This is a genomic window from Flavobacterium fontis, assembly GCF_900129405.1.
Classification (GTDB): Bacteria; Bacteroidota; Bacteroidia; order Flavobacteriales; family Flavobacteriaceae; genus Flavobacterium; species Flavobacterium fontis.
On the sequence record NZ_FQVQ01000009.1, the window covers coordinates 1 to 57,671 of the forward strand.

The following is a 57,671-nucleotide window of genomic DNA, read 5'->3' on the forward strand; positions in this document are numbered from 1 at the left end:
TCATTAAACAAACGGAAACGGTATTGTGCCGCCGATTGAACAGCATCAGCCGATATACGCTCACTGTAGCTGGTCACCGCATAATCGTTACACTGTGTCCCACGAACTTGTGTCGTAGGGTGTTTCGGTGCTTGAATCGTACAGCTTGGACCGTAAGGCAAGAAGGAACCATCGGTGTTACGCACTGCACATGAGACGCTATAATTTGCATCGTAACGGAAATCAGTTACTGCAGCAAACGTAAAGTTACGGATACCCGAAGTAATTTCTTGGACAGGACCAGCAGGTTGTAATGAGCTGTCCAAACGTTGTACACGATAACGATAACCGTTGCTTCGTTGTACAATCGTACTGAAGATTTGCGTATTGATTCCTGTCACTTGTGTCCCACAACCAATCATGGAACTAATCGGTGTTGGCGTCAACAAGAAACATGGTGCGCTGTAGTTAGGCTGCCATACGTTGTTGAAACGCACTGCAATCTCTACTTTAAACTTCGCATTGTACTTATAGTTAGATAAATTGTGTAAGTATAAATTACGCAATACCATATCCACAATCACTTGTGTCCCTGGAATTTCAGTATCATCCGCTGGATTCACTTCTGTAACTCGGAAACGATAGCCTTGAGCCCCGGTTACCCAGTTGGAATACACGATACCACCGAAGGCAACTTCAGTACCACAGGTTGCTGTTGGGATAGCACTTACAATGGGGGTACAACCTCCTGGTAAACCTAAGTTATCGATATTCCCATTACAGTCGTTGTCAATACCGTCGTAACATACATCAACCGCACCCGGACGAACGTTTGCACGCGTATCATCACAATCGCCATTATTTACAGAAAAACCTGAGGGTGCAATCGACACATTTGCCACACAAACCGTAGAAGGCGCTGCAGTGGAGGCACCAAACCCATCACCATCCGCATCGACATAGAATGTACCGTTTACAAATACTGCTGCATTAGCATCGTTACAATCGGTATTGTTGGCTACATATCCCACAGGAGCTCCGGTACATGAAATTGCAGTTACAGCGCTAGTTCCAAATCCATCATTATCGGCATCTTGATAATAGGTAACATTGGAGGATACGGTTAAATTTAGCGTTGTGGTATGTGAACAACCACTAGAGAGCGGCGTGATTACCGTATATACACCACTTGTAGTATAGGTTACATTATTCAAGGGCCAAGTATAGCTTCCGCAGGCCGTTTGATTTTCTGTCGAACTTGTATCCACACAATTTTCAGCCAATTGGAGTGTCCCTAAAGTAGTAATTCCTACTAATTCGGTTGAATTTGCATTTCGCACACCTGGAGAAGGGTAATTCCAAGTAACTCCTGAATAAACACCGCCTTGCAAAGCTGCCGTATTGGTTAACCCATCTAAATCAGTGGTTAAAAATGTAAGTACCGCGGCATAGTTTGAAAAAGTCAATCCACTTCCCGACACTGACCAATTGCGATTCACAGAGCGATTCACTTGAAGGCTGGATGAACTAATTTGAGCGAAATCGGCAGGTTCAGTGGAAACGGTTATTGTGCCCGAATTCGTAATCCCATTAAAGGTCAAACTTGCTGGAGTGTAATTTGCCATAACAGCATCACCGACCTCAAAAAGTTGGGTTGTGGCTGTAGCAGAAAAAGACTTACGTAAATTTCCATTAACATGCCCTAGTGTTCTATTTACGGAACCGTTTGGTGTGATAACTAAAACATTTGAACCTGTAGAAATCACCCCGTTGGTTAATTGTAGGATTCCATTAACACTTGCATTTTGTGGTGTTTGAATACTCAACCCTGTGGGATTATTGACTTGAACATTATTAAACGTGGTCATCGTTGTTCCCGAAATAGTTTGCGGCAATAACCCATTGAAAATCACAGAAGCATTTCCTGAAATAAAACTCCCATGATTCAACCAATTTCCTTGTATTGAGACATTTAAATTATTGGATGCCAACGAACCACCCATGATGGAAACATTATTTTTTACAGTGATCGCATTAGTAACTAATTGCGCGGTTGGAGTATTAAATGCATTGATTTCTAAATCAAAAAAGGGAACAGTTGAATTGATGCGAATCGTTTGATTTATTGGTGTAGATGCCCCTCCAATTTTTACAGTTCCTCCAGTAACAATGCTGCTGTTGGATAAATTGATATAATCGGCTGTTGAACTTGAACTTGCGCGGCCAAGTGTAATTGTACCACCGGTCACTTGATAGGAGCAGTTTCCTGAGATTTCAAAAAGTCCTCTGGTAGTACTCGTCGATCCTTGGAGCCCCACATTGACCTCCCCTGCATAGAGCTGAAAACTACCAAAAGAAGTTCCACTATTGGGAGCAATTCGTCCTGCCACATTAAGCACCCCTCCTTCTAGGATTAGGGTACCACCATTCAAATAAGTGATTGAATTACTCACCGCTGTGCCTACATTAAATGTACCCGCTGAGATGCGCAACAAACCAGGATTGAGCGTCAACGAAAGATTTCCTGAATTAACCGTACCTCCATTTAACCAAAACCCAGCATTTGAACCAATGGTTGACGAACTTGTAAAGGGAGTGATAACTGAATTACTAGACAATTTAAATGTCCCTGTCGTTAATAGAAGTGGGTTGGCAGGAGCATTCAAGGAGATTACTGAAGTTGCTTCTACGACATTAGCTGTAACTCCTTTATTGACTTGAAGAAAATGAAAGGCCGTTGTTGAAGTACCGGTAATTTCCTGATAGGCTACTGTATTAACAAAAGCAACCGTTCCGATTCCGCGGACAAAATTTCCATTGTTAATCCAATCGCCAAAGACATTTAAAGTATAGTTTGTGGTGCTGTTCATGGTTAAACTCGCTCCAGCATCAATCGTAATTGAGGCACAAACTGCGCCTGCCCCGTTAATCTGAGGTTGATTTGGAGCTGTGGCTGGAATTTGTATCGCATCGGAAGCTGTAGGAAGCATCCCCGAAGCCCAATTATTGGTATCAAACCAATCGCTTGAAACGATACCGGTCCAACTTACTCCTGTACAATTCAAATCACCAGGAGTTTTGGTTATGGTTAGACAACGTTGCCCTTCAAAAGTACCCGTAACAGCACTCACAGCATAGTATTCATTTGTAGTGGTGCTTTGTCCGGTGAGAATGGCGCTATTGCCTTGAAAAGTAATTGAAGAAGTGACTTCCTCCATATATTGCGCGCCCAATCGATATACTTTGTACGAAGTAGCTCCTGTAACGGGAGACCATTTTAAGGTTACCACATCGTTACACGCTTTAAATACTCTTAAATTATCAGGAGTACCGCTGATGTAATTCACCTGACTTGTTGATGTTAAACTTCCGCGTTGAACACGAAAACGAACCGAAGCCACACCACTAACTTGAGGAGCAATCCAGGTGTAGGTTCGTTTAGCAGCATCATACCCCGATACAATGGAAATCCAATTCCCACTGTTATTTAATTCATATGACAAATTAAAAGTGTCTGTTGACCCATAACTATCCCAACGTAAATTGTATTCTTGACCTGCTATGAGTTTTTCATTGTAAAGTGGGTACGTCATGGTTAACTCGTCGCTCAAAAACTCATAAACAAGGTAGTACGTTTGAGGACCAAAGGGCACATTGGCGCCATTAATCTCAACCGTCCAATTTCCTGCTTGAGGATCGTCAACCGTCACTTGTTCAATAGTATTTATGGCATCAATCCCTCGTGTTGCCGGCAAACTTAAATTGGCTGGATTGGGAGTCGTGTCCAAAACCCAAGGATTATAAGCGACGTTGGATGGATTTCGAAGTGAAAGATTTAAATTATTTACGATCGCGGGATTGGCATTAACAGCTGCCGCCACATCGGGCCATACGATCATTACACGAACTTGCTTGGTATTGGCAGGAACTGAAATGGAATGGGTAACCACTTGATTGTTTGAAACCGCTCCGTTTAAAAAACGATTCTCATCAATTAATGTATAAGCCCGACGTAAATTGGTTCTCCCATAGCCATGAATGTGATCGGGACCGGGATTACCCATATCATCAGAAGTATTCATCAAAATAGCACGTAACAATGATGAAGGCGGTTCGTTACCGGCATTCTTTGTTTTATACACCTGAGCTATTTGCGCCAGTTGACCTACAAATTTTGGTGCTGCAAACGAGGTTCCTTCTGCTCCTTCGATAACCATTTGTGGAATAATTCGTCCATCGTACATAGGTCCTCGACTACTAAATCCAGTAATCTCATCGTTGGACGACAATGCGCCGATGGCAACATGGTTTTTATTTTGTTTAACTTGACCCGTTATATTGGACCATCCCGCAAAATTATAAGGAGCATACCCTACAGCCGTTCCCGAATTCCCCGAAGAATAGGTTACCAAATGATTGGGGAAACCAACGATTCGCAAATCATGATTTCGTGCCGCACTATCATACCCTCCCGAAATCGCAAATCCAAAAGAGTGATTGGTGTACCGCAATTGATGCGTATTGTACAATCCTGCATAATTTAGGGAACCATCTGAACTAAGAATGGTAGCCCCCCATGCATTATTGCGATCCTGGGGATCTTCATTTCCGGCGCCTCCTGCATTTTGGGCACAACCTACTTTATGACTTTGCACATCAATTGATGTTCCTACTTCTTGCGTTCGCCCTTTGACATCGATCAAACTAGAAAGCAATCCGTCTTCACCTATGGCAATAACAACACCCGATCCATTAAACATTAAACCGTTAAATCCTGTATTTAAATAATTCGATCTTCCGGTTGTATTGCGATGGCTGTAATTTTCCTCGCGAACAGGCGCTTCTTCCACTGCGCCCACAAACTGAATGTAGGGCAAATCAATCACAGCATCCCATTGTGCTGCGGGAATTACAACATCAATTTGTGCCGAATAATCTCTATGTGTACCGACTTGAATCCCTTTTGCTTTAAGTGCGTTGATCACCGCTGTTCCATTCAACGTGCGGTAATAACTCAAGGTAAGTCGATAATTACTCCGTTCTTTAGCATGCGCTGGAATGCCTTTAACTTGTAAATCGGTTTCCAATTTGAATCCACGACTCACTGTAAGAAGTGCACGTATTTTGGAAGCTATATTGGACAGCGAAAATGAAGTGTCGATCACAGCAAAATAGGTGTTTCCCGACACATAATCAACCAAATGCAACCCCTGTAGCTCCCATGTCTTTCGCTCGGCATCAGTGGGTAGTTGATAGAATTGAACCAAACGAAAGTACTTCCCCATAAAAGGCGTGTCGCCCTCCAGTTTTAAGTTGGTCTTCGGTGTTTCTTGTACCTCAAATCGACCGATATCGGTTTTAATGACATACGGCTCCACAGACTGACCATAAGAAAAAATAACGGCAAATATGCTAAAAAATAAGCTTACCATTCGCCGTGTCACATACTGTTTTGAAATAAAATTTTGCATTTTTTTGGATTAGGTTGATGCTTTAAGTTCTTCGAAATGAGTTCAAATTTATAAATCCAAGACGTAAAAAATTAACATTTCTTTTAGAAAAGTAAGGTGGCATAAAAAAAACCGCCTAAAAGACGGTTTATACAAAATAATAATAAGTTTTTTACTACGAACGAATACGTTGCTCCCACTTCCAAGCGCTAGCTAATGCCTCTTCTAGTGTAGATTCTGCTTTCCATCCTAATACGGTATTGGCTTTATCGGTATTGGCATAGGCTTCTGTAATATCGCCTTCTCGACGTCCTACAATTTGATAGTTTAAAGGTTTTCCGCTAACTTTTTCAAAGGTTTTAATCACCTCCAAAACCGAGCTTCCTGTCCCCGTTCCCAAATTGAAGGTTTCCACTTTTTCGGTATTTTTTTGCTGAAGTAACCGTTGCAATGCAACCACATGGGCTTTCGCCAAATCGACTACATGGATATAATCCCGAATGGCAGTTCCGTCGGGAGTAGGATAATCATCACCAAAGACCGAAAGTTTTTCGCGAAGTCCTATAGCCGTTTGTGTAATGAACGGTACAAGATTTTGAGGCACCCCCAAGGGTAACTCTCCAATCTCAGCCGTGGGATGCGATCCAATGGGGTTGAAATAGCGCAACAAAATAGCATTGATCCCCGTAACTTTTGCTGTATCGGTGATAATTTCTTCTCCGATTTGCTTGGTATTCCCATAAGGAGAAATGGCGGGTTGCACCGAAGCATCCTCTGTAATCGGCATTTGTTTGGCCTGACCATAGACGGTGCATGATGAACTGAAAATAAAATGAGCTTGGGGAAGCGCAGCTAACGATTGCAATACATAAACCAACGCATTGATATTATTTTCATAATACAACAACGGATTTTCAACACTTTCGCCCACCGCTTTACTGGCCGCAAAATGAATCACTCCCGACACATCCTTATGCCTTTGGAAAAAATCTTGGACCGCTGCTTTCTCGCGCAAATCAATCTGTTCGAATACGGGTTTTTTCCCTGTAATTCGTTCAATTCCCTCCAAAACGGTAACCGAAGAATTAGATAAATTATCTAAAGCAATAACTTCAAACCCTTGATTTTGTAATTCTACAACGGTGTGTGACCCAATAAATCCTAAGCCACCAGTGACAACAATTTTCATCTGCTTTCTTTGATTTAAATAAATTCCAATATCGTTTCAGTAATAAAACGAATCTGTTCGTCATCGAGTTCGGTATGCATTGGTAACGCAATAACTTCATCGACTAATTGATTGGTTACTGGAAAATCTTCCTCGCGGTAACGCGCATCCAAATAGGCCTTTTGCCGGTGCAAAGGAATCGGATAGTAAATCGCACAGGGAATACCTTTTTCTTGCAAATGCGCGAGTAAGGCATCGCGTTTCCCATTTAAAATGCGAATTACATATTGATGAAACACATGACAATCGCAGTGGTCACAAATCGTAGGAACCCAAATATTTGGGTTTGCGGAAAGCGCCTCACTGTATTTTCGCGCAGCAGTTTGACGCGCTTTATTGTAGGTATCCAAATGGGGTAACTTTGCTTTCAACACGGCCGCTTGAATACTATCCAATCGCGAATTAACACCGACCACATCGTGATGATACCGCACATACATCCCGTGATTGACGATCCCTCTTAACGTATGCGCCAAGGCATCATCGTTGGTAAAAATCGCCCCACCATCGCCGTAACATCCTAAATTTTTGGAAGGGAAAAATGAGGTAGCCCCTACATGTCCGATGGTTCCTACTTTGCGTTTTGAACCGTCTTTTGACGTATAATCGGCACCAATGGCTTGGGCATTGTCTTCAATCACAAATAAATTATGTGCTTTGGCAATGTCCATAATCGCATCCATATTGGCTGCACGACCAAACAAGTGAACCGGTACTATCGCTTTGGTTTTGGGTGTTATCGCTTGACGAATTCGCTCCAAAGAAATATTCATATTATTCAAATCCACATCCACCAAAACAGGGGTCAATTGCAACAACGCAATGACTTCCACGGTAGCTGCAAAGGTGAAATCGGCCGTAATAACCTCATCGCCCGGTTGCAAACCCAATCCCATCATCGCAACTTGCAAGGCATCGGTTCCATTGGCACAAGGAATAACGTGCTTTACCCCCAAATAGGCCTCCAAATCGGCTTGAAATTGATGTACTAGGGGACCGTTGATGTAGGTAGTGGTATCTAAAACCTCTTGGATGGAAGCATTAACTTCCTCCTTTATTTTATCGTATTGACTTTTTAAGTCAACCATTTGTAATTTTTTCATACGTGGTCTAAAAACGAAACAAAAGTACATAAAATCTCCTTGCCCTTTACGACCAACCTTCTCTTTTTCGCTTTAAATTTTCGTAAAAATCCGACTACTTTTCGTATCGCTTAAGGGGTAAAAATCGCTACGTATCATCAGCATTTTATTTGTATTTTAGCCCAGAAAATTTCAATAATGCGGTTTGCTTACTCCTTACTCATTCGGTTCGTGGCGATAATTCTCCCGCTTTTGGCCCGTTTTAATGCCAAATTACAACGCTTTGTAGAGGGTAGAAAATCGGTATGGCAAACTTTGGAAAAGGGATTACAAGGCCACCAAAAAACACTTTGGTTTCACGCCGCATCTTTGGGGGAATATGAGCAAGGACTTCCTGTGATGGAAGCGTTGAAAGCAAAATATCCTGAGTATACCTTTGTGCTTACCTTTTTTTCGCCTTCGGGATATGAAGTACGGAAAAATAATCCTGTCGCCGACCTCACAGTATATCTGCCTCTGGACACTCCCGAAAATGCCCGTCGGTTTTTACAAACGGTGCAACCTGAAATGGCCTTTTTTATCAAATATGAATTTTGGCCCAATTACTTAAACCAATTGCGGCAACAAGCGATTCCCACTTATTTAATTTCTGGCGTGTTTCGACCCAATCAAGTGTTCTTTAAAGTGTATGGCGGATTTTACCGCAAGGCTTTGCGAACGTTTAGCCATTTTTTTGTTCAAAATGACCTTTCCAAAACCCTTCTTCAATCCATTGGAATAAAGGCGATTTCAGTGTCTGGCGATACGCGTTTTGATCGCGTGAATACCGTTTTACAACGCGACAACACGCTTGATTTTATGGAAGAATTTACTCAAGACGCCACCGTTATTGTTATTGGGAGTTCATGGCCTAAAGACGAAGAACTGTTGGCAAACTATATAAACGAAGCCCCCAAAAACCTTAAGTTTGTCCTCGCACCGCACAATATTAAATCCGAGCAACTGGATGCGTTTGTGGCATTATTGAAGCATCCTTCGGTTCGGTATTCACAACGAGATACTCTATCCCTGCAGGATTATTCCATTTTGATTGTGGATACAGTGGGACTCCTTACAAAAATTTACGCCTATGCCGATATCGCTTATGTGGGCGGAGGTTTTGGTTATCCGGGTGTTCATAATGTTTTGGAACCTGCTACATTTGGTATTCCGATTGTGGTAGGACCGCATTACGATCATTTTGCGGAAGCCACTGCACTGGTTCATTTGGGAGGTTGCGTGAGTATTTCGAATGAATTGGAATTAAAAACGATACTCGATACTTGGGTTGCAAATACCCTAGAACGCAAAGAAAAAGGCAAGCTTTGCGCTACCTTTGTCCAAAAAAATACAGGAGCAACCGAACAAATTGTTTCCTACATTACTACTAATAACAAACCTACGTTGACGCATGAAAAAATGTAAATTTCTATTTTTTGTACTTTTTTTAAGTTTTCAAGTCCTTGCCCAGCAGGGCGGAATGTGGTTGCCGCATTTACTCAAAGGCGACCGGGAAACAGAAATGAAAAATTTGGGACTCAAATTGACCGCTGAACAAATTTACTCCCTCAACCAATCGAGTCTAAAAGATGCCGTTCCGCAATTTGACGGCGGCTGTACGGCTGAAGTAATTTCTAATCAAGGACTCATTTTAACCAACCATCACTGTGGTTTTGATGCGATTCAAAATCACTCCTCGGTAGCACACGATTACCTGCGCGATGGATTTTGGGCCTACAGCTTAAAAGAGGAATTACCCAACCCCGACATGGTCGTCACGTTTGTAGTGCGTATTGAGGATGTGACCTCAAGTGTACTTGCGGGTACGGAAAACATTACCAATGAAACGGAAAAACAGAAAAAAATTCAACAAAATCTCTCTGAATTAACCAAAAACTTACCCAAAGAGAGTTGGCAAGAAAACTTGATTAAACCCTTCTATGATGGCAATCAGTACATTCGTTTTGTAACTGAAACGTTTAAAGATATTCGTTTGGTTGGAGCCCCGCCTAGCGCAATTGGAAAATTTGGTTCGGATACCGACAACTGGGTTTGGCCGCGACACACGGGGGATTTCTCTTTGTTCCGAATTTATGCCGACAAAAACAATCGTCCCGCTGCTTATGCCGCAGAGAACATTCCCTACACCCCCAAACATTTTTTCCCTATCTCCATAAAGGGGATTCGTGAAAATGATTTTACCATGGTAATGGGCTACCCCGGACGTACACAAGAATACTTACCTTCGTATGCCGTTGAACAAATCATGAATACTTTAAATCCGGCCAAAATCGATGTGCGAGACGCTGCTTTGAAAATTCAGAACAGCTTCATGCGCAAAGATCAAGCAATTAAAATTCAATACGCCTCCAAGAATTCGAGTATTGCCAATTACTGGAAAAAATGGATTGGAGAGACAAAAGGCTTGAAAAAATCGAATGCCCTTGCTGCTAAAGAAGCGTTTGAAAAAGAATTGACGGAAAAAATAAATAAAGCCGGAAAACAGGGAGAATATGGAAATTTATTGGGTGATTTTAAAACCTACTACACTGAAATTCGCGATTATGCATTGGCACGCGACTTATTTACCGAAGTGGTATTGCGCAACACCGAATTATTGCAAACAGGCTACAAATTAGTGCAACTGGAGCAATTGTATCAAAACAAAGGAGAGCAAGCGTTTACCGAACGTAAAAATGTGTTGTATAAAGGAATCGATGCTTTTTACAAAGATTATCATGCCCCACTTGACAAAGCTGTTTTCGAACAATTAATCGCGCTGTATGCCCAACGTTTGCCTAAGGCTTTTATCCCTAGTGTATTGGAAAATGTCGATGCAGCAAGCTTAACCAATGAAATCTATTCCAGTTCAGCACTCACGAATCTTGAAGGATTTCGAAAATTATTGGAGGGCGACACAGCTACCATTTTGGCCAATATGCGTCAAGATAAGGGCTACCAATTGGTCAAATCAATTACGGAAACGTATTTAAAATTGGTGGCCCCCAAATGGGAAGAATGGAATGCAAAAATTGCCGCGACACAACGCAAATACATGAAAGCTATTGTCGAATTGAGTCCGAAATCAGCGCGCATATTCCCTGATGCCAACAGTACCTTACGCGTTACCTTTGGAAAGGTTAAGGGCTACAAACCCAGTGATGGCGTTTATTATGAACCTTTTACCACGTTGGAGGGTGTGATGGAAAAATACATTCCTGGGGATTACGAATTTGACGTTCCGGAGAAATTGATACAATTATACAATGCGAAGGATTTTGGACCGTATGCCAATAAACAAGGGAAAATGCCTGTAGCTTTCATTGCAACCAATCATACCACAGGGGGGAATTCAGGGAGTCCCGCGCTCGATGCTGAGGGGAATTTAATCGGTTGTAATTTTGATCGCGTGTGGGAAGGAACGATGAGTGATATTTACTATTCGCCCGAGATTTGCCGTAACATTATGGTGGACGCACGGTACATTTTATTTGTGATTGATAAATTTGCAAACGCTCAAAACATCATTAAAGAGCTGAAAATCATCACTCCGCAAACGAAAAATAAAAAGTCTAAAAAATAGACTTTGGCACGATGTTTGATAAGTAAATGGCGGAATCCAAAGTGCGAATTTTTTAAAAAAAAGGAGACAATTGTTTTTCTGATTAAAAAAATTTATATCTTTGCTCCGAATTAATAATTAACCTTTTATAATTAAGTAAGATGAAAAAAGTATTTTTAAGCTTAGCTGTAATCGCTGCTTTGACTGTAGTATCTTGTAAACAATCAGAAAACACTGACGCTGCTGCTGCTGACACAACTGCTGTTGACACAACTGCTGCTGACACAACTGCTGCTGCTGATACAACTGCTGCTGACACAACTGCTGCTGACACAACTGCTAAAGCTGAAACAGCTGCTCCAGCTGAGAAAAAATAATTAGAACCTCGTTCTAGTTAAGAAAAAAGTCCCGAATTCGGGACTTTTTTGTTTTCTATCGTTTTTAAAAATAAAAGCTGTCGTATATACAAAAAAAAACTCCTTACTGATGTAAGGAGCTTTTGTACTCAAGGCGGGACTTGAACCCGCACGGACATTACTGCCCACTGGATTTTAAGTCCAGCGTGTCTACCAATTCCACCACTCGAGCCTTGGTATTTTGAGCGAAAAACGGGGTTCGAACCCGCGACCTCAACCTTGGCAAGGTTGCGCTCTACCAACTGAGCTATTTTCGCCTGTAAACTTTAGAACCAACCGCATTAACTGCGATTGCGGATGCAAATGTAACACATTAAATGTATTTTGCAAGGGAAAATTTGAAAAAAATTAGACTCCTTCAGTAAACCCTTGATAACCAAACTGTCCTTACTGTCCTAGCATTCGTTTAATTTCGTTGAGCTTCATTAATGCCTCCACGGGCGTCAAGGTATTTATATCCAACTGTTGAATTTCCTCGCGTATCTCCTCCAATAAGGGATCATCCAAATTGAAAAAACTAAGCTGTAAATCGGTATCCGGGTTTTTATCCAACAACACTTCTGACGAATGATTCTTTTCTAATTTCTTCAACATCTTTTGGGCTTTTTGTACCACTGTTTGGGGCATTCCCGCCATTTTTGCCACATGGATTCCAAAACTATGGGCACTCCCGCCCTCTACCAACTTACGCATAAACAAAACAGTATCTTTGAGTTCTTTTACCGAAACATTGTAATTCTTGATCCGTGCAAAAGATTCGCCCATTTCATTCAATTCATGATAATGCGTTGCAAATAAAGTCTTGGGCCGTGAAGGATGTTCATGTAAATACTCGGCAATCGCCCAAGCAATCGAAATTCCATCGTAAGTACTTGTCCCGCGTCCAATTTCATCCAAAAGCACCAAACTCCGCTCAGAGATATTATTCAAAATAGAAGCCGTTTCATTCATTTCAACCATAAAGGTAGATTCGCCCATCGAGATGTTGTCACTAGCGCCCACACGGGTAAAAATCTTGTCAACTACCCCCATACGCAAACGTTCAGCAGGGACAAAACTTCCCATTTGAGCCAACAATACTAAAAGTGCTGTTTGCCGCAGTATGGCCGATTTTCCCGACATATTGGGCCCCGTTATCATCATTAATTGTTGATGGTTTCGATCGAGATACACATCATTGGCCACATAAGGCACCCCCGCTGGCAATTGCTTTTCAATGACAGGATGACGCCCGTTGACAATTTCCAACTCAAAGGATTCGTCCAATTCGGGACAAACATAATGATGCTCCACGGCCATTTGTGCAAACGACAACAAACAGTCCAATTGGGCGATCAATTGCGCATTGGTCTGCACGGGCTTGATATAACTCCCCACCCAACTCACTAACTCTTCAAACAAGCGGGATTCAATATGTTGGATTTTCTCCTCGGCCCCCAATATCTTTGTCTCGTATTCTTTCAATTCCTCCGTAATATACCGCTCGGCATTGACCAAGGTTTGCTTGCGAATCCAATCGTGAGGAACTTTATCTTTATGGGTGTTTCGAACTTCAATATAATAGCCAAAAACGTTGTTGAAAGCAATTTTTAAAGAGCTAATCCCAGTTCGTTCCGATTCGCGTTTTTCAATCCCCTCCAAATACTCCTTCCCCGAATAGGCGATCTTTCGTAAGGCATCCAACTCCTCATGAACCCCTGCACGTATAGCATTCCCCTTGGCGATAGAAACGGGTGGCTCGGCTTGTAAGGTGGTCGCAATTTTTTCGCGCAACACATCACAAGCCTGCAGACTATCGCCCAAAACACGAACGGCTTCTTGCGGACTTGCGAGTGCCCAATCTTTAATGGGAAGTATCGCATCTAACGATTCTTTCAAGGCCACCAACTCTTTGGGTCCGATTCGCCCTGTCGCTACTTTGGAAATTAACCGCTCTAAGTCGGAAATCAAGCGAATTTGTCGTTGCATTTGTTGCAACACATCGGGATGACTCTGCAAATAGGCAACCACTTGGTGTCGTTCTCTAATTTTAGCAATTTCTTTGAGTGGTAAAGCCAACCATCGTTTCAACAAGCGCGAACCCATAGGCGAAATCGTTTTGTCGATTACGTCCAAAAGGGTGACCGCATTGGGATTGTAACTGTGGTATAATTCTAAATTTCGAATGGTAAAACGATCCATCCACACATAGGCGCTCTCGGCTATCCGCTGGATTTGCGTAATATGTTGTAATTTATGATGCTGTGTTTCTGACAAATAATACAAAATAGCTCCCGAAGCTACTATACCTTCCGTTACCTCTTCAATCCCAAAACCTTTTAAAGAATTGGTTTGGAAATGGGTCGTTAATTTTTCAAACGCATAATCGGCTTTGTAAATCCAATCCTCAAGAAAAAAAGTGGTGTAGTGTTCTCCAAAGGTTTCTGAAAATTGCTTTTTCTGGTATTTGGGCACTAAAATCTCTGCAGGAGCAAAGTTTTGCAACAGTTTATCCAAATATTCTTCGTTGCCTTGGGCAGTGAGAAACTCTCCGGTAGACACATCCAAAAAGGCTATCCCGTGTATTTTTTTTCCAAAATGAATCGCTGCAAGAAAGTTATTGGATTTTGCTTGCAATACTTCATCATTTAAAGCGACTCCCGGCGTCACCAACTCTGTGACCCCTCGCTTTACGATGGTTTTGGTCATTTTCGGATCTTCCAATTGATCGCAAATCGCCACCCGAAGTCCGGCCTTAACCAACTTGGGCAAATAGGTATTGAGCGAATGATGTGGAAATCCTGCCAACGCCGTTTCGGAAGCCGAACCATTGCCTCGCTTGGTTAGAATAATGCCTAATATTTTGGAAGCACGGATGGCATCCTCCCCAAAAGTTTCATAAAAATCACCTACACGAAACAACAAACAAGCGTCCGGATACTTGGACTTAATTTCGTTGTATTGTTTCATCAAAGGGGTTTCTTTGAAACTTTTCTCTTTTGTAGCCACTTCGTTTTCATTTAAAAATTAGGAACTACGAAAATAGCTATTTTCTTCAGAAATCGTTCGCATGAATCACCGAACAATTTGAATAAAAAACAGGAGGTTAACGAAATTTTGTTAGCTTTGCTTGTCTAATTTAAATTCATTGTACGATGAAAAAAATACTTTTAGTAGCTGTATTGTCGATTATGGGAGTAGCTCATGCCCAAACGCCCAACGCGAATGCAAAACCGGCAACACCTCAACCTGCACAACCGGCTCAAAAAGTGGATGGTCCGCAAATCACCTTCGAAAATGAAACGATTGATTACGGAACAATTCCTCACAATGCCGACGGTAATCGTGAATTTGTTTTTGTCAACACGGGCAACAAGCCTTTGATTATTGAAAGTGCACAGGGCTCTTGCGGTTGTACAGTGCCTACAACCCCTAAAGATCCGATTCAGCCCGGGCAACGCGGTGTAATTGGGGTTCGTTATGCCACTGACCGCGTAGGTCAATTTACCAAAAATGTCACCGTGCGCTCCAATGCAGTGGGTAATGAAATTAAAGTACTTACCATCAAAGGAAATGTACTTCAAGCCCCACAACCCGAAAGAACGACACCTGTGAAAAGTTAATAATACTTTATGAAACGATAAAAGCTCCTTTCTGGGGCTTTTTTTATTTTTGTACTATGCGAAAATTAGCCAATAACGAACTAGAGCGAAAAACGGTAGCCGACTTTAAATCGGCGGCAAAAACACCCGTAATTCTTATCCTTGACGACATTCGGAGTCTCCACAATATCGGTTCTGTTTTTCGAACCGCTGATGCGTTTTTGATTGAAAAAATTTACCTCTGTGGTATTACCGCTACCCCACCCCATAAAGAAATTCAAAAAACGGCTTTGGGCGCCACCGAAACGGTAGCGTGGGAATACCAAAAAGATGTGGGAACCGCGATTGAAAAGCTCCAACACGAAGGCTGGAAAATTTACGCCATTGAGCAAGTCGAAGGGGCCACATTCCTAAATTCCTTTCACCCTCAACCCAACGAACGTTATGCGTTAATTTTTGGAAACGAAGTTTACGGTGTATCACAAAAAGCGATTGAACACTGCGAGGGTTGTATCGAAATTCCCCAATTGGGCACCAAACATTCACTCAATATTGCCGTAAGTGCTGGGATTGTGGTTTGGGATATTTTTCAAAAAATGAAACAATAATCGTATGTGTCGCCTACTCGTACTTTTTTTGTTTTTAAGTTGTACCCTTGGAGCGCAAACATCCAATATTGCTCCGATATTACAAGCTACAGGTAATCAAGCCTATTGCCCCGGTACGGCCCTACCCATTGCTACCGCTATGTCATTTATCGACCCCGATGATACGGGAACCCAACAAGTGACGGTGCAAATTTCGGGAGGCTATGTCGTGGGGCAAGATATTTTAATGCTTACGGGAGTTCACCCAAACATCAGTAGCTCTTGGGACGCTGCTGCGGGAAAACTAACCCTGACCGGAATTACGAGTCAACCTACATACGCCGAATTACAAGCCGCCATTTTAGGGGTAGTATATCAAAGCAACCACCCTGCGCCCACGGGAACACGAACCTTCGCCATCGCTGTGGGTGATGCGAATTATCTCCCCGCTACGGGGCATTATTACCTTTTTGTACCCAATGTGGGGATTACCTGGAGTGATGCACTAACGTTGGCTGCGGCCAGCAACTATTTTGGGTTACAAGGGTATTTGGCTACGCTCACCTCGGCCGACGAGGCAACATTTGCTGGAAATCAAGCTTCAGGCACTGGCTGGATTGGCGCAAGTGACCAACAAATCGAGGGACAATGGCGTTGGATGTCGGGCCCTGAAATGGGCACTTTACTCTCGTATGCGTTTTGGAATTCAGGAGAACCCAACAATATGGGAAATGAGGATTATGCACACATCACCGCTCCAGGGGTTGGAATTCCCGGCTCTTGGAATGATTTATCCAATACCGGAGAAGCGAGCGGACCCTATCAACCGCAAGGCTATATTGTTGAGTTTGGAGGGATGCCCAATGATCCCATACTGCAATTATCTACGAGCACCTCGGTATATATGGTACAAATCAATAGTATCACCGAAGGAGAATCTTGTGGTCCGGGAAGTGTAACCCTTTCGGTCAATGCTTCTGGTAATCCGATTGCCTGGTACACGAGTGCGGCTGGAGGAACCCCTATTGCTACAGGACCGACATTTACCACCCCCGTTCTAGCGTCAACAACGGTTTATTTTGCCGCTTTGGTTGATTGTCCCAACATCCCCCGAACGCCTTTGGTAGCTTTGATACGAGATATTCCCATAGTCACGGTTGGACCCACAACTACGGCCTGTGCTGGAAATTCGCAACTTTTGAGCGCCACCACTACGGCGGGGATTCTTCGCTGGTATGACGACCCTACCACGACAATTGCTTTGGCTACGGGCGCAACATTTTCAACGCCACCACTAACTAATGCAATCATATTTTATGTAGAGGCCGACAACAACGGCTGTCGCTCTGGACGCATCCCTATTTCCATACCCTTATTTCCGAGTCCCGACTTGGGGAATGACGAAATCTTAGAATGGTGTGAAAATCAAACAGGTACCCTTAGTGTGTCATTTCCCAATGGAGCGTATGTGTGGTCTAATGGAAGTACTTCCAATGCGATAACAGTTTCCCAAGCGGGAACCTACACCGTTACGGTAACGACGCCTGAAGGGTGCTCGGACAGTAAAACCTTTACCGTCAACACCTACTTTGTTCCTCAAATTGCTTCCGTTTTGGTTAATGGCTTAGAAGTTAGCCTTTTCATGGTCAATCCCGGTGATTATGAATACAGCATTGACAGTTTGAACTTTCAAGAGACTCCATTTTTTACGTTACCTACGGGAGGGAATTATATAGCAACGGTTCGTGAAATTCATGGCTGTGGATTGGTTGTCTATCCTTTTAATGCCACTTTTTTTAGCTCCTTTTTCACCCCTAATGGTGATGGTATCAACGATCAATGGACTCCAAAAGGACTTGAATGGAATGCCCAAACCACTATTGTTATTTTTGACCGTTTTGGAAGAATAGTAAAAGCCTTAGATGCCAATACGCCCGCTTGGGATGGGCTTTTCAATGGTCAGCTGGCCCCCGCAGATGATTATTGGTTTCGCTTTCAAGCAAATGAATCTGCTGCGCCTCAATTGGGCCATTTTAGTTTAAAGCGATAAACTTTCCTGAATTTTATCAAGAATAAAAACGTAGTCCGATTGATGTTTTACAAAATCCAGTTCAGAAACATCAATGACCAATACATTTAAGCCTTGTTGCGTTTTGATAAAATCCAAATACCCACTGTTGATTCGTTCCAAATAATCGGCGGGAATTTCTTGCTCATAACTGCGCCCTCGCTTACGGATATTCGCCAACAAACGCTCCGTATTTTGATACAAATAAATGTACAAATCAGGTTTAGGCATTTCCTTGTAAATGATATCAAAAAGGGTTTTGTACAATCGATATTCGTCATCGGCTAGCGTGACCTTGGCGAAAATAAGTGACTTAAAAATGTGGTAATCGGCTACGATAAAATCTTTGAACAAATCAAATTGTGAAAGGTCGTCGGAAATTTGTTGATAGCGATCGGCCAAAAATGACATTTCTAACGGAAAAGCGTACCGACTTTGGTCTTTGTAAAATTTAGGTAAAAACGGATTGTCGGCAAAGCGTTCATAAACCGTTTTTCCATTGAAATCCGCTGCAATTTTTGAAGCCAACGTGGTTTTCCCAGCACCGATGTTCCCTTCGATGGCAATGTAGTTAAACTTATCTAAGGTGATTTTTGCTAAGGGTTGAGGCATCGAACCCACCCGCTCGCATCGTCCCTTGTCGGAGCATGCATTAAGTAAAGCCGTTACCGAAATTCCCGTGCGTGGGTCTTTCCAATACGGGAGCACTTCCTGCAAAGGGCGCAATACAAACAAACGATCGGCCAAATGCGGATGGGGCAAGGTCAAGGTTTCGGTTGTGAAACACTCCTCATCGTAACTGATGATATCAATATCGATGATGCGGTCTTGATAGCCCGGAGTTGATTTTGCCTTTCGTCCCATCGTTTGCTCCAAGCGTTGAAATGCTTTCAATAACTTTTGAGGCGGTTTATATGAATGTGCCACTAGCACACAATTGTAAAAAGAGGCGCTTTCAAATCCCCAAGAATCACTTTCATACATCGAGGAAATAGCGACAACCGTGGCAATCTCCTGATGGATTTGCGCCACACATTGCACCAAATTCTCGGGTTTGTTCCCCATATTGGTACCTAAAGCGATGACAAGGGTATGTTGAGCATTCATGGAGCGCAAAATAAGTAAAAGTTAGTCAGTTTACCTTATTTTTGCCGTCTGTGTTGATAACTATTTCTTTAAAATTAAAGAAAACAAAACGTAACATTTTCAATGCTTTGACAACTAATTAGAAAAAAAAGTTATGCGATTTTTAAGTAATGTGTTGGCCACCTTAGTGGGACTGTTTCTGTTTTTTATGATTTCGTTTTTCGGTCTCATCATTATTGCTGCCCTGTTTGGGGGGGATGAAGAAACCGTAGCGGTGGAATCCAATTCAGTCATCGAACTGGATTTATCTCAAGTTTCTCTCGATTATGCGGGGAAAATCAACTTTACCGATATTGGGCAATATACCGAAAACCATGATGGGTTGATGGATATTATCCATGCGCTATCGTATGCAAAAGGCGATACGGATATCAAAGGAATTTCGATTATTAATTCCAATTCAGCCCTGGGCATGGCACAAACCAAAGCCCTGCGGGATGCCCTTACCGATTTTAAAAAATCAGGGAAATTCGTATACGCCTATGCCGACGTGTATTCGCAAAAAGACTATTACTTGGCTTCTGTGGCCGATAAAGTATATATCAATCCGGTTGGGGAATTGGATTTTAAAGGACTTTCAGCTGAAGTGATGTTCTTTAAAAACATGCAAGAAAAATCGGGTGTAAAGATGGAAGTAATTCGCCACGGGAAATACAAAAGCGCTGTAGAGCCCTTTTTGGAGGAAAAAATGAGTGAGGCCAACCGTGAACAAACCAATCAATTGATTCAATCGCTTTGGACTTCTATGTTGAAAGACATTAGTGCCAGTCGTAAACTCTCGATTGAACAATTGAATGCTATCGCAGATAATTTAGGTGCGCGAACTCCGGAAATGGCCAAAGCCAGCCGTTTGATTGATGGCATTACTTATGAAGACCATTACCACGATGTCATTCGTAAAGCGCTGGATGTAGAAAAAGATACGGGATACAATACGGTTTCGATTGTGGATTATGCTGAAGCCAATGCAACAGCGGCGATGGATTTGGAAAGTTCCGATAAAATTGCTGTGATTTATGCGCAAGGAGAAATTGCAGAAGGGGAAGGCGACGTCAATATCATCGGTGATGGTGCCATGCGCAGAGCTATTCGCGCCGCGCGTCGCGATGAAGATGTAAAAGCGATCGTATTACGCGTTGATAGTCCGGGGGGGAATGCTTTGACTTCGGACTTGATTTGGCGAGAAATTGAACTCACCAAGAAGGTAAAACCCGTTGTCGTTTCGATGGGGAACTATGCCGCTTCAGGAGGGTATTACATTGCTTGTAATGCAAATAAAATCTTTGCCGAAGAAACGACTATTACAGGATCGATTGGTGTTTTTGGGGTGATTCCCAATTTTGCCGAATTAAGCCAACGTATCGGTCTTACGGTTGATCAGGTACAAACCAACGCACAAGCCAACGGGTATAGTCCGTTTCGCCCTATGGATGAAAGTTTCCGAGCCGTGACCCAGGAAGGAGTAGAACGCGTATATGCTACCTTTGTCAAACGAGTAGCCGACGGACGAAAACTAACGCCTGCGCAAGTAGACGCTATTGGCCAAGGACGCGTATGGAGCGGAGCAGATGCGACCAAAATTGGTTTGGTCGATGCTATTGGCGGGATGGAAGAAGCCCTTGCAGAAGCCGCCAAATTGGCTAAAATCAAAAAATACCGCACCCAAGAATTTCCTGAATACGAACGCGAAGTCTTTGCCTTTTTTGAAGAAATGGGACTCATTCAAAGTCGGGAATCGTTGTTAAAAGAAACCATGGGAGCTGAAAATTATGCCGTATTCCAACGCATTCAAGTGCTGGCTCGTCAACGAGGCGTCATGGCACGCGTTCCTTATGAACTCGAAATTCAATAACCTATAAACCGCCTAACATCAGGCGGTTTTTTTTATTTTTTTTAGCATTTCCCTTACGATAGACTCCGCTAGAAAAGATTATTTTTGTTTTATCTCGTTTTAGGCAAGATTTTTGCCAAGCCCTTTAAAACCACTCATTATGTTGAAGAAAATCGCCAAAATTACCGGAATCACGTTGGGAGTACTCCTTATAGCGGCTTTTGCAATTCCGTATTTTTTCAAAGATCAAATTAAAGCCCGTATTGAAAAAGCACTCAACGAAAGTGTCAATGCTACCGTCTCTTTTGCCGATGCCGAGGTAAGTCTTTTTCGAAATTTCCCAAAAGCAACGGTAAGTATCGAGAAAATGGCGATTATTAATAAAGCACCTTTCGAAGGGGATACTTTGGTCGCTTTTGAATCCTTAGCCTTGAAATTGTCGGTCATGGAATTGTTCAATGATGAAACCGAACCCATGCAAGTCGATGCCATTGCGACAAAAAATGGACTCATCAATGTTATTCTCAACAAAGAAGGTATCGGCAACTATGATATTGCGTTAAAAAAACCAGATGAAAAAGGAGCTGCCGAAGAAAGCAAACCGCTGTCTTTTAAAATTAAATCCTATGAAATTGAAAATTACCGCTTTCGTTTTACCGATCAAGCCTCAAACATGAAGGTGGTCCTCGACAGCATCCAACATACCGGTGTAGGCGATTTTAGCAATGATGTCTTGGATTTAGATACCCACACATCCACCAACGTTTCGTTTTCGATGGACAAAGCCAATTATATGCGAAACATTCCCGTGAGTTTGGATGCCATTTTGGGTTTGGATCTAAAACAAAGCAAATACAGCTTTAAAAAGAACGAAGCCAAAATCAACGATTTACCTCTAAAATTCAATGGATTTATTCAGCTTTTGGAAAAAGCCCAAGTGTATGACTTGACGTTTGAAACGCCCACTTCCGACTTTAAAAATTTCCTCGGGTTGATTCCCGCTGCCTACCGCAGTAATATCGATAATGTAAAAACAACGGGACAATGCAGCATCAAAGGATTTGCCAAAGGTCAGTTAACAGAGACCTCAATTCCCCGATTTTCGGTGGCCATTGCCTCAAACAACGCTTCATTTCAATATCCCAACTTGCCCAAAGCCATAAAAAACATTCACATTGATACCAAAATTGTAAATGAAACTGGGCAAGTCAACGACACCTATGTCAACCTAAACCGCTTGTCGTTTGCCGTTGACCAAGATGTATTTGATGCCAAAGCCACCCTCAAAAACATCGCTGAAAATGCCCTAGTGAACGCCCAATTAAAAGGGGTCGTCAACCTAGCCAATTTTTCAAAAGCCTACCCTATTGCCGTTGACAAACCTTTGTCGGGTATTATCAAAGCTGATGTGAGCACTGAATTTGATATGGCTGCCGTAGAAAAAAGTGACTACGCGCGTATCAAAAACGAAGGGGAAATTGACCTCACCGGATTTCGTTATACCGATGAAAGCGGTAAAACAATGGACATCAGTAAAGTATTGGTTGCTTTCAATCCGAGTCGTGTTGTGTTGAAAGAATTTAAAGCAAAAACAGGAAAAAGTGATTTGGGCGTGAGTGGTGTACTGGAAAATTTTTATGGCTACCTCTTCCGCAACCAAAACTTGGAAGGCAACTTTACCCTGACCTCCAATCAAATTGCAGTAAGTGATTTTATGACTACCGAAAAAGCGGCCCAAAGCGAGACTGCAAAAAACAAAGAACCGCTTAAAATTCCAGCCTTCTTAGATTGTACACTCACTGCCAAAGCCAATACGGTATTGTATGACAATTTAACGTTGAAAAACTGTGCAGGAAAGTTAATTATTAAAGATCAAAAAGTAACCCTGGAGAATGTAAAAACAAACATTTTCGGCGGGCAAATTACCTTTAATGGTGATGTTTCAACGCAAACGAAAGTACCCACTTTTGCGATGGACTTGGGGTTAAACCAAGTTGACATTGCACAAACCTTCACCCAACTTGAAATGTTTAAAAAAGTGGCTCCAATTGCAGGCGTTATCAATGGAAAATTCAATTCCAAAGTACAGTTGAAAGGATCCTTAAACGCAACCGAAATGACACCTGATCTGAAAAGTCTCAACGGCGATTTGATGGGGCAATTGTTGTCTACCACGGTCAATTCGAACAACTCCAAACTCTTACAAGCCTTGGATGGGCAACTCAAATTCATTGATTTGAACAAACTGAATTTAAACAACCTCAAAACGGCCCTTCATTTTGAAAATGGCCGCGTTACCCTCAAACCGTTTGACCTAAACTACCAAGATATTAAAGTAAGCGTCAATGGTTCACACGGTTTTGACCAAACCCTGCGCTATGGTTTGACCCTTGATGTTCCTGCAAAATATTTAGGGCGCGAGGCCAATGCGCTTTTGGCAAAACTTTCTCCAGCAGAAATCAATGCGTTGGGTACACTTCCTATCAACGCGACTATTGCAGGAAATTTTACTAACCCCAAAGTAACCACCGATTTAAAGGCAGCCACGACCACGCTCGCCAACCGATTGGCACAACAACAAAAGAATAAATTGGTCGACAAAACGAAAAACGAGATAGGACGAATTATCGATCGAAATACAAAACCCGGGGACACCGCCAAAGCCTCTTCAAAAGAAGCGGTAAAAAATAAGGCCGGAGATTTGTTAAAAGGGTTGTTGGGTAAAAAGAAATAGTATCTTCGCACTGATATTACTAATTCTTTACCATGAAAAAAATCATTCTTATTGCAGTACTTGCCACAGGATTGTGTGCCACTGCTCAAAAACGCATTCGCGGCGATGTTGAACTTACCCCTTACATCGGGTATCATTCGTCAACGTATAGTTCAACGTCAGGTGCTGATGGCTTAAACACCCTTCAATTTGGTGTGCTCGGCGATTTTTATTTTAACAACCGCTGGAGTATACGTACGGGATTGCAATCGCAAACTATGGGCGTTGAAGTTTTTGGCTTTGATGAAAAATTAAATTACATTCAAATCCCAGTGAATGCCAATTGGCACTTTGGTTCCAGTCGGGCTTGGAATTTGAACTTCGGTTTGACAGGCGGGGTATTGACCTCTGCGAAATCCGGTGGTGAAGATATTTCAGAATTCGTTGAGGGGACTCAAATCGGACTCTCATTTGGTATTGGGTACAAAATCTTCTTGAACAAACGTACCGGATTACTTATTGACTATCAAGCGTTTTCTGGAATGACAGATGTTTCAAAAAATCCTATGATTGACGTACGCAATATTGCTGGAAGTCTTAACTTAGGCTGTGTCGTGCGACTTTAAGTTGCCGCTCTTTCTTAAAATACAACGACCAAGAAAATCTTGGTCGTTTTTTTATACTTCTATTTTTACCGCATAGCCTTCATAGGTGCGCACATTAAACACCGTTTGATCTTCAAAAATTAAATATTGCCCTTTGACACCTACCAGTTTTCCTTCATAAAAAGGCGACTTGTCCAAATTAAGACTTGCCACTTTGGAAGGGTATTGCAATACGGGATAGTGTAATTCCCATATCTTGTTGGCATTTAGATCAAAATAAGGACGCACTTCTTCGGGGAGTTTTTCGGCTAATGTGGTTAGCATGAGGAGTAAATCGGCGGCAGGCACTTCGTTTTTCAACATCTTTTTCCAATTGGTTTTATCGGCAAAATACTGTTTCAACGCTACTTCGGTAATTCCTGCCAAATAGCGATTAGGTACCTCTACTATAGGAAGGGCTTGCACGGCTCCTTGATCAATCCAGCGTGTAGGCACTTGCGATTTGCGGGTAACACCCACTTTGACCTCACTCGAAAGGGCCAAATAAACAATGTGGGGTTGTAATTGGATTCGTTTTTCATATGCCAAATCCCGATCTTCAATATCCAAATGGGCGGTACTCAATTCGGGCTTCATGATCCAATCGCCTGCCGACGGACTTTGCATAAAACAATCGTAACAAAATCCTTGTCTAAAAATTTTCTTGGCTTTCCCACAATGCAAACATTGGTAACCCGTATGGTGTATGGCAAGAGGCTTCCCCAAAAGTTGGTTCATGTGTAAAAAACTGTTTTCAAAAACCAAATAATATTGAATGGGATCTTGAAACTCGGTTTGCATTTTGGTTAATACACCTTCGTAAGCCATTATGAATTGCATTTAGATTATTTGTACGTAAAGATAAAAGAAGTACAATGTTTTGGGAATAAAATTTGTTCTTTTTCACCATTTCTTTGAGCACAAAAACATATTTTTTTGTACTTTTAACTAGCTATACTAATCACTTCATTGTGCCGGTTACCTAAAAATGAAATCGTTTTTGTCTCCGGCTAAAACACAGTGATTTAAAACCATTTTTTATGCCATTTCCCATTATCAATTCCATCGCCTCATGGGTGTTGAAACAGCGAATTCACCAAATTGAGTTGTTTTTAAAATACCCCAATGAAGTTCAAGAAGATTTGTTATTGAATCTCATCCGGAATTGTGAGGAAACGGTAGTGGGTAAAAAATATGATTTTGCATCGGTAAAAAGTTACCAAACCTTCATCGATCGGGTGCCCGTATCCAGCTATGAGGATTTAGAACCGATGATTGAAGAAACCCGCAAAGGGTATCAAAACATTTTTTGGCATTCCCCGATTAAGTGGTTTGCCAAATCGAGCGGAACGACCAATGCCAAAAGCAAATTTATCCCCGTAAGTAACGAAGCCTTAGAAGACTGTCATTATAAAGGCAGTAAAGATTTATTGGCCATGTACTTGCATAATAATCCCGATTCGGGGTTGTTTTTGGGAAAAAGTTTACGCCTTGGAGGCAGTTCGCAAATCTATGCCAACAACAATACGTATTTCGGAGACCTGTCGGCAATTCTCATTGAAAACATGCCGCTTTGGGCCGAATTTAGTAGCACTCCGAGTAATAAAACTTCGTTGATGAGCGAATGGGAAACCAAATTGGCCGCCATTATTCAAGAAACCAAAAATGAAAATGTTACCAGTTTTGCCGGAGTTCCCTCATGGATGCTTGTGTTGATTAACCGCATGTTGCACGAAGAAGGAAAAACGAATTTATTGGAACTTTGGCCCAATTTGGAAGTTTATTTTCACGGCGGGGTTAGTTTTGAACCGTATCGTGAACAATACCAAAAGATAATTCCAAAAGCGGAGTTCAAGTATTACGAAATTTACAATGCCAGCGAAGGCTTTTTTGCCATTCAAGATCAAAATTTTTCCAGTGATTTACTGTTGATGTTGGACTATGGTATTTTTTATGAATTCATCCCGATGGACACTTTTGGCACTTCAGCGCAAAAAATCGTTCGGTTGGCCGAAGTAGAACGCGATAAAAACTATGCCGTGGTCATCACTACCAACTCGGGCTTATGGCGCTATATGATTGGCGATACCGTACGTTTTACGTCACTGAATCCTTATCGAATTCGCGTTTCGGGTCGCACCAAACATTTCATCAATGTGTTTGGCGAAGAATTGATGGTAGAAAATACCGATCGCGCTTTGGCCGAAACCTGTAAACAGTTGCAATGTGAAATTAAAGATTATACCGTGGCTCCTATTTTTATGCAAGACAAAGAAAAGGGCGCCCATGAATGGATGATCGAATTTGCTCAAAAACCCGAGTCGATTGAGACTTTTGCAAAGCTTTTGGACGAAACCTTGCAATCGTTAAATTCTGATTACGAAGCCAAACGCTACAATAATATGACCTTAAACCCTTTGAAAGTGAATGTCGCCCGAGAGAATTTATTCTACGATTGGCTAAAAGAACGCAATAAATTGGGGGGACAAAACAAAATTCCACGATTATCCAACCAACGGGATTATTTGGAGCAACTTTTGGGATTACAACAAACACCACATTTCTTATGAGAAAAATAATCCTACTCGTTTTGGCAGTATGTTTTGCGGCCTGTGGTCCAAAACGGATGAAATGTTATGGCCGTCGTTGTGTGACCATTGACGTTCCATCGGCACCCTCCTCAAAGGCACAACTTCCTTCATAACTTTTTTTTGTGATTGCGGTGTAACAAATTTTCGACACCTGAGTCTTATTTGTCATCATCAATCAATCACAATCATGAAATCAACTTATTTCACCCTACTGCTCATAGTAGGCTTTAGCGCCTTCGCGCAAGAACCAAACAATCCCGAAAAAAGTCAAGCCAACGATTCGATCAAAACCAAGGTAACGACCCTTGATGAGGTAACTATTGCGCAAAAACGCAAATACATTAAAGTCGAATCCGATAAAACGACGGTCTCCATCAAAGATAACCCGATGGTGAGTAGCGGCAGTAGTCTGGATGCTATCAAAAAATTACCCGGCGTGATTACCTCGCCAACGGGAGAAATTTCGCTAAACGGTCGAGGTGTTCGTATTTTTATCGATGGAGCACCTACTTCTTTGGCGGGAACCGATTTGCAAAATTACCTGAGTTCACTGCCCGCCAATGCGATTGAAAAAGTAGAATTGATATACAATCCTGGCGCTTCGTATGATGCCAATGCGAGTGGTTCAATTATTAATATTGTGACCAATGCAAAACGCAAAGCGGGAATTAATGCGAGTTTTAATATCAATTACAACTTCAACAAATACCAAAAACCGAGTCCACAAGTGCTAGTGAACGGAAAATCAGGTAAATTGAGTTGGCAAACCATGACGGGGTATAACTACATTGAAGGAGAAAATCGCCGTCGTATCACTCAAACCTTTACTGCTTTTACGCCCGATAAATTTTTGGACCAGGAAAATTTTGGGGTCAATATTTACCGCAATTTCTATTTTCGCGGAGGAACGAATTACCGCTTTAATGAACGTTCTAATCTATTGTTCAATTACAATGTTAATGCGGCCAATGAGCGCAGTCGTTTCGAAAACAGCACGTTAGGCGACAACATCGATTACCGCAACGAAGGGTTGTCTAAAAACAAAAGCTACAATCACGAATTGAGTTTGCAGTTTAAACAAAAATTAGACACCATTGGGTCTTCGTTTGATGTTACAGCCTATTCCAATTTCTTGGATCAAAAGCCAATTTCGTCGGCATCAGCCTTTGATTTAGCCACGTCGAATACATTTACTAATTCGAGTAATTCGGTTTTCCATTTAAACAATCATTACTTGAAGTACGATTTTGTCTTTCCTATTCCCCAATGGAAGTTAACCCTTTCCACGGGAGGTAAATACAATTATTTGTCGGTGGTTCAAGATGGAAACTACTTTTTAAATAGTGTGACCCCCAACGTGATTACCTTCGACTATCGCGAAGACAACTTGGCCTTTTATGTGGAAGCGCGCCAACAGTTTAAAAAATTGAGTCTGACCGCTGGTTTACGCTACGAAAACTTCCATATTGACCGTTTGACGAACACTTTAGCGCAGAAAGTAACATTCACCAATCGAAATCTTTTCCCCAATGTAAGCGCCCTTTATGCCTTCACGGATCAATTGAATGTTTCGGCCTCGTATTCAAAAAAAATCAACCAACCGAATTATTTCGCTCTGAATCCAAACAACAGTTCCAATTTTGACCAGTTCAATGCGTCGCAAGGAAATCCATTGTTGAATCCGACGTTCTTGGACAACTTTGAACTGAAATTTTCGGCCTTCCAATTTGTTCAATTAGGAGCCAATTATACCCTCAGCAAAGACAACAACTTGTTTGTTTTCAGTGCTGATCCCAATGCCACCACACCCATTAGCAATGCTACTTTCCGCCAGTTTGAGGAGTTTAGAACCTTCAGTGCTTTTGCGAGTTTCCCCATTCCGTTGGATTACTTTTTTAAGGGAAAAGAGGAGTTTCAAAAACGCATGAACAACATGGATCAAATGAATTACATATTTGTGAATGTGAATTACATCAAGTCGGAGTTGCGTGGCGTTTCGCTGCCTTACGGTACAGAAGGCTTGTTCAATTATGGGGCACAGGCGCAAATCATTTTGCCTTGGGGCATCAAAAATGTGATGAATTATTTCATTTTACCGGGCAATGGAAACTGGGAAATCTACCGTATTACCAAACCCATTCAGCAATTTGATATTTCCTTCCACAAGGAGTTTATGGATAAAAAACTAAAAATTGGTCTCCATGCGATGGATTTGTTCAATCAAAACAACATCAATGCTTTGGTGGCTGGAGAAAATTTGGACACCCGTTTCCGTGAGAAGATTGACTCGCGTGTATTCCGGATTTCGTTGACGTATAATTTTGGTAATCTAAAACTTCAGAAAGAAAACACCGATATTCAAACGGAGAAAGTAAATTCTGGAGGTGGCTTACTGAAATAAATTTGAGGTTAGTGTATAAAAAAAGCCGTCTCAAAACTGAGGCGGTTTTTTATGATTTTTAATGTTTGACATACAATATTTTAACTATGATACTTTAAGATTTTAAACCAAAAAAATCGATTAACCTATTCGTTGGATGATTTACCACCAAATAAAAATTAAGCCCGTTTACCGTTGTAATTGAAACAAAATTGGCACCCCTTTTAGCCAAACTTTTATTTTCTGCTCATTCATTTGTTTAGTCATTAGCGCCACAAATAAGATGTTCTCGCTTGAAGGGGGTATTTTTATATAAAGTCGTTTTTTTCTTTTAGCTACCAAAAGTAATCTATTCCAAAAAAAACTGTCCTCTCGAACAGCTTTTATCTTTATTGAAAAATAACCGGTTTTGATGACTTTGGTATTTTGACGATGTGATAAGGTTGAACAACAGCATTAAAACAATTGTTAATATCACCCGAACTTGAATATTGTACTGTAATATTATTTTCATATTCAGTTATACTATCAATATTAATGGAAAAATTTGTACACGGCCTTTCATCATCAATAATTGCAATGATATCATAATTAACAAAATCTATGGTAGTTTGTGCAAATGTATTTGAGACAGAATTCATAGAACTTAGTAAAGTATTCCAATCTGTTTGATTTGTTATTTTTAATGAAATTTGTGTTAAGCCAGAAATGTCATTCCCCTTGCCAATTAAAACAGGAGTTATTGTTACAGGCACAAAAGGTGAAGGTGTATTGTCACTTTCACTACAGCTGTTTAAAGTGATTAAAGTTATGATTGCAAAAAATAATGTTCTCATAATGTTTTTATTAATGTTTAACAAATGTTTTAGCGTCTAGTATTTGTCCGTCACATACAAGGGCAACGGTGTAAAAACCATTTTGAAAGTAGCGTACATCTATATTCTTGCATGTAGTATTCAAATCTAAAATATAATTATTTGAAGTGGATGCATTGCCATAATAACCAATAATCATCAAATAGGCAGAACTAACTTCATTTAGTTGATAACTCACTTCAATAGTTTCTGACGCAGGATTTGGCGTTATCATGTTGAGATAGCTTGGTTTTATTTTTACTTCTATTTCACCATAATCTTTATATCCATCAGCCAGCGCAATTACTTCTAATCTATATTTTTTGGCAACATCGGCATCTACTGTTAAATCTTTGCCTTGATATACCAGATTATTTTCGATATCATACCAATTATAAATAGCTGCTTCATTTATTTGTTCCGCATATATCGTAATGACATCATTTTTATCTACTTCTTTATCAGCACCCGGATTTGCAATAAATAAAGGTCTAGATTTTTTCTTAACTACATAAGTTTCGCCACCAATAATTTTATTTGTCCCTGTTTCACGTTGTATTACATGATATACATACTTAGATTTATTAGTTATTTCTTCAGTAAGAAAATTAAACTTAAGATATAATGCTCCTATTTCTTTAGGATTAAACTCTACATCTTGCAAAAATACATGGTTGCCTTTTATAACTTTTATTTTATCCTCTACTGTATTTTCCAAACGTTCAGCTTTTTTACCCCCACGAACCCATGCTTGGTATAAAACCTCGTCCATTTTTAAGGTTACCTCTGCTTCTTCATATATAGGTTTACCGGTTTCTAAATCTTCTTTCACTAACTCCAAATAAAATGATTTGGGTGTATCAAATGTGTTGCCAACAGCAATAACACCACCTATCGTTTGTTTTGTAGGATTATCGGTTTCTAAGTCAACAATAGTTATGTTTTTCCAAGCAATGTTATTATTATTAATTACGTTTTGAACTAAATCTGGTGTTTCAGGAAAAGTCATTTCATCAATAGCTGAAACAATTCTAGCTAACAAACAAAAATGCCATGGTTCTGAAAAAATCCCGTTATATATTGCAGGGTTTGGCACTGTAAATGGCATATGCATTATCACCTCTTCACCCGGTTGTAGTACCGGAATAATAACATTACCTATTGTGTTTCCTAATAAAATGGAAGTATTTCCATTAAATGTGGCTCCGTTCCACATTTCAGGCCAGTTTAAACCCGTAGATGCTTTTGCCCAATAGGTGTTTAATCTTTCTGTACCCGTAGTTGCTTCACAACCATTATTTTTAACTCTTACATAAATATAATTGGGAGTCGTTGCGCTATATTCAGGATTTTGATGATCTAAACCACCATCCTGATAGTTTCTAATCCAAATATCTTCACTCGCCCAAAAATATTGTGTTGTTGTATTGGGTTCTTCCCCTGTTTCTGAAGGTGAATCTTTTATGACTAAGTCTAATCCTTTGTAACGTAATTGTGCTTCTAAAACTGCCTGATAGGTGTTTAATCTACCATATCCAAACTCTAACGATTTTCCGGGAAAGTCAGCATTATATTGATAATCGTAACTTCCAACTTTTTCCGCTGTAGAGGCCAATATATCCTTTATTTCTAGTTGCGATAAACAAGGGTTAATAGACAACATTAAGGCAATTGTTGCAGAAACCATTGGTGAAGAAAAAGATGTTCCAGTACCTTGGTTTGGGAAGGAATATGAGTTGTTTACAGATGTACTAATTGTACCTACTCCAGGAGCAACAATAAACAAATTTTCTCCATAACAAGAACCTAACCATTTTTGATCATTTTGATTACTAGCTCCAACACCCAGAACCTTTGGATGATTAGCTGGATATGTCACTGTATCAACTCCATAATTACCAGAAGAACATACAATAATAGCTTCGTAATTATCATAAGCATACTCAATAGCATCATTAATTGCCGTACTTGAAGCACCCGATACAGTTAACTGAATTATTTTAGCTCCTTTTTCACAAGCGTATAAAATAGCATCATCTAATGATATAAAACTAGGATTTGTGTCTCCTATATTAATAGTAAGCAATTTACATCCGAGATTATTCCATCCTCCAGCTATTCCAGCAATACCTTTATTATTATTTGTTTTTGCACTTACTATTCCTGCTATTCTAGTACCATGCGGATTTGAAATCGGTCTTGAATCATTATTATTTAATGGAAAATTCCAACCTTTCCAATCGTCAATTAACCCGTTGTTATCATCATCAATGCCGTTTCCAGTTTGAGGATTATTCGGGTCTGACCATGCATCTTCTCCGGGATTGAAATATATATTTTGATAACCATCTGTACCAAGTCCCAAATCTTCATGCGTCCAATCTGTACCTGAGTCTATCAAAGCTACAACTAGACTAGGTTTTCCAGTTTCAATGTCCCAAGCTTCTTTAGCTTGAATTCTATCTAAAGCCCATTGATTTGATTGTTGCGTATCGTTTGAGGTTTGATCATATTTCCCATAAGTAGGTATTTCAAGATGAGAAACAATATTTTCACTAACAATGTTGGCAGATCGTTGAAAGATATCTAAGTTTTGATTAACTTGAAAATCATACCATCCCGTAGCAGCTTTTCTAATAAAAGTTAAATTTTGTGCTACTATAAAATTTTGAATAGCGGCATCTGAGGTTTCATCAGTAAATTTTATGGTAATTTGATTGTCAATAACTTGATAATATTGAAGATCAGATGTGTTTAATACTCTCCAATGATTATCAACCTTGATGTAGTTTTTATTTTGAAAAATTTTTTGTGCTTCTTCTTGTCCATAAAAATGGAAATTAGTCATTAAAAGCGATAATAAAATTAAATTCAACAATCTGATTTTCATAATCTCTAAAATTTAAGTTCTTGCCTACTCTTGTCCCTCTCTTCGGCTCTTGAAGTAATAACTCTTAACAATCATGAAGTTTAGGGAAAGTGATTTTTCTCTGAACCTAACTTTTCTAATTCAACAGTTCGAAGTTCAAAATCCACAAAAAATACATCTAACGTAAAAATTTTCGCGTGGTTTACAATCAAAAAACTAGACTCAATAAACGCTCCGACCTTGGTGTTTTTCTCATTTTTTATCAAAGTTAAAAAAAAAAATGTATAAATTACACGCATTAGCTTGGCTTTTGTTAACTATTTTTAGCGAAAAGAGCGTTTTTATGACAACTTGTTACTAGGAGCATCGCGTGAAAATCTGCTAAACACCTCACTTTTTAATACGCTAACTTTTATCTATTAAATTCTATTTTTTTTATCAAATAGATATTTCAGAATAATAGAGGTTTTGATGGGGTATTAAGGGAGCTAACAACCTATGAGAGGGTAGTTTACCAAAAAAAAGCCGTCTCAAAATTGATATTGAGACGGCTACTTGTATGTTTAAGAAGCAATTTCTAATCGCTTCAGTAAGTTTTTATTCAAAGCATGCTCGGCATAGGCTTGGTCTATTTCTAGATTTCGCTCGTCGGAGCCAGGCAATTCGTACATGGCGTCGGTGAGAATGGCTTCACAGAGCGAACGTAAGCCTCGGGCACCTAATTTGTATTCTAATGCTTTTTCAACAATATAATCGAGCGCTTCATGGGTCACCGTTAAAGCCACATGATCCATGGCAAACAATTTTTCATACTGTTTGATTAAGGCATTTTTGGGTTCGGTAAGAATGGCCCGTAAGGTTGCTTTGTCGAGGGGGTCCATGTGGGTTAAAACCGGTAAACGACCAATGATTTCGGGAATTAAACCAAAGTCTTTTAAATCTTTAGGGATAATGTATTGCAACAAATTATCTTTATCTACCGCTTCTTTCTTTTGGTTGCTGTACCCAACGGCTTGTCGATTTAAGCGTTTAGAAATCACGCGTTCGATACCGTCAAAAGCACCGCCTGCGATAAACAAGATGTTTTGGGTATTGACCTCCACAAATTTTTGATCGGGGTGTTTTCGTCCGCCTTTGGGGGGAACGTTGACCACGGTACCTTCCAATAATTTGAGTAAGGCCTGTTGAACGCCTTCACCCGACACGTCGCGAGTGATGGAGGGATTGTCGCTTTTTCGAGCAATTTTATCAATTTCGTCAATGAAAACAATCCCGCGCTCGGCTTTGGCTACATCGTAATCGGCGGCTTGAATCAACCGCGTGAGTATGCTTTCAACGTCTTCCCCTACATATCCGGCTTCCGTCAATACGGTAGCATCGACAATTGCTAAAGGCACATCCAACATACGGGCTATGGTTTTGGCCACTAAGGTTTTGCCTGTACCCGTTTGTCCGACCATGATGATGTTGGATTTTTCGATTTCCACTTCATCGGCGGCGTGGGGTTGCATTAACCGTTTGTAGTGGTTGTAGACCGCTACGGAAAGTACTTTTTTGGTTTGTTCTTGACCAATGACATATTGATCCAAAAAAGAACGAATTTCTTTGGGGTGTTTCAACACCAAATCGGCTGCCGATTTGGCACTTGCTCCGGTGCGAATTTCCTCCAAAACGATACCATGGGCTTGCTCGATACAACGGTCACAAATATGTGCGCTAATCCCGGCAATCAACAAATTCGTTTCGGGTTTTTTACGTCCGCAAAAAGAACATTCTAAAACTTCTTTAGCCATAAGTAAGCTGCTGAGCTGCTGAGAAACTGTGCCTATGAGCGGTTGAGGCTTTGGGGCTCAGTTGCTGAGTAGCTTGTTAAAAATTATCTGCGTAATACTTCGTCGATCATACCGTATTCTTTGGCCTCATCGGCAATCATCCAGTAGTCACGTTCGGAGTCTTTGTATACTTTGTCAAACGATTGTCCCGAATGATTGGCAATAATATGGTACAATTCGTCTTTCAATTTCAACATTTCTTTCAAGTTGATTTCCATATCGGTGGCCACGCCTTGCGCTCCGCCGGAAGGTTGATGAATCATGACACGAGAATGCGGTAAGGCCGAGCGTTTTCCGGCGGCCCCAGCACATAAGAGTACGGCTCCCATAGAAGCGGCCATACCCGTACAAATGGTGGCCACGTCGGGTTTAACGTACTGCATAGTGTCGTAAATTCCTAAGCCGGCATACACGCTACCGCCTGGGGAGTTGATATAGATTTGAATGTCTTTGGAAGCATCGACGCTTTCTAAGAAGAGCAATTGCGCTTGGATAATGTTGGCTACATAATCGTCAACGCCTGTGCCCAAAAAGATGATGCGGTCCATCATCAAACGAGAGAACACATCGAGTTGCGAAACGTTTAATTGACGTTCTTCAATAATATAGGGTGTCATTCCAGCTACGATTTTGTCGTAGTAAAGGCTGTTGACCCCGTGCTTTTTCGTCGCAAATTTTTTAAATTCTTTTCCGAAATTCATAGGTTGTGATGAAATGAATTAATATTCTTTTTTACTAGATGCGAAAAGGAGTACAAAGGTTGTACCGCTTTTCATAGAAATGCCAAAGTGACGGTTTGTAGGGAATTGCAGCCCGGATTGCCGTGGAGGTCACCGGAAGTGGCGGTCGTGTGATTGTGGGAACCGCAGTGCGACCGAAGGAAGCGCCTGTGGGGCCAAACAAGAACCGAGCGGCACAACGGTACCGAAACAAAAGCCGGAAATGCTGCCCAAAAAACCGTAAGAACGTATTTAAAAAAAAGCGTCAAAATCGAGGAGACTTTGACGCTCAAATATAGCAATATTATTTGAATTAGTGTTTCAACTCGCCGTACATCGCTTTCACGAAGTCTTCGTAGTTCACCTCTTTGGTTTTGGCTTTCACGCTGTTTTTGAACAAATCCAACATTTTTTGGTTCATCACTTGTTCAGACAAGCGACGTACCTCATCTTGGTTGGACATGACGCGGGCCACGATGCCTTGCACATCCTCGTCGGAAGGATCCATTTGGCCGAATTGTGCCATTTGTTGCTTGATCAAACCGGAGGTGTAGTCTTTCAATTCGTCGAAGGTAATTTGAAGGTTGTTGTCCTTCATGATTTTACTTTCGATCAATTGGTAACGCAATCCTTTTTCAGAGCGCTCGTATTCGGTGGCTGCTTCTTCGGCAGAGATTGGGTTTTCACCGGTGGTTTGAATCCATTTTTTCAAGAATTCAGCGGGTAAATCGAACTTCGTGGATTCCACCAAGAACTCCGTCACATCGTTTAAGAATTTTTGGTCGGCTTGTTGGGCAAATTGACGCTCGGCATCTTCTTTAATTTTCGCTTTTAATTCGTCTACAGAGGTCACCGCTTTGGGTCCGAACAATCGATCAAACAACTCTTGATCCAAGGTTGCGGGCTCATAACCGATTACTTCATCAATGGTAAAAGTCACTTCGATATCTAAACCGTGTACGTCATCATGACCGATGTTGAGTACATCCATTAATTTGTGATCGTCGTTGAAAAGGCCTTTGGTTTTTAAGGTAACTACATCACCTACTTTTTTACCTAAGATTGCTTTTACTGCTTTTTTGTCGGCTAAGTCTTCCAAATCAAGTGTTGTACGGTTGTTGATGCCGCGCTCTTCGTTGGCGAAGATTCCCGCTACATCATTTCCTTCTTCTACTTTGTCTTTGGCAATTACTTTTCCGTATTGTTTTTGGATGCGGGCGATTTGACCATTTAACATGGTATCATCAGCGACCACATTGTATTTCACTACACTTGTTTTGGCCCCTAAATCCACGGAGAATTCGGGTGCAAGACCCAATTCGAATTCGAATTTAAAATCTTCGGTATCCCAGTTGAAATCCTCAGTTACTTTAGGAAGTGGATTCCCTAAGATGTCTAATTTTTCTTCAACCAAGTAGTTGTTTAGACTTTCTTGTAACAATTTATTTACTTCATCCAACAATACTGCTTTTCCGTATTGTTTTTGGATTAAAGTCATAGGCACAGCCCCTTTGCGGAATCCGGGGATGCTTGCATTTTTACGGTAGTTGGTTAACACTTCCTGTACTTTGTCTGCATAATCGCTTTTGTTCACTTCTACAGTCACTACTGCATTCAAAGCGTCCACATTATTTCTTGTAATATTCATGAGATGGAACTAATTTTTAGTATATAAAATCGGGTTGCAAAAGTATAATTTTTCTGCAACCCGTCCAAGTTTTATTCTATTGATTTTTAAAGTCTTATTTTTTGAGTTCGGTCAACCTGTAAACAAGTGACTGCGAGAGTGAAAGCACTATGCTAAAAAGCATTGCCCAACCGATATTTTTGACATCAAATCCGTCAACAAAATAATCGCAAAGCATGATCATCATTCCATTGATAACGAGCAAAAATAGCCCTAAACTAAACACGGTTATCGGCAAGGTAAAAAGCACGAAAATGGGTTTTACAAAAAGATTCAATACCCCTAAAACCAGTGCTACCGTTAAGGCTGTTGTAAAGGCATCGACCACAATTCCCTTCAAAAAATAAGGAATAATCATCACCAGTAGAGCGGTAACTAACACACGCACAAGAAGTTTCTTCATAAAAGCAATAAATTTTAACAGGTTTAAAGGTAAAAAAAATTGTGAGAAATAATAATATTACTTAGATTTGCTTTGTAATTAATAAATTTATGTACATGAAAAAACTATTACTTTCTTTAACATTGTTGGCTTCTTCTTTTGGATTTAGCCAAATCCTTACACAGGATTTTCAAGGAACTGATTGGCCTCCAACAGGTTGGACAACAGAAACGTTGGTTGCTACTCGTCCTTGGGGTTTTACCACAACCATTTTCAATGCTAATGGACAAGCAACCTTTAACATTACTGGAGGTAAATCAGCAGCTAAAGGGTGGATTGCTCAAGATGACGATTCACACTTAACAAGTCCATCGTTCAGTTTAGTAGGATATTCTTCTGCTACTTGGACATTCAACATTAAATGTGGATACGAGTATCAAGTAGATCCATTTCCAAATGGAGATATCTTAGCTCGCGTTTCTACAGATGGTGGTGCTACTTGGACTACCGAGTGGGTTGAGGAAGATTACGGTCCTTACACTGACTATGAAACCTTAAACATCTCTATCGATATGGCACCTTACTTAGGTCAAGCTGATGTTCGCGTTCGTTTTCAATACATCGCTAACGATGCTGACTCAATGTCTGTGGATGATATCGTAGTTTCTGGTAACTTAGGCGTAAGTGAAGTTTTATCTTCTGCTTTCTCTACGTTCCCTAACCCAGTAAACAATGTATTAAACATTAAGAGTGCAGAAAACACTCTAGTAAACGCTATCCGTATTGTAGATTTAAACGGTAGAACTGTTAAATCTTTGGATACAAATGGTGTTGCTGATATCGCTGTTAACGTAGGTGATTTATCTGCTGGTGTTTACATGGTAAACCTTGAAACAGAAGCTGGTACAGCTGTAAAAAAATTCATCAAAAACTAATTTAGTTTTCGAATTAAATAAAAGGCTTCCCTACGGAAGCCTTTTTTTATGCAGTAAATTACCTTTCTATGTTTGCAAAAAACGCGCGGTAATCTCAAAGAACGCTTTTGGATTTTCTGCATGAAGCCAATGCCCAACATTGGGGATTGTATCTAACACGGCTTGCGGGAAATGACGTTGAATACCTTCCCAGTCTGACGCTATAATGTAACGCGAATTACCCCCTCGTAAAAATAACGTTGGATGATCAAAAACCGTATGCTCGGGCAAAGCGGCGCCAACTTCTTCGATTTTCTCATTAAACACTTTTAAATTGAAACGAAAATCCAATTGACCAGGGGTTTTCCAGTATAAATTTTTCATCAAAAATTGGCGCGTACCAAAATCAGGGATAAAGGGAAACAGCATTTCTTCTACTTGAGCACGATCGGGTTGAAGAGAAAAATCCACCGCATTGAGTCCGGCCAAAATATCTTGATGATGCGGTGCGTAATATTTGGGTCCGATATCGGCCACAATTAATTTTCGTACCCGTTCGTGATGACGAACAGCCAACAACATGGCCACCTTTCCGCCCATCGAATGACCGCTGATATCAAATGATTTCAATTGATGGTCGTTGGCGTAGGCGATCACATCTTGCATCATCACTTCATAATTGAATTCGTCGGCATGGAAACTTCGGCCGTGGTTTCGTAAATCGAGCAAATGGACTTGATAACCCAGCGATGCGTATTGCGGTGCAAACGACTTCCAATTGTCTGACATTCCCATGAAACCATGAATAATAATTAAGGGCCTGCCTTCACCTTCAATCCTGGAGAACAACATGTTTTTAGAATTATGAGTTATGAATTATGAATTGTTATGCTATTATTTCAATTTTTGAAGGTACATATTCACTACATTATCCAGACCAAAATACAAGGCTTCTGATATTAAGGCGTGCCCAATGGAAACCTCTAAAAGTCCGGGGATATTTTGCTTAAAAAACCGAATGTTCTCCAAACTTAAATCGTGTCCTGCATTCACCCCCAATTCCAAATCTACAGCTCGTTGCGCTGCTGCTGCATAAGGAGCGATGGCGTGTTCATTCCCCAAAGCGTACTGGTGGGCAAAACTTTCGGTATACAATTCAATCCGATCTGTACCTGTGGCTTTGGCGCCCTCAATCATTTTCACATCGGGATCTACAAAAATTGAGGTTCGAATTCCCTGAGCCTTAAATACAGCGATTACCTCTTGCAAATACGATTGATGGCGCACCGTATCCCAACCGGCAGTGGACGTAATGGCACCAATAGCATCGGGCACAAGAGTGACTTGCTCGGGGCGGCATTCGAGCACTAAATCGATAAAATTATGTTGGGGATTCCCCTCGATATTAAATTCAGTAGTGACTACACTGCGTAAATCACGGGCATCTTGGTAGCGAATATGCCTCTCATCGGGTCTTGGATGAATAGTTATTCCTTGTGCACCAAAACGCTGAATGGCAACAGCTGCTTCAACAACATTGGGAACATTTCCGCCTCGCGCATTTCGCAACGTAGCAATTTTATTGATATTGACACTTAGTTTTGTCATGTGAATTGTGGATTAATTATGCAAAAATACAAGTTAAAATCGGCACACCCGAACGAAAAAATTGATTATTTTGCATGAAATATCCTTCCCTATGACTGCCATCAATGATTACATCACCAACGACTATGCTGCTTTAGACAGTTTACAAAACGTTGCTGACGCGCAAGACTTTTTTTTGAAAGTTCCTTTTTCCAATTTCCCTGTGCTTCAGGAAGGGATTTATATTGGTTGTATTGCTGCCGATGATGTTGAGACATTTGATATGGACAAGCCACTTTCGGACTACCGCTATGTTTTAGAAGGATTTTTTGCCCGTAAAAGCATGATGTGGTTGGATGTTTTGGAAGTTTTTGCAAAAAATCACACCAATATCGTTCCCGTATTAGACGATGAAAACAACCATTATTTAGGGTATTATGAGTTGGAAGATATCATCAAGTTTTTCCATGAAACGCCTTTTCTAAAAGAACAAGGAGGAATCATTGTGGTCCAAAAAGGCTTGAACGATTATGCGATGAGTCAGATCGCTCAAATTGTAGAAAGCAATAATGCGAAAATGCTGGGAGCATTCATCTCGGATGTTGTTGGCGATCAAGTGGAAATCACGGTCAAAATCGCCATCGGCCCTATGAATGACATTATTCAAACGTTCAGACGGTACAATTACACTATTGTTTCTGAACATCATGATGATATGTTTTTAAATAATTTGAAAGAACGCTCTGAGTATTTGGATCGCTTTCTGAATATCTAATTGTATGAGAATCGCCATCTTTGGACAGTATTACCAAAACGACACCCGTCCTATCATTCGAGATATTTTCCTTTTTTTAAATGAAAATCAAGTCGATTTGGTCATTGAGGCCGATTTTCTAAAGATATTGTACGAACATGAATTGCTCAAAAAATCGTATAAAACGTTCTCATCGTATGAAGATTTACAATCGGGGTTTGACTTAATGATTAGTATCGGAGGCGACGGAACAATTTTGCGTGCTGCTACTTTTGTTCGTGATTTGGGCATTCCGATTTTGGGCATTAATGCGGGTCGGTTGGGATTTTTGGCTAAAGTTCAAAAAGAAAACATCAACGCTTTTTTACAATTGGTATTGGAACGACGCTATACCTTTTCAGAACGCACCTTATTGGAGCTACAAATCACACCCGACGATGGCAAAATCCCTTCATTAAATTTCGCCATGAACGAGGTAACGTTGAGCCGCAAAGACACGACTTCGATGATTACTATTGAGACCCATTTGGACAATGAATACCTAACCTCCTATTGGGCCGACGGACTCATTGTAGCTACGCCTACGGGAACGACCGGCTATTCATTAAGTTGCGGAGGACCCGTGCTAACGCCCGATGCCAAATGCTGGGTGATTACCCCTATTGCACCTCACAATTTGAATGCTCGTCCCTTAGTCATTCCTGACCACACCACCATTCGCTTACGGGTTTCGGGAAGGGAAGATCAATTTTTAGTATCCTTAGATTCCCGTTTGATTACCCTGACGAAAGAACATGTGCTAACCATTCGGAAAAATGATTTTACGATTAAAATGGTCGAAATTCAGGAGGAGAGTTTTTTAAAAACCCTTCGCAACAAACTCCTTTGGGGAGAAGATAAACGAAATTAACACCTGAATTACACTACACTCTTTTTTTTGGCGTTAAATCCTTCGAACAGTGAATTGTTATAAAAAGAAGGTTTAACCGTGTAAAATATAATTTTTATTATTCAAAAGGGATGTTTATCTACTACTGATAATTATTATATTTGCACGCTATTTTCCATTGGATGAAACGAATATATATCGCGTTATTGGTATTAACTTTTTCTGGATTAAAAGCGCAAATTCATGAAATTGGCGTGTTTGCAGGGGGAGCAAATTACATTGGAGAGGTAGGTAAAACAAATTATATCAATCCAAACGAACCCGTTTTTGGATTTTTGTATAAGTGGAACAGAAGTCCGCGTCATTCCTACCGCTTCGCATTCAATTGGGGAAAAATTAGCGCCAACGATTTGGACTCCGATGTTCCTGGACGGCAACGTAGAGGGAATCGCTTCGAAAATTCAGTGCGCGAATTGGCTGTAGGGATGGAATTCAATTTTTTTGAGTTCGACCTGCATGAAATGGATCGCCAATTCACGCCCTATGTATTCACGGGACTAACGTATACTTTTTATGATGAATTGTATACTGTGAATCGTGAAACAAGAACTGACAAGAGTAGTTCAACGCTTGCCATTCCGATGGTTGTGGGCATCAAAACAAATATTGCTGACCATTGGATTTTGGGCTTTGAAGTGGGTGCCCGTTACACGTTTTCTGACAACCTCGATGGAAGTCAGCCCAAAAACGACAGGTATGCGGCCCTTCGCTATGGCAATTTAGAAAGTAATGATTGGTATGTGTTTACGGGAGTAACCCTAACCTATACCTTTGGAAATAAACCCTGCTTTTGCGCAGACTAACTATGAGTTTACTACAACATGTAAATACCGATAATCTACCCAAGCACATTGCCATCATTATGGACGGCAACGGAAGATGGGCGAAAAAACAAGGTATGTTGCGCACTTTTGGCCATGAGCGTGGCACCAAATCGGTAAAAACTACCGTAGAAACTTGTGCGCGCTTGGGAATACAAAACCTCACGTTGTATGCTTTTTCAACCGAAAATTGGAACCGCCCCAAAATTGAAGTTGAAACGTTAATGAAACTTTTAGTTAAATCACTTAAAACCGAACTCAAAACCTTACAATCCAATAACATTCGACTCAATGCGGTTGGATGCCTTAATTTATTGCCCAAAGGGACGCGTAGCGAGTTACTAGAAGTGATGGATAAAACCAAAAACAACAACCACATGACCCTCACTTTAGCCCTAAGTTACGGCTCTCGAGAGGAGTTAATTCAAGTTGTTAAAAACATCAGCGACAAAGTTAAAAATAGTATAATTTCAATTGAGGCTATTGACGAATCCATTATTAATCAACATCTTTACACCCATGATTTACCCGATGTTGACTTATTAATTAGAACCAGTGGCGAGCACAGAATCAGTAATTTCTTGTTGTGGCAAATTGCTTACGCAGAGTTGTTTTTTACCGATGTATTGTGGCCTGACTTCACGGACGAGCATTTGTATGAAGCCATTATCAATTATCAAAAAAGAGAACGCAGATTTGGAAAAACCAGCGAACAGATTAACCCTTCCTAATATGAAAAATAGCTACTTATTATGGACCGCTATCCTACTATTAGGAGTGTTTCAATCCCTTAAGGCACAGAACACCGAACAAATTCCTTTCGACCAAGGGAAAAAATATATTTTAGGAAACGTAAATGTTACCGGGAAAATCAGTTACAACGAACTTACCGTAGTGACTTTTTCTGGTTTGGAAAAAGGGCAAGAAATTACGGTCCCTGGCGAACAAATTAGTAATGCCATTAAAAAATTAGGGAAACTTGGTTTGTTTAGTGATATCGACTTTTATGCTAGTGAAATTCGTGGCGATACTATCGATTTGGAGTTGAATATTGTAGAACTCCCGAAACTAAATGACGTTCGAATTAACGGCGTTAAAAAAAATAAAGTTGAAGATTTAATCAAAGAAAATGCGTTGACAAAAGGGAAAATTGTTAACGAAAACTTGATTACTACTACTCGAAACTACCTCGAAAACAAGTATAAAAAAGAAGGATACTTTAATGCTAAGGTGTCTGTAAAGACTTCTCCTGTTGATTCTACCGTCAATCAAGTGAATATGATTGTGGGAATTGATAAAGGGGATAAAATCAAAATTAATCGCATCACTTTTGAAGGAAACGAAAAGTTTTCAGACAAAAAGTTGCGCAAGGCCATGAAAGGCACAAAACAACAAAACCCAATCCGCATTTTCAAAGCCTCTAAATTTATTCGCAGTAAATTCAATGAAGATTTGGTATCTATTGTAGAAAAATACAAAGAAAAAGGATACCGTGATGCGCGCATTGTCTCGGATTCGGTATGGCTGGATACCAAAAAGCAAAAACTAGCCTTGAATATCAAAGTAGAAGAAGGGCGAAAGTATTATTTTGGAAACATTAAGTTTTTAGGTAATTCTGTCTATTCTGACCAAGCCTTGGCAGGTATGCTGGGCATCAAAAAAGGCGATACTTACAATGGTGTGCTATTGGAAAAACGCATTTCCGACAAAAGCAAACCCGACGGTGATGATATCACTAACTTATACCAAAATAATGGTTACCTCTTCTCTACCATTAACGCTGTAGAAGTAAAAACGGAAAAAGACTCCATTGACTTTGAAATTCGCGTAGTCGAAGGACCCATTGCGTATTTCAACAAAATCACGGTTGTCGGTAATGACAAAACAAATGACAAAGTAATTTACCGAGAATTGCGCACGAAACCGGGGGAAAAATACAGTAAAGAAGATTTGGTTCGAACGGTTCGTGAGATTGGACAATTGGGATTCTTTGACCCAGAAGCTATCGACCCAAAATTTAAAAACGTTGACCCTACAGCAGGAACGGTCGACATTGAATATAACTTGGTCGAACGTGGTTCGAGTCAGATTGAACTCCAAGGAGGTTATGGTGGCGGTGGATTCATCGGAACCCTAGGACTGTCATTCAACAACTTTTCGATAGCCAATATTTTTAAGAAATCGGCTTACAAACCCTTACCCATGGGAGACGGGCAAAAACTAGCCTTACGTTTACAAGCAAGTACTTTCTTTAGAACCTATAGTTTTTCATTCTCTGAACCTTGGTTTGGTGGAAAAAAACCGGTGAGTTTCTCGGCTTCCGTTTCGCAAAGTAAACAATACCTTTTCTCGGGGTCATTTAACAGTATTGACCGCTCACGAAGCTTTGACATTACCTCAGTTACTATTGGTTTGGCCAAACGACTTACCATTCCCGATGACTTTTTTATTCTTTCTGGTAATTTAAGTTTCCAATATTATAATTTAAATAATTACAACACGGGACTTTTCACCTTCGGAAACGGAACTTCTAGAAACTTTGGTTTCAGTGTTGGTCTCACCCGAAACAACAAAGCAATCAACCCAATTTACCCAATCCGTGGGGCAGAATTTAGTATTAATGCGAAATTTTCTCCTCCGTATTCTTTATGGAATGGAGTGGATTACGGAGAACTTCCAAATCAGGCAGAATACAAAAAACGATTTGACCCCAATACGATGACCGCGGATCCTAACGTGAATGTGTTACCCGCAGTGGGTGATTTTGTAACTCAAAATCCAAATACTGGATTATATACCCGAGTGGACACTTTCCAAGAAGCCGATGTGGATCAAGCTAAAGTTGACCAAAAGCGTTTCAACTGGCTGGAATACTATAAAATCAAATTCAAAGCCGATGCCTACACCAAAATTCAAGGAAACTTAGTATTGCGCAGTCTAACCGAGTTTGGTTTCTTGGGTGCTTACAACCAAGAACGCGGAGTTGTTCCTTTTGAACGTTTCTTCGTTGGAGGTGACGGTTTGGCCAACTTTGCTTTGGATGGTCGTGAAATCATTCAGTTGCGGGGATATCCCAACCAATCCTTATCCTCTAATGTGGGAGGAAGTATCTACAACAAATTCACGTTGGAATTACGTTATCCTATCACTTTAAAAGCTGCTGCATCCATTTATGCACTTACTTTTTTAGAAGGAGGAGCCTCATTCAACAATTTTAGAAGCTTTAATCCGTTTGCTATACAGCGGTCAGCCGGTTTCGGTATTCGTGTGTTTATGCCTGCTTTTGGATTGTTGGGAATTGACTTTGCCCAAGGATTCGATTTCATTCCAGGAACCACACAAAAAGGAGGTTGGCAGACCCATTTTATTATTGGACAACAATTTTAGTATATTTGCTTAGGCTATGCTAACACAAACGGTTATGAAAAAACAATTTTCGCTTCTTTTTTGGGTGCTTTTATCCGCCACACAACTTATTTCAGCACAATCCCGTGGGATCAAAGTGGGCTATATTGATATGGAATATATCTTAGACAAAGTCCCTTCCTATGCGGAAGCTAAAAATCAGTTGGAACAAAAAGCAGAAAAGTGGAAGCAAGAAATTGAAACCAAAAAAAATGATATTGCTAAGCTGAAAGAAGCCTTAAAAACGGAACGCGTTTTATTGACCAAAGAACTAATCGAAGAGCGCGAAGAAGAAATTGCTTTTCAAGAAAAAGAGTTAATCGACTACCAACAAAAGCGATTTGGCCCCAACGGAGATTTAATCGTTCAAAAAGCTACTCTGGTAAAACCCATCCAAGATCAAGTTTTTAATGCCGTACAGGATTTGGCGGAAGCCCGAAAATACGATTATGTATTTGACAAATCTTCGGATTTAACAATGCTTTTTGCAGCCAAAAAACACGACCTTAGTGACCGCGTGATTAGTGTTTTGACCCGGGCTGAGCGTCGCCAACAAATGTCCAAAAAGCAACTCAAAGAAGAGGAAGCTAAAGAAAAATTAGAAGATATGATGGCTGACAATCCCGAGATGACGGAGCGTCAGAAACAAATGGAAGAACGGAAAGCAGCGCGTCTAAAATTGATTGAAGACAAAAAAGCAGCCGCAGAAGCCCGCAAAAAAGAAGCGGATGAAAAACGCAAACAACAACTAGAAGAAAAAAACAATAAAAAAACTGGCACAGTTTCTGATACTGCCAAACCAACTGCTGCTCAAGATTCGAATGCCGCTCAGAAAAAAGAAGAAAAAACTGAAGCCGCTGCCGCTGAAAAAGAAAAACGCGATGAAGCACGCAACAAATCATTGGAAGAGCGCAAAAGAATTATTGATGAGCGTAAAAAAGCAGCCGAAGAAAAACGCAAACAACAGTTAGAAGCACGTGAGGCCGCCAAAAAAGCGAAAGACAGTGTTAAAACTGCAAAACCTTAAAATAAAATTGTTCACTAAATTAAATTAAAAAATGATGAAACTATTCAAAAATGCCCTTTTAGCCGTAGTCGCTGTATTAGGAATGCAAACTGCTCAAGCACAGGCCAAAACCGCTCATGTGGATGTCAATGATATTACGTCGAAAATGCCTGCCATGATCGAAGCCCGTAAACAATTGGAAAAATTGGGCGAAAACTACAGTAAAGAATACAAAACTTTAGTAGAGGAGTACCAAGCGAAAGCAAAAAAATATGAAGCAGAAGTGGCTACCGTATCCGATGCGGTTAACCAAACACGTCAACAAGAAATGCAAGATATGGGAAAACGTATCAGCGATTTCCAAGAAAATGCTCAAAACGACTTACAAAAGAAAGAAGGCGAATTAATGAAACCCTTGGTGGACAAAATTAAAGCTTCTATTTCTAAAGTTGGAAAAGCAAAAGGATACCAATATGTGATGGATGTATCCAGCTTACTTTTGGCTGACGGTCCAGACATTACCGCTGACGTAAAAAAAGATTTAGGATTTTAATCAAAACCCTTTACCCTCCCACCCGAAGATATCCCTTCGGGTTTTTTTATACCTTTGTGTATGGAGAATAATCAACCTATCGGCCTTTTTGATTCGGGAATTGGAGGAACATCCATTTGGAAAGCCATTCACAAGCTTTTACCGCACGAAGACACGCTATACCTCGCCGATAGCAAAAACGCTCCCTACGGGATTAAATCCAAAGCTGAAATCATCGCTTTGAGTCGCAAGAACACCGAATTTTTACTAGACCACCAATGTAAAATCATTGTCGTCGCTTGCAATACTGCGACCACCAACGCGATTCAAGAATTACGCGCGCGCTATAGCGTTCCTTTTATCGGAATAGAACCTGCCATCAAACCCGCAGCATTGCATTCACAAACCCATAAAATTGGAATTTTAGCCACACAAGGCACCCTGAACAGTGCTTTATTTCACCAAAGCATGCAACAGTATCAAAATGTGGTTTTTGTGGAACAAATTGGACACGGTTTGGTAGAACTTATTGAAAATGGTCAAATCGATAGTCCAACGATGGAATCCCTTTTACATCAATATTTACGTCCGATGATCGCCGCTAATATTGATTACTTAGTTTTAGGATGCAGCCACTACCCTTATCTAATTCCACAAATACAAAAGATTTTACCCCCGCACATCACTATTATCGACTCAGGAGAAGCTGTAGCACGTCAAACACAACGGGTTTTGGAACAAACCGTGGGTCTACGAAATCCAATTACCCCATCGTCACAGCGCTTCTTTACCAATACCGATCCACAAGTGCTGGAGGCAATTTTAGACCATAAATACCTTGTAATCCCTACTGATTTTTAATCGGTACCCTGATAACGCGGGAAAAGAAGTATCTTTGCCAAAAAGTAAGTGCATGCAACGTTCGAATTCCAACCGATCTGGTAAAAAACCGACTTCAAATTCAAAATTCAAGCGGGAATCCAAACCCCCACGAAAAACAGCTGCACCCAAAAAAGCAGCACCCGCTCCCAAAAGCAATCCCGATGAGATTCGCTTAAACCGATACATTGCCAACTCAGGGATTTGCTCCCGTAGAGATGCCGATATTTACATTCGCTCTGGAAACGTAAAAGTGAATGGGGAAGTGATTACCGAAATGGGGTACAAAGTTAAACCGGGAGATATCGTTAATTTTGATGGCACTGAAGTTAGCCCAGAAAAAAAAGAATATTACCTAATCAACAAGCCCAAAAACTTCACAACCTCGGGCGATGATAGCGCAAACTCACGCAATGTTATGGAACTTTTAAAAGGAGTGACGCGTGCTAAATTACAACCTGTGGGTCGCATGGACAAAAACACGACGGGGTTATTGCTATTGACCAATGATAGTGATATGATCTTAAAATTTTCTAAACCCCAACCCAAAGCGACAAAAATCTACCAAGTGAGCTTGGACCGTAACTTAAAATATGAAGATTTGGAATCGATTGCTAAAGGAATTACCTTGGAAGGCCACCGCATAAACGTGGATGAAATTAGTTACATCGAAAACCAACCCAAAACTGAAATTGGTATTCAACTTCGTACCGCCAATGTTAAAGTGGTACGGGCACTTTTTGAAGCCTTAAAATACGATGTACTCAAAGTAGATCGCGTTTCGTTTGCAGGATTGACAAAAAAGAACTTACCCCGCGGATTTTTCCGACCGCTTACCGAGCAGGAGATTATCAACCTAAAAAATATTTAACACCATGCGTACAGTGGGAGCACTTTATGTTTCATCTGTAAAAGACTACTCTATTGAATTTTACAACGTACTGATAGACTATGCCCCTCGCCTAGTTTCGTCTTTAGTTGTATTGGTTTTAGGACTCTATGCGATCCGTTTTATCACCCGTTTGGCCAAGAAAATCATGGCCCGAAAAGAGATGGAAGTCACTTTGGCTGAGTTTCTATCGAGTTGCCTGCTGTGGGGACTGCGGGCTTTGCTTTTTGTAACCTTTATTTCTCGCCTTGGTATCGAAACTACTTCTTTTGTAGCTATTCTCGGGGCAGCAGGCTTAGCCATCGGGATGTCACTTCAAGGGTCGTTGGCCAATTTAGCCGGGGGCGTGTTGATTATTCTTTTTAAACCCTTTCGCGTTGGCGATGTGATTGAAGCGCAAGGCGTGAGTGGTATGGTTACCGAAATACAAATATTTGTCACCAAACTTATTTCGGGGAACAACCAAACCATTATGATTCCCAATGGGATTTTATCCAACGGGATTATCACCAATTTTTCGATTGCTGGAAAAAGAAGAGCCGACTTAGTGTTTTCGCTTTCGTATGAAACCAACTCAAAGCAGCCAAAGAAACCGTTTTACAGGTTATGCAAAACCATCCAAAAGTGCTTAAAGATCCAGCGCCAGAAGTAATTGTTAAAGATTTATCGGACAGTGCAATTCACTTAGGAATTCGTCCTTGGACCCTTAATGATGATTTTGGGGAAGTCTGTTCCGATATTCTTGAGCAATGTAAAGCGGCTTTTGATGCGCAAAACATTACGATTCAGCCTTTTGTTCGTGAAAATCCAGCTTAGGGATTTATCATGAAATTTTTGAGGTAAAAAGGTTCAAAATACGCCACATCTTCAAACTGCTTTTCGTGATAAAGGGCTTCCGCAAGATCAGCCATGGTTTGTGCAGAAGGAAATACAACAGATTCCAAAAATTGAAAACGCGGGTGGGTAAGTACGGTTTTGGCTTTGGGTAAACAATCGCCGACAAACGTACAAGGGCCTTGCCATGCTTCAAAGGAGGTTTCATTTAATATCATTGCTTCCACAGCACTTAACGGTTTCCCATGAGTATCAAAAACCGCTGTATACACTTCCATACGACGAGCATCGATAAGGGGAATGATATAACCTTCATTAACAGAAGTGGCACGAGCGAGAATTTGCAAAGTAGAGACGCTTATCAATGGAATTTGCAGGGCGTAACACAATCCTTTGGCTGCTGAGACACCGATACGAAGTCCGGTATACGATCCAGGGCCTTTACTCACGGCAACGGCATCCAAATCAGAGGCCAAAACACCTGCTTCCTGAAGGACTTCCTCAATAAATACATGGAGCTTTTCAGCATGGGTATAACCTTCTTCTGCCTTTTCGCGTAAAGCAATCACTTGGCCTTCCCGCACTAAAGCTACCGAACAATTTCGTGTAACGGTCTCCAAACACAACAATAAGGCCATGAGGAATTAGACTTTTGATTTTAGTTTAACTTTATCCCCCGAGTTCAAATCCTTGGTAACGGTATTGTAAGGTCCGATAATCACTTCATCCCCTTTTTTGAGTCCGGTAAGAATTTCGATATTGGTATCGTCTTGAATGCCCGTTTTCACCACTCGGATTCGCGCTTTATCTTTGACCTTCACGAAAACGCATTCCAGTTTTTTATCGGACTTAGATTTTACCTTTTCTGTTTTTGCTGCTTCATCCTCATCGGGAACATCCAAAATAGATTTGGGCAATGTATCTGATTTTACCACAACGGCACTAATCGGTACGCCGATGATTTTTTCTTTACGCTTGGTAATGATATCAACGGTAGCCGTCATTCCGGGGCGGAAAGGCGAATACGTAGCGGGTTTACCCTCTAACAAGTCTTGATACGATTCTTTAAGGATGCGAACCTTTACCTTGAAATTGGTCACCTGATCGGCAGTTGTTCCGGTGCTGGCTGAGTTTGATATACTCGTTACTACACCTTTGAATTCTTTTTTCAAATACGCATCGACTTGGATATTGGTTTCATCCCCGATGTTGACTTTTACAATGTCATTTTCATTGACATCGACTTCAACCTCCATATTGTTAAGATTGGCTACACGAAGCAACTCGGTTCCTGCCATTTGTTGGGTTCCCAAAATCTTTTCCCCCAACTCAACATTGAGTACTGAAATAGTTCCATCGGCTGGGGCATAGATGGTGGTACGGCCCAAATTATCTTTGGCTTCCACAACCGAAGCATTGGCACTCTGCACATTATAATAGGCCGACTGTTTGTTGGCTTTGGCTACTTCAAAGGCTGCAATGGCTTTATCCCAATCGGCACGAGAAATTATTCCTTTTTCAAACAAGGATTTGCTGCGTTCATAACTGGCTTGCGCTTCTTTGAAAGAGGCATCAGCCTGCGACAATCCTGCTTTGGTTCCTGCATAATTAGAAACGGTACGGTTTAACCCAGAGGTATAAATATCGGGGTTAATTTTGACCAATAAATCTCCTTTTTTTACAATTTGTCCTTCTTTTACGGGTAAAGCAATAATTTCTCCAGACACCTGAGAAGACACTTTTACTTCAATTTCGGGTTGTATTTTTCCCGTAGCCGAAACGGTTTCGATAATAGTTATTTCATCAACTTTGGCTACTTCCACTTCCTTTAATTCTTCGCGGCTTCCAAAAACACCTTTAGAGGACAACACCATTAACACAATGATTACTCCAAAGACAATACCACCCCACAAAAAGATTTTTTTTCTACTCATGATTGTTATAATTTCTCCACGATGGGAATTCCAAAATAAAATTCGACAACTTTAACTTTAAAAATATAGTCATACTTGGTGCGTACCAATTCTGACTGTGCATTGGTGTACAGGGTTTGCGCTTGACTCAACTCAAAACTATTCGAAAGTCCGACATTGAAGCGCTCTTTCGCATACTCGAAGGCCAGTTTTCGTGCATTCAGGGCCGTTTGCGCCGATTCGTAGGCCTGTAAAGCACCTTTCGCATCGGTGATCGCCGTATAAACGGTTCGTTCCAAATCCAGGGCCGTTTGTTTTTCATTGGTTCGTGCCCGTTCCAACGCAATTCGTGCTCGGGTCACCGCATTGGAAGAGCGGAATCCATTTAAAATAGGAATCGACATTTGAACCCCAAAACTATTCCCTTTAAACTGACTAAATTGATCAAAATAGGGTAATGGATTTCCTTGAATTGGAATAAAATTGGGAGCCAATACAGCCTCACCCGTGCTGGGCACAAATCCGATAGTATTTGTAGGATTGTTGGGATCGACTGTGAAACTAGAAATACGTCGTTGATTGGAAGCCCGGGTACTAAAACTATAAAATCCATTGATACTGGGTTGCAAGGCTCCTTTGGATATTTTCAAATCACGATCGGCTGCCTCTAAATTGGTACGTGCAATTTTTAACTCCACGCGCTCCCCCAAGGCTTTCTTGACAATGGTTTCGGGACTTTCTGCGAGCGTAGGACTCAATGACGGTTCATAGTTGGCTTCTGCAATATCAAAATTGCGAAAATCGTCCAATTGAAGTAATTGTGCCAAACTTAACTTGGATAAAAACAAGGTGTTTTGTGCTGCAATCACCCGTTGACGGTCGGCGGCCACCGTGGCTTCTGCATCGAGTAAGTCGCCCCTTGGAATCATGCCTGATTTTACCATTTCACTTGCGCGCAACAACTGTTTTTCGTCATTGACCAATTGTTCTTGTTGCACTTTTAAATTTTCTTTATTAAAAAGAATTTGCAAATACGAATTGGCGACGTTCAATGCTACATCGTCTTGCATTTTATTCAACTGATATTGTGCGGCTAAAATGGTTAATCGGGCGCGCTTCAATTGGTTCATATTTTGCAAACCATTGTAAATCGCCACACTTGAATTAAGTCCAGCCGATGTAAACTGAATGGTTTGATTTTCCAACAAACCCGTTGTAATGTTCTGGTTCAAACCAATATTCCACGAATGGGAGGCACTGGCATTTAAAGTAGGTAAAAAATTACCTATGGCGTCTTTTTTTGCGACACGTCCATTTTGTAAATCAAGTTCTGACTGTTTGATAGAGATGTTATTTTTCAGTGCATAATCAACACACTCGCGAAGCGTCCAGGTTTTGGTTTGTGCCCACCCTTGAATGGCGCTACACAAAAACACCCATAGCCCGGTTTTTAAAATCCATTTATTCATAAACCTCTGTAGATTTCTTGGAACAGCAAAAGTAGAAGTACTGCTTTAATTCCTATCCAATTTTGTTCGCTTATCAGACGTCATTCCGCTTTTTTTGTTACATTCACATCCAAATTAATTTCGTTTTTCATGAAACTGCATTGCCTCTTATTGACACTTTTTATAAGTCTTATCACCGCCTCATGCTCAGGTCCTCAAAAAATTATAGCCGAAAAACCCGTTCGAAGCAACAATCCCGACTTTGCTTATAAAACAACGAGTTCTATGGTGAGCATGCCTCTGGAGATCACGCTTACAGAAATAGAAAAACAACTGAATAAAACCCTTGCCGAGTTGGTGTATGAAGACCCTAATTTGCAAGACGACAACATTCAAATGAAGATTTGGAAAACGGCACCTATTCGCTTGCAAGAAAATCAGGGGAGAATAAAGTCGGTACTTCCCCTAAAAATTTGGGTCAAATACAAGTATGGCACTGATTTTTTGGGGTTAAATGACACCAAAGAATTTGATTTAAACGGCGTGATTACCCTGAGCAGTCAAGTGCAACTTTCCAATTGGAAACTAACCACGCAATCAATCATTGAGGATATCACTTGGCAAGAGAGTCCAACAATGACTGTGGCAGGGAAAAAAGTTCCGATTACCTACCTGATTAGTCCTGCATTATCGTTGTTTAAGAAAAAAATAGCGCTAAAAATCGATGAAGCCATCACCAAATCCTGTGATTTTAAACCCTATGTGCTGAATGTATTGGAAACCCTTAGCAATCCTATCCTCACGAGTGAAACCTATCAAGCCTGGTTTAAATTACAGCCCAACGAAGTTTTGGTCACAGATGCCGTTTTGGATAAAACAAAAATTACCATGAACTTGGGATTAAAATGCGCCATGACGACGTGGGTGGGACAGCAGCCGAAGAAAGGGATTGACCGTGAAAGCATCGGATTTAAATCGGCGCGAACTGTAGGTGATAAAACCGTAGTCAGCATTGCCGCAATTACAACCTACGACAATGCCTCAAAAGTGATGACTTCCAACTTCAAAGGACAAGAATTCAAGTCGGGCACACGCGCCATTAAAGTTCAAAATGTCGAATTATGGGGCAAAGACGGACGCATGATTATTGCCTTGGACCTGACGGGTAGTCTCAACGGGACGATATATCTGAGTGGAATCCCTAAATATGATGCTGTTTCCAAAGAAATTTACTTTGAAGACATGGACTATGTGTTAAACACCAAAGGGATATTAACCAAAACCGCAAATTGGTTGTTGCAAGGGTACATATTGCGGAAGATTCAGGCACAATGCCGCTACTCCATACAACCCAACATGGAAGAGGGGAAAAAGAATCTTTTGCCTTACCTCAACAACTTTTCACCCATGAAAGGTGTTTTTGTAAATGGATCGATTTTGGAGTTGGATTTTGATAAAATAGAACTCACTGACGATTTTATCATCGCCTTCATCAATGGAAGTGGAAAAATGAATGTGCGCGTTGACGGGATGGATTAAGTTGTTTTGACCTTTTTACGTCGAAACATACTGTACACTACATAGCCCACCACAGCTACAAGAATATACGGAAATACCATGAGGTAAACGATACCGTCATTGACCGCCTCGGCTTTGACCACATTGCCCGAACTTTCTAGCGACGCTCGACACATGGCACATTGACCCAAGGCAGAGGGTGAAGCTACAAGGAGCAATACGAGTACGAATAATAAACGATTAATGCGCATAATAGGGAGCAATCATTACATAAACAATTACGCCAGTTACGGCAACATACAACCACAACGGAAAAGTGATTTTGGCCAGTTTTCTATGGCGGTCAAACTGTTGCGATAAGGCGCGAACATAGGTAAACAAAACCAAAGGAATAATTGCTACCGACAAAACGATGTGGCTTATTAGAATAAAGAAATAAACGTATCGAATGGCGCCTTCGCCCCCAAACTTAGTTGATTCGGAGGTAAGATGATACGCAACATACATCACCAAAAATACGACAGAGCATGCAATAGCAGCTGTCATTAAACGCTCGTGTGTTTTGCGATTTCCATTTTTTATCGCAAGTACTGCCCAGACCAACAAAACCGCAGTGACCGCATTGATTCCTGCATAGATTGGAGGTAAAAAAGAGAGCGGTTCAACATTGATTCCAAAATCCTTCAACTTGAAAGAAAACAATACCGCGACGACGACAATCGGGATAAGAATGGAAACAACGATAATAGGTGTTTTAAATTTTGTTTCTAATGTTGGTTTAACGTCCATAATTACTCGTTTAATAAGCGTTGTATATCTTCACTAATAGCCTTTATGCCTGAGGCTTCCAAACCGTCATAATACAAAATAGGATTTCCTTGGGCATCCCGACGGCATCGTATATTTCCTTTTTTATCAATTAAAGCAAACAAACCTGAATGCTCAAAACCACCGTTGACTTTATCTTTGGATTCACCTGCATAAATGTTGAATCCTTTATTAGACAAATCAAAAATAGTTGCTTTATCTCCCGTTAAAAAATGCCAATTTTTCATGGTAACCCCTAAGGATTTCGCATGTTCCTTTAGTGCTTCTGCTGTATCTTTTTCAGGATCTATGGTGATTGAGGCAATGGCAAAATCGGGATTTTTACCAAACTGCTGTTGTAATTTCAACATATTTTTGTTCATGACCGGGCAAATACTAGGACAGCTAGCGAAAAAGAATTCTAAGACATAGACTTTTCCTTTGTAGGTATCTTGAGTAATCGTGGTTTTGTCCTGATTGGTGAGTGAAAATTGGGGAACCTGCCCCATCACAACCAAAGTCTTTTTGGCCGCTTCATCTTTAATTTCATTGGACAAACTCATGCGGTCATTTTGAACCGTCTCTCCTTTTTGAATGCGATCCACAATTTTGGGAATAAATATTATTCCGAAAATCAAAACTATAAACGATATACCGATATACGATTTATTCTTCATACTAGATTTTTCGATTGGCTTTGTTATTCTTTTTAAGGGCTAAACGGTATTCCGCGAGAATGACTTTTACATCATCAATCATGTTATTATAAAGGTCAGATACTTTAAAGGTATTGTACCCTTCTTGGTATTCCTCCTCGCCTTTTTTATTTTTCCCTTTTCGGCCCCGTAAATTGCGCTTCTTATCTACAATATATACATTGGGAGTACCTAATTTTTCATTGAGACTCCCCAGCAATTGTAATTTACTGTAGTAACTTTTTATCGATTCGGGAGATCCAAAAACAAACCACCAATTTTGCTGTGGCCCCAACTTCTTTAAACTGGTTTGCAACTTAGTCACTTCAGCCTCGGTTCCTTCTGGAAAGACCATCACCATTTGAAAGTCCTTAAACTCTTTATTACGAGCGTAAATTTTTTCATACAAATTAAAGAAACCGCCTTTGTGGTGTTCGACATCATAACCAATAAAACCTAAGATGGTAATTTTATTGTTTAAGGTCACTGATTTCCCGTCAGAGGTTTTCCATTCTTGAAGGTCGGGAATTGTAGGGGTAATTGTAGGCAACTTCGCAAAACTATTGACGCCTGAGGCAAAGAACAAGTAAGCCACGATGGGCAAAACAAAAAGGACGAAGAGCACTAAATTCTTTTTCATGAGCTAAACAAGTTGCTTACAAAATTAAAAAAAAGGTACGTTATTGCGTACCTTCAACTGTAATTAATATGCTGTTAAAAATTCCATTTAATCGTTGCATCTCTAAACACGGTGAAAACATAGAATCCTTCCGTTAAGAGAATGAATGTTAAATAAAGAATCAAGAAAATACCTGTCCAAACAACCGCTCTTCGCAATGCTTTTGTTTCACCTTCCATGTGCATGAATGCCCATACAATGTAGTAAGCCTTTACAAGCGTTAGGATGATGAAAATCCAATTCAATAAATTCATGGATAATAAATTCGAATGGAATAATGCTTTTGGCTTTTCAATCCCTAACCATACTTCAACAATAGTGATAATGGAAAGAATACCGAAAACAACCCAGATGCGTTTTGTATTTGATGTATGTTCGTGTGCCATGATTCGCTTTTAATT

At 40.7% G+C, this 57,671-nt stretch carries 47 protein-coding genes and 2 tRNA genes; 25 read left to right on the top strand and 24 right to left on the bottom strand.

All coding sequences use genetic code 11. The annotated features are described in order from the left end of the window. From BUC17_RS08530 to BUC17_RS08540, 3 genes are all read right to left on the bottom strand, one after another. Window positions 1–5,450, bottom strand: a 5,450-nt coding sequence (locus BUC17_RS08530) for a MopE-related protein (RefSeq protein ID WP_200798329.1), incomplete at its 3' end; no start/stop codon positions are given. Between the two features lie 154 nt (window positions 5,451–5,604). Continuing rightward, window positions 5,605–6,618: a UDP-glucose 4-epimerase GalE gene (galE, locus tag BUC17_RS08535; protein WP_073363379.1), complete on the bottom strand. Its 1,014-nt coding sequence runs from the start codon at window positions 6,616–6,618 to the stop codon at window positions 5,605–5,607. Between the two features lie 14 nt (window positions 6,619–6,632). Then, window positions 6,633–7,760, bottom strand: coding sequence for a DegT/DnrJ/EryC1/StrS family aminotransferase (locus BUC17_RS08540; RefSeq protein WP_073363380.1), 1,128 nt, complete (start codon window positions 7,758–7,760; stop codon window positions 6,633–6,635). 177 nt (window positions 7,761–7,937) lie between these two features. Here BUC17_RS08540 and BUC17_RS08545 point away from each other — a divergent pair, with 177 nt between their 5' ends. The 3 genes from BUC17_RS08545 to BUC17_RS08555 all read left to right on the top strand — a co-directional run bounded on the left by BUC17_RS08545 (window position 7,938) and on the right by BUC17_RS08555 (window position 11,717). Further along, the gene (locus BUC17_RS08545; RefSeq protein WP_073363382.1) at window positions 7,938–9,203 is read left to right on the top strand and encodes a 3-deoxy-D-manno-octulosonic acid transferase; all 1,266 of its coding nucleotides are present in this window, start codon (window positions 7,938–7,940) and stop codon (window positions 9,201–9,203) included. Continuing rightward, window positions 9,190–11,361, top strand: coding sequence for a S46 family peptidase (locus BUC17_RS08550; RefSeq protein WP_073363384.1), 2,172 nt, complete (start codon window positions 9,190–9,192; stop codon window positions 11,359–11,361). Before BUC17_RS08545 ends, BUC17_RS08550 begins: the two co-directional genes overlap by 14 nt. Window positions 11,362–11,501: 140 nt before the next feature. Continuing rightward, entirely contained in the window at window positions 11,502–11,717 is a 216-nt protein-coding gene (locus BUC17_RS08555; RefSeq protein WP_073363385.1) for a hypothetical protein, read from the top strand. 125 nt (window positions 11,718–11,842) lie between these two features. Here the strand turns inward: BUC17_RS08555 and BUC17_RS08560 are convergent. From BUC17_RS08560 to mutS, 3 genes are all read right to left on the bottom strand, one after another. Continuing rightward, window positions 11,843–11,928: transfer RNA gene (locus BUC17_RS08560), tRNA-Leu, on the bottom strand. A 12-nt stretch (window positions 11,929–11,940) separates the two neighbouring features. Further along, window positions 11,941–12,013 (bottom strand) — tRNA-Gly (locus BUC17_RS08565). Between the two features lie 130 nt (window positions 12,014–12,143). Beyond that, the gene (gene mutS / locus BUC17_RS08570) at window positions 12,144–14,744 is read right to left on the bottom strand and encodes a DNA mismatch repair protein MutS (RefSeq protein WP_073363387.1); all 2,601 of its coding nucleotides are present in this window, start codon (window positions 14,742–14,744) and stop codon (window positions 12,144–12,146) included. Window positions 14,745–14,890: 146 nt separating this feature from the next. Between mutS and BUC17_RS08575 the strand changes: the two genes are divergently transcribed. Genes BUC17_RS08575 through BUC17_RS08585 form a run of 3 tightly spaced genes read left to right on the top strand, consistent with a single transcriptional unit; the run spans window position 14,891 to window position 17,974 of the window. Then, complete coding sequence (locus BUC17_RS08575) at window positions 14,891–15,358, top strand: DUF1573 domain-containing protein (RefSeq protein WP_073363388.1); 468 nt, start codon at window positions 14,891–14,893, stop codon at window positions 15,356–15,358. A 56-nt stretch (window positions 15,359–15,414) separates the two neighbouring features. After that, a complete protein-coding gene (locus BUC17_RS08580; protein ID WP_073363390.1) occupies window positions 15,415–15,945 on the top strand; it encodes an RNA methyltransferase in 531 nt (176 codons plus the stop codon). Between the two features lie 4 nt (window positions 15,946–15,949). Next, window positions 15,950–17,974, top strand: coding sequence for an Ig-like domain-containing protein (locus tag BUC17_RS08585; protein ID WP_073363392.1), 2,025 nt, complete (start codon window positions 15,950–15,952; stop codon window positions 17,972–17,974). On the opposite strand, the gene folK is transcribed toward BUC17_RS08585, so the two are convergent. Beyond that, window positions 17,963–19,099: a 2-amino-4-hydroxy-6-hydroxymethyldihydropteridine diphosphokinase gene (folK, locus tag BUC17_RS08590; RefSeq protein ID WP_073363393.1), complete on the bottom strand. Its 1,137-nt coding sequence runs from the start codon at window positions 19,097–19,099 to the stop codon at window positions 17,963–17,965. The two genes, BUC17_RS08585 and folK, sit on opposite strands and share 12 nt — an antisense overlap. 133 nt (window positions 19,100–19,232) lie before the next feature. Between folK and sppA the strand changes: the two genes are divergently transcribed. The 3 genes from sppA to BUC17_RS08605 all read left to right on the top strand — a co-directional run bounded on the left by sppA (window position 19,233) and on the right by BUC17_RS08605 (window position 24,308). Continuing rightward, window positions 19,233–20,990, top strand: a complete 1,758-nt coding sequence (gene sppA, locus BUC17_RS08595; protein ID WP_073363395.1) for a signal peptide peptidase SppA — start codon at window positions 19,233–19,235, stop codon at window positions 20,988–20,990. Window positions 20,991–21,129: 139 nt separating this feature from the next. Beyond that, on the top strand, window positions 21,130–23,703 hold the full coding sequence (locus BUC17_RS08600; RefSeq protein WP_073363397.1) for an AsmA family protein: 2,574 nt from the start codon (window positions 21,130–21,132) through the stop codon (window positions 23,701–23,703). A 32-nt stretch (window positions 23,704–23,735) separates the two neighbouring features. Next, window positions 23,736–24,308: an outer membrane beta-barrel protein gene (locus BUC17_RS08605; protein ID WP_073363398.1), complete on the top strand. Its 573-nt coding sequence runs from the start codon at window positions 23,736–23,738 to the stop codon at window positions 24,306–24,308. Between the two features lie 51 nt (window positions 24,309–24,359). On the opposite strand, the gene BUC17_RS08610 is transcribed toward BUC17_RS08605, so the two are convergent. Continuing rightward, on the bottom strand, window positions 24,360–25,154 hold the full coding sequence (locus BUC17_RS08610) for a DUF2797 domain-containing protein (protein WP_073363400.1): 795 nt from the start codon (window positions 25,152–25,154) through the stop codon (window positions 24,360–24,362). Between the two features lie 212 nt (window positions 25,155–25,366). On the opposite strand from BUC17_RS08610, the gene BUC17_RS08615 reads away from it, so the two are divergent. The 3 genes from BUC17_RS08615 to BUC17_RS08620 all read left to right on the top strand — a co-directional run bounded on the left by BUC17_RS08615 (window position 25,367) and on the right by BUC17_RS08620 (window position 29,318). After that, window positions 25,367–26,896 carry a GH3 auxin-responsive promoter family protein gene (locus tag BUC17_RS08615; RefSeq protein WP_073363401.1) on the top strand — a complete coding sequence of 510 codons (1,530 nt, stop codon included), beginning with the start codon at window positions 25,367–25,369 and terminating at the stop codon, window positions 26,894–26,896. After that, a complete protein-coding gene (locus BUC17_RS14090; RefSeq protein WP_159433941.1) occupies window positions 26,893–27,030 on the top strand; it encodes a hypothetical protein in 138 nt (45 codons plus the stop codon). The genes BUC17_RS08615 and BUC17_RS14090 overlap by 4 nt, the downstream gene beginning before the upstream one ends. 74 nt (window positions 27,031–27,104) lie before the next feature. After that, entirely contained in the window at window positions 27,105–29,318 is a 2,214-nt protein-coding gene (locus tag BUC17_RS08620) for a TonB-dependent receptor domain-containing protein (RefSeq protein WP_073363403.1), read from the top strand. Window positions 29,319–29,686: 368 nt separating this feature from the next. On the opposite strand, the gene BUC17_RS08625 is transcribed toward BUC17_RS08620, so the two are convergent. From BUC17_RS08625 to BUC17_RS08655, 6 genes are all read right to left on the bottom strand, one after another. Continuing rightward, a complete protein-coding gene (locus tag BUC17_RS08625; protein WP_073363404.1) occupies window positions 29,687–30,133 on the bottom strand; it encodes a protease complex subunit PrcB family protein in 447 nt (148 codons plus the stop codon). Window positions 30,134–30,143: 10 nt separating this feature from the next. Further along, window positions 30,144–33,041, bottom strand: a complete 2,898-nt coding sequence (locus BUC17_RS08630; protein ID WP_083544826.1) for a S8 family serine peptidase — start codon at window positions 33,039–33,041, stop codon at window positions 30,144–30,146. Window positions 33,042–33,583: 542 nt separating this feature from the next. Continuing rightward, entirely contained in the window at window positions 33,584–34,813 is a 1,230-nt protein-coding gene (clpX, locus tag BUC17_RS08640) for an ATP-dependent Clp protease ATP-binding subunit ClpX (RefSeq protein WP_073363409.1), read from the bottom strand. An 83-nt stretch (window positions 34,814–34,896) separates the two neighbouring features. Next, on the bottom strand, window positions 34,897–35,553 hold the full coding sequence (clpP, locus tag BUC17_RS08645) for an ATP-dependent Clp endopeptidase proteolytic subunit ClpP (protein ID WP_073363411.1): 657 nt from the start codon (window positions 35,551–35,553) through the stop codon (window positions 34,897–34,899). A gap of 331 nt (window positions 35,554–35,884) precedes the next feature. Beyond that, a complete protein-coding gene (tig, locus tag BUC17_RS08650; RefSeq protein WP_073363413.1) occupies window positions 35,885–37,219 on the bottom strand; it encodes a trigger factor in 1,335 nt (444 codons plus the stop codon). 94 nt (window positions 37,220–37,313) lie between these two features. Next, complete coding sequence (locus BUC17_RS08655) at window positions 37,314–37,661, bottom strand: phage holin family protein (RefSeq protein WP_073363414.1); 348 nt, start codon at window positions 37,659–37,661, stop codon at window positions 37,314–37,316. 95 nt (window positions 37,662–37,756) lie between these two features. Here BUC17_RS08655 and BUC17_RS08660 point away from each other — a divergent pair, with 95 nt between their 5' ends. Further along, window positions 37,757–38,575, top strand: a complete 819-nt coding sequence (locus tag BUC17_RS08660) for a T9SS type A sorting domain-containing protein (RefSeq protein WP_073363416.1) — start codon at window positions 37,757–37,759, stop codon at window positions 38,573–38,575. A gap of 66 nt (window positions 38,576–38,641) precedes the next feature. On the opposite strand, the gene BUC17_RS08665 is transcribed toward BUC17_RS08660, so the two are convergent. Both BUC17_RS08665 and BUC17_RS08670 read right to left on the bottom strand, forming a co-directional pair. Next, on the bottom strand, window positions 38,642–39,406 hold the full coding sequence (locus tag BUC17_RS08665; protein ID WP_073363417.1) for an alpha/beta fold hydrolase: 765 nt from the start codon (window positions 39,404–39,406) through the stop codon (window positions 38,642–38,644). Window positions 39,407–39,448: 42 nt separating this feature from the next. Further along, window positions 39,449–40,162, bottom strand: coding sequence for a pyridoxine 5'-phosphate synthase (locus tag BUC17_RS08670; RefSeq protein WP_073363419.1), 714 nt, complete (start codon window positions 40,160–40,162; stop codon window positions 39,449–39,451). A 91-nt stretch (window positions 40,163–40,253) separates the two neighbouring features. Between BUC17_RS08670 and BUC17_RS08675 the strand changes: the two genes are divergently transcribed. From BUC17_RS08675 to BUC17_RS14325, 11 genes are all read left to right on the top strand, one after another. Continuing rightward, window positions 40,254–40,916 (top strand): CBS domain-containing protein, encoded by a 663-nt coding sequence (locus tag BUC17_RS08675; RefSeq protein ID WP_073363420.1) that lies wholly within the window; start codon window positions 40,254–40,256, stop codon window positions 40,914–40,916. A 4-nt stretch (window positions 40,917–40,920) separates the two neighbouring features. Beyond that, on the top strand, window positions 40,921–41,805 hold the full coding sequence (locus tag BUC17_RS08680) for an NAD kinase (protein WP_073363422.1): 885 nt from the start codon (window positions 40,921–40,923) through the stop codon (window positions 41,803–41,805). A 161-nt stretch (window positions 41,806–41,966) separates the two neighbouring features. Further along, window positions 41,967–42,647 (top strand): type IX secretion system protein PorG, encoded by a 681-nt coding sequence (gene porG / locus BUC17_RS08685; RefSeq protein ID WP_073363423.1) that lies wholly within the window; start codon window positions 41,967–41,969, stop codon window positions 42,645–42,647. Between the two features lie 2 nt (window positions 42,648–42,649). Then, window positions 42,650–43,396, top strand: a complete 747-nt coding sequence (locus BUC17_RS08690) for an isoprenyl transferase (RefSeq protein ID WP_073363425.1) — start codon at window positions 42,650–42,652, stop codon at window positions 43,394–43,396. Next, a complete protein-coding gene (locus BUC17_RS08695) occupies window positions 43,323–46,052 on the top strand; it encodes a BamA/OMP85 family outer membrane protein (RefSeq protein WP_073363426.1) in 2,730 nt (909 codons plus the stop codon). The genes BUC17_RS08690 and BUC17_RS08695 overlap by 74 nt, the downstream gene beginning before the upstream one ends. A gap of 34 nt (window positions 46,053–46,086) precedes the next feature. Further along, window positions 46,087–47,097, top strand: a complete 1,011-nt coding sequence (locus tag BUC17_RS08700; protein ID WP_073363428.1) for an OmpH/Skp family outer membrane protein — start codon at window positions 46,087–46,089, stop codon at window positions 47,095–47,097. Window positions 47,098–47,131: 34 nt separating this feature from the next. Beyond that, complete coding sequence (locus tag BUC17_RS08705; RefSeq protein WP_073363508.1) at window positions 47,132–47,629, top strand: OmpH/Skp family outer membrane protein; 498 nt, start codon at window positions 47,132–47,134, stop codon at window positions 47,627–47,629. Window positions 47,630–47,689: 60 nt separating this feature from the next. Next, on the top strand, window positions 47,690–48,469 hold the full coding sequence (murI, locus tag BUC17_RS08710) for a glutamate racemase (RefSeq protein ID WP_073363429.1): 780 nt from the start codon (window positions 47,690–47,692) through the stop codon (window positions 48,467–48,469). 52 nt (window positions 48,470–48,521) lie between these two features. Beyond that, window positions 48,522–49,358 carry a pseudouridine synthase gene (locus tag BUC17_RS08715; RefSeq protein ID WP_073363431.1) on the top strand — a complete coding sequence of 279 codons (837 nt, stop codon included), beginning with the start codon at window positions 48,522–48,524 and terminating at the stop codon, window positions 49,356–49,358. 4 nt (window positions 49,359–49,362) lie between these two features. Further along, complete coding sequence (locus tag BUC17_RS08720; protein WP_394334046.1) at window positions 49,363–50,028, top strand: mechanosensitive ion channel family protein; 666 nt, start codon at window positions 49,363–49,365, stop codon at window positions 50,026–50,028. Next, complete coding sequence (locus BUC17_RS14325; RefSeq protein ID WP_394334047.1) at window positions 50,001–50,192, top strand: hypothetical protein; 192 nt, start codon at window positions 50,001–50,003, stop codon at window positions 50,190–50,192. The genes BUC17_RS08720 and BUC17_RS14325 overlap by 28 nt, the downstream gene beginning before the upstream one ends. Here the strand turns inward: BUC17_RS14325 and tsaB are convergent. The 3 genes from tsaB to BUC17_RS08735 are packed head-to-tail and all read right to left on the bottom strand — an operon-like array spanning window position 50,189 to window position 53,592. After that, window positions 50,189–50,848, bottom strand: a complete 660-nt coding sequence (gene tsaB / locus BUC17_RS08725; RefSeq protein ID WP_073363432.1) for a tRNA (adenosine(37)-N6)-threonylcarbamoyltransferase complex dimerization subunit type 1 TsaB — start codon at window positions 50,846–50,848, stop codon at window positions 50,189–50,191. The two genes, BUC17_RS14325 and tsaB, sit on opposite strands and share 4 nt — an antisense overlap. A gap of 6 nt (window positions 50,849–50,854) precedes the next feature. After that, entirely contained in the window at window positions 50,855–52,144 is a 1,290-nt protein-coding gene (locus BUC17_RS08730) for an efflux RND transporter periplasmic adaptor subunit (protein ID WP_073363434.1), read from the bottom strand. Window positions 52,145–52,149: 5 nt separating this feature from the next. Beyond that, window positions 52,150–53,592, bottom strand: coding sequence for a TolC family protein (locus BUC17_RS08735; RefSeq protein WP_073363435.1), 1,443 nt, complete (start codon window positions 53,590–53,592; stop codon window positions 52,150–52,152). Window positions 53,593–53,721: 129 nt separating this feature from the next. Between BUC17_RS08735 and BUC17_RS08740 the strand changes: the two genes are divergently transcribed. After that, window positions 53,722–55,110, top strand: a complete 1,389-nt coding sequence (locus BUC17_RS08740) for a DUF4403 family protein (RefSeq protein WP_073363437.1) — start codon at window positions 53,722–53,724, stop codon at window positions 55,108–55,110. Here the strand turns inward: BUC17_RS08740 and BUC17_RS08745 are convergent. The 5 genes from BUC17_RS08745 to BUC17_RS08765 all read right to left on the bottom strand — a co-directional run bounded on the left by BUC17_RS08745 (window position 55,107) and on the right by BUC17_RS08765 (window position 57,656). Further along, the gene (locus BUC17_RS08745) at window positions 55,107–55,340 is read right to left on the bottom strand and encodes a hypothetical protein (RefSeq protein WP_073363438.1); all 234 of its coding nucleotides are present in this window, start codon (window positions 55,338–55,340) and stop codon (window positions 55,107–55,109) included. The genes BUC17_RS08740 and BUC17_RS08745 overlap by 4 nt on opposite strands. Further along, window positions 55,330–55,878: a DUF420 domain-containing protein gene (locus BUC17_RS08750; protein WP_073363440.1), complete on the bottom strand. Its 549-nt coding sequence runs from the start codon at window positions 55,876–55,878 to the stop codon at window positions 55,330–55,332. Before BUC17_RS08750 ends, BUC17_RS08745 begins: the two co-directional genes overlap by 11 nt. Before the next feature lie 2 nt (window positions 55,879–55,880). Beyond that, window positions 55,881–56,573, bottom strand: a complete 693-nt coding sequence (locus BUC17_RS08755; RefSeq protein WP_073363441.1) for an SCO family protein — start codon at window positions 56,571–56,573, stop codon at window positions 55,881–55,883. A 1-nt stretch (window position 56,574) separates the two neighbouring features. Then, window positions 56,575–57,231, bottom strand: coding sequence for a hypothetical protein (locus tag BUC17_RS08760; protein WP_073363443.1), 657 nt, complete (start codon window positions 57,229–57,231; stop codon window positions 56,575–56,577). A 74-nt stretch (window positions 57,232–57,305) separates the two neighbouring features. Beyond that, window positions 57,306–57,656 carry a cytochrome C oxidase subunit IV family protein gene (locus BUC17_RS08765; protein WP_073363445.1) on the bottom strand — a complete coding sequence of 117 codons (351 nt, stop codon included), beginning with the start codon at window positions 57,654–57,656 and terminating at the stop codon, window positions 57,306–57,308. Window positions 57,657–57,671 lie beyond the last annotated feature (15 nt).

Bases quoted from the DNA above. Each gene is read 5' to 3' on its own strand.
- galE (WP_073363379.1), bottom strand. From the start codon at position 6,618: ATGAAAATTGTTGTCACTGGTGGCTTAGGATTTATTGGGTCACACACC.
- BUC17_RS08540 (WP_073363380.1), bottom strand. From the start codon at position 7,760: ATGAAAAAATTACAAATGGTTGACTTAAAAAGTCAATACGATAAAATA.
- BUC17_RS08545 (WP_073363382.1), top strand. From the start codon at position 7,938: ATGCGGTTTGCTTACTCCTTACTCATTCGGTTCGTGGCGATAATTCTC.
- BUC17_RS08550 (WP_073363384.1), top strand. From the start codon at position 9,190: ATGAAAAAATGTAAATTTCTATTTTTTGTACTTTTTTTAAGTTTTCAA.
- BUC17_RS08555 (WP_073363385.1), top strand. From the start codon at position 11,502: ATGAAAAAAGTATTTTTAAGCTTAGCTGTAATCGCTGCTTTGACTGTA.
- BUC17_RS08575 (WP_073363388.1), top strand. From the start codon at position 14,891: ATGAAAAAAATACTTTTAGTAGCTGTATTGTCGATTATGGGAGTAGCT.
- BUC17_RS08580 (WP_073363390.1), top strand. From the start codon at position 15,415: ATGCGAAAATTAGCCAATAACGAACTAGAGCGAAAAACGGTAGCCGAC.
- BUC17_RS08585 (WP_073363392.1), top strand. From the start codon at position 15,950: ATGTGTCGCCTACTCGTACTTTTTTTGTTTTTAAGTTGTACCCTTGGA.
- folK (WP_073363393.1), bottom strand. From the start codon at position 19,099: ATGAATGCTCAACATACCCTTGTCATCGCTTTAGGTACCAATATGGGG.
- sppA (WP_073363395.1), top strand. From the start codon at position 19,233: ATGCGATTTTTAAGTAATGTGTTGGCCACCTTAGTGGGACTGTTTCTG.
- BUC17_RS08600 (WP_073363397.1), top strand. From the start codon at position 21,130: ATGTTGAAGAAAATCGCCAAAATTACCGGAATCACGTTGGGAGTACTC.
- BUC17_RS08605 (WP_073363398.1), top strand. From the start codon at position 23,736: ATGAAAAAAATCATTCTTATTGCAGTACTTGCCACAGGATTGTGTGCC.
- BUC17_RS08610 (WP_073363400.1), bottom strand. From the start codon at position 25,154: ATGGCTTACGAAGGTGTATTAACCAAAATGCAAACCGAGTTTCAAGAT.
- BUC17_RS08615 (WP_073363401.1), top strand. From the start codon at position 25,367: ATGCCATTTCCCATTATCAATTCCATCGCCTCATGGGTGTTGAAACAG.
- BUC17_RS14090 (WP_159433941.1), top strand. From the start codon at position 26,893: ATGAGAAAAATAATCCTACTCGTTTTGGCAGTATGTTTTGCGGCCTGT.
- BUC17_RS08620 (WP_073363403.1), top strand. From the start codon at position 27,105: ATGAAATCAACTTATTTCACCCTACTGCTCATAGTAGGCTTTAGCGCC.
- BUC17_RS08625 (WP_073363404.1), bottom strand. From the start codon at position 30,133: ATGAGAACATTATTTTTTGCAATCATAACTTTAATCACTTTAAACAGC.
- BUC17_RS08630 (WP_083544826.1), bottom strand. From the start codon at position 33,041: ATGAAAATCAGATTGTTGAATTTAATTTTATTATCGCTTTTAATGACT.
- clpX (WP_073363409.1), bottom strand. From the start codon at position 34,813: ATGGCTAAAGAAGTTTTAGAATGTTCTTTTTGCGGACGTAAAAAACCC.
- clpP (WP_073363411.1), bottom strand. From the start codon at position 35,553: ATGAATTTCGGAAAAGAATTTAAAAAATTTGCGACGAAAAAGCACGGG.
- tig (WP_073363413.1), bottom strand. From the start codon at position 37,219: ATGAATATTACAAGAAATAATGTGGACGCTTTGAATGCAGTAGTGACT.
- BUC17_RS08655 (WP_073363414.1), bottom strand. From the start codon at position 37,661: ATGAAGAAACTTCTTGTGCGTGTGTTAGTTACCGCTCTACTGGTGATG.
- BUC17_RS08660 (WP_073363416.1), top strand. From the start codon at position 37,757: ATGAAAAAACTATTACTTTCTTTAACATTGTTGGCTTCTTCTTTTGGA.
- BUC17_RS08665 (WP_073363417.1), bottom strand. From the start codon at position 39,406: ATGTTGTTCTCCAGGATTGAAGGTGAAGGCAGGCCCTTAATTATTATT.
- BUC17_RS08670 (WP_073363419.1), bottom strand. From the start codon at position 40,162: ATGACAAAACTAAGTGTCAATATCAATAAAATTGCTACGTTGCGAAAT.
- BUC17_RS08675 (WP_073363420.1), top strand. From the start codon at position 40,254: ATGACTGCCATCAATGATTACATCACCAACGACTATGCTGCTTTAGAC.
- BUC17_RS08680 (WP_073363422.1), top strand. From the start codon at position 40,921: ATGAGAATCGCCATCTTTGGACAGTATTACCAAAACGACACCCGTCCT.
- porG (WP_073363423.1), top strand. From the start codon at position 41,967: ATGAAACGAATATATATCGCGTTATTGGTATTAACTTTTTCTGGATTA.
- BUC17_RS08690 (WP_073363425.1), top strand. From the start codon at position 42,650: ATGAGTTTACTACAACATGTAAATACCGATAATCTACCCAAGCACATT.
- BUC17_RS08695 (WP_073363426.1), top strand. From the start codon at position 43,323: ATGAAGCCATTATCAATTATCAAAAAAGAGAACGCAGATTTGGAAAAA.
- BUC17_RS08700 (WP_073363428.1), top strand. From the start codon at position 46,087: ATGAAAAAACAATTTTCGCTTCTTTTTTGGGTGCTTTTATCCGCCACA.
- BUC17_RS08705 (WP_073363508.1), top strand. From the start codon at position 47,132: ATGAAACTATTCAAAAATGCCCTTTTAGCCGTAGTCGCTGTATTAGGA.
- murI (WP_073363429.1), top strand. From the start codon at position 47,690: ATGGAGAATAATCAACCTATCGGCCTTTTTGATTCGGGAATTGGAGGA.
- BUC17_RS08715 (WP_073363431.1), top strand. From the start codon at position 48,522: ATGCAACGTTCGAATTCCAACCGATCTGGTAAAAAACCGACTTCAAAT.
- BUC17_RS08720 (WP_394334046.1), top strand. From the start codon at position 49,363: ATGCGTACAGTGGGAGCACTTTATGTTTCATCTGTAAAAGACTACTCT.
- tsaB (WP_073363432.1), bottom strand. From the start codon at position 50,848: ATGGCCTTATTGTTGTGTTTGGAGACCGTTACACGAAATTGTTCGGTA.
- BUC17_RS08730 (WP_073363434.1), bottom strand. From the start codon at position 52,144: ATGAGTAGAAAAAAAATCTTTTTGTGGGGTGGTATTGTCTTTGGAGTA.
- BUC17_RS08735 (WP_073363435.1), bottom strand. From the start codon at position 53,592: ATGAATAAATGGATTTTAAAAACCGGGCTATGGGTGTTTTTGTGTAGC.
- BUC17_RS08740 (WP_073363437.1), top strand. From the start codon at position 53,722: ATGAAACTGCATTGCCTCTTATTGACACTTTTTATAAGTCTTATCACC.
- BUC17_RS08745 (WP_073363438.1), bottom strand. From the start codon at position 55,340: ATGCGCATTAATCGTTTATTATTCGTACTCGTATTGCTCCTTGTAGCT.
- BUC17_RS08750 (WP_073363440.1), bottom strand. From the start codon at position 55,878: ATGGACGTTAAACCAACATTAGAAACAAAATTTAAAACACCTATTATC.
- BUC17_RS08755 (WP_073363441.1), bottom strand. From the start codon at position 56,573: ATGAAGAATAAATCGTATATCGGTATATCGTTTATAGTTTTGATTTTC.
- BUC17_RS08760 (WP_073363443.1), bottom strand. From the start codon at position 57,231: ATGAAAAAGAATTTAGTGCTCTTCGTCCTTTTTGTTTTGCCCATCGTG.
- BUC17_RS08765 (WP_073363445.1), bottom strand. From the start codon at position 57,656: ATGGCACACGAACATACATCAAATACAAAACGCATCTGGGTTGTTTTC.